The sequence below is a fragment of the Amycolatopsis sp. ATCC 39116 genome, from assembly GCF_000231075.2.
Taxonomy (GTDB): Bacteria; Actinomycetota; Actinomycetes; order Mycobacteriales; family Pseudonocardiaceae; genus Amycolatopsis_E; species Amycolatopsis_E tucumanensis.
Window position 1 is genome coordinate 1 of the sequence record NZ_AFWY03000039.1, and the last position, 56,981, is coordinate 56,981.

The 56,981-nt window shown below is 72.4% G+C and carries 50 protein-coding genes (1 of these 50 running past the window's edge); 19 read left to right on the forward strand and 31 right to left on the reverse strand.

Translation table 11 applies throughout. The annotated features are described in order from the left end of the window. Positions 1-228: 228 nt before the first annotated feature. Positions 229-903 (reverse strand): alpha/beta hydrolase, encoded by a 675-nt coding sequence (locus AMY39116_RS0329685; RefSeq protein ID WP_020421247.1) that lies wholly within the window; start codon positions 901-903, stop codon positions 229-231. An 80-nt stretch (positions 904-983) separates the two neighbouring features. Here AMY39116_RS0329685 and AMY39116_RS0329690 point away from each other — a divergent pair, with 80 nt between their 5' ends. Further along, positions 984-1,697 (forward strand): sugar isomerase domain-containing protein, encoded by a 714-nt coding sequence (locus AMY39116_RS0329690; protein WP_020421248.1) that lies wholly within the window; start codon positions 984-986, stop codon positions 1,695-1,697. Here the strand turns inward: AMY39116_RS0329690 and AMY39116_RS0329695 are convergent. Then, positions 1,694-3,559: an ABC transporter ATP-binding protein gene (locus AMY39116_RS0329695; protein ID WP_027936325.1), complete on the reverse strand. Its 1,866-nt coding sequence runs from the start codon at positions 3,557-3,559 to the stop codon at positions 1,694-1,696. The genes AMY39116_RS0329690 and AMY39116_RS0329695 overlap by 4 nt on opposite strands. Positions 3,560-3,726: 167 nt before the next feature. Here AMY39116_RS0329695 and AMY39116_RS0329700 point away from each other — a divergent pair, with 167 nt between their 5' ends. Further along, a complete protein-coding gene (locus AMY39116_RS0329700; RefSeq protein ID WP_020421250.1) occupies positions 3,727-5,034 on the forward strand; it encodes a glycosyltransferase 87 family protein in 1,308 nt (435 codons plus the stop codon). Here the strand turns inward: AMY39116_RS0329700 and AMY39116_RS45725 are convergent. From AMY39116_RS45725 to AMY39116_RS0329710, 3 genes are all read right to left on the reverse strand, one after another. After that, the gene (locus AMY39116_RS45725) at positions 5,021-5,263 is read right to left on the reverse strand and encodes a helix-turn-helix domain-containing protein (protein WP_223843236.1); all 243 of its coding nucleotides are present in this window, start codon (positions 5,261-5,263) and stop codon (positions 5,021-5,023) included. The two genes, AMY39116_RS0329700 and AMY39116_RS45725, sit on opposite strands and share 14 nt — an antisense overlap. A gap of 144 nt (positions 5,264-5,407) precedes the next feature. Then, on the reverse strand, positions 5,408-7,036 hold the full coding sequence (locus AMY39116_RS0329705) for an ABC-F family ATP-binding cassette domain-containing protein (RefSeq protein ID WP_020421251.1): 1,629 nt from the start codon (positions 7,034-7,036) through the stop codon (positions 5,408-5,410). Positions 7,037-7,565: 529 nt separating this feature from the next. Further along, positions 7,566-9,128 (reverse strand): deoxyguanosinetriphosphate triphosphohydrolase family protein, encoded by a 1,563-nt coding sequence (locus tag AMY39116_RS0329710; RefSeq protein ID WP_027936326.1) that lies wholly within the window; start codon positions 9,126-9,128, stop codon positions 7,566-7,568. Between the two features lie 110 nt (positions 9,129-9,238). On the opposite strand from AMY39116_RS0329710, the gene AMY39116_RS0329715 reads away from it, so the two are divergent. From AMY39116_RS0329715 to AMY39116_RS0329725, 3 genes are all read left to right on the forward strand, one after another. Further along, the gene (locus tag AMY39116_RS0329715; RefSeq protein WP_020421253.1) at positions 9,239-10,942 is read left to right on the forward strand and encodes a GGDEF domain-containing protein; all 1,704 of its coding nucleotides are present in this window, start codon (positions 9,239-9,241) and stop codon (positions 10,940-10,942) included. A gap of 379 nt (positions 10,943-11,321) precedes the next feature. Next, complete coding sequence (locus AMY39116_RS0329720) at positions 11,322-11,789, forward strand: hypothetical protein (protein ID WP_020421254.1); 468 nt, start codon at positions 11,322-11,324, stop codon at positions 11,787-11,789. 293 nt (positions 11,790-12,082) lie between these two features. Next, a complete protein-coding gene (locus AMY39116_RS0329725; RefSeq protein ID WP_020421255.1) occupies positions 12,083-12,475 on the forward strand; it encodes a hypothetical protein in 393 nt (130 codons plus the stop codon). On the opposite strand, the gene AMY39116_RS0329730 is transcribed toward AMY39116_RS0329725, so the two are convergent. From AMY39116_RS0329730 to AMY39116_RS0329760, 7 genes are read right to left on the reverse strand one after another with little or no spacing between them, the layout of a single operon-like run. Continuing rightward, positions 12,472-12,864: a metal-sulfur cluster assembly factor gene (locus AMY39116_RS0329730; RefSeq protein WP_020421256.1), complete on the reverse strand. Its 393-nt coding sequence runs from the start codon at positions 12,862-12,864 to the stop codon at positions 12,472-12,474. The genes AMY39116_RS0329725 and AMY39116_RS0329730 overlap by 4 nt on opposite strands. Beyond that, positions 12,861-13,304 carry a Fe-S cluster assembly sulfur transfer protein SufU gene (gene sufU / locus AMY39116_RS0329735; protein ID WP_017982994.1) on the reverse strand — a complete coding sequence of 148 codons (444 nt, stop codon included), beginning with the start codon at positions 13,302-13,304 and terminating at the stop codon, positions 12,861-12,863. Before sufU ends, AMY39116_RS0329730 begins: the two co-directional genes overlap by 4 nt. After that, positions 13,305-14,591, reverse strand: a complete 1,287-nt coding sequence (locus AMY39116_RS0329740; RefSeq protein WP_020421257.1) for a cysteine desulfurase — start codon at positions 14,589-14,591, stop codon at positions 13,305-13,307. A gap of 48 nt (positions 14,592-14,639) precedes the next feature. Then, complete coding sequence (gene sufC / locus AMY39116_RS0329745; protein WP_020421258.1) at positions 14,640-15,410, reverse strand: Fe-S cluster assembly ATPase SufC; 771 nt, start codon at positions 15,408-15,410, stop codon at positions 14,640-14,642. A gap of 41 nt (positions 15,411-15,451) precedes the next feature. Then, positions 15,452-16,618, reverse strand: coding sequence for a Fe-S cluster assembly protein SufD (gene sufD, locus AMY39116_RS0329750; RefSeq protein WP_020421259.1), 1,167 nt, complete (start codon positions 16,616-16,618; stop codon positions 15,452-15,454). A gap of 1 nt (position 16,619) precedes the next feature. Further along, the gene (gene sufB, locus AMY39116_RS0329755; RefSeq protein ID WP_020421260.1) at positions 16,620-18,068 is read right to left on the reverse strand and encodes a Fe-S cluster assembly protein SufB; all 1,449 of its coding nucleotides are present in this window, start codon (positions 18,066-18,068) and stop codon (positions 16,620-16,622) included. Further along, the gene (locus AMY39116_RS0329760) at positions 18,065-18,832 is read right to left on the reverse strand and encodes a helix-turn-helix domain-containing protein (protein WP_020421261.1); all 768 of its coding nucleotides are present in this window, start codon (positions 18,830-18,832) and stop codon (positions 18,065-18,067) included. The genes sufB and AMY39116_RS0329760 overlap by 4 nt, the downstream gene beginning before the upstream one ends. Positions 18,833-19,200: 368 nt before the next feature. On the opposite strand from AMY39116_RS0329760, the gene mptB reads away from it, so the two are divergent. From mptB to AMY39116_RS0329785, 5 genes are all read left to right on the forward strand, one after another. After that, positions 19,201-20,811, forward strand: coding sequence for a polyprenol phosphomannose-dependent alpha 1,6 mannosyltransferase MptB (mptB, locus tag AMY39116_RS0329765; protein ID WP_020421262.1), 1,611 nt, complete (start codon positions 19,201-19,203; stop codon positions 20,809-20,811). A gap of 24 nt (positions 20,812-20,835) precedes the next feature. Further along, positions 20,836-21,762, forward strand: coding sequence for an ABC transporter ATP-binding protein (locus tag AMY39116_RS0329770; protein WP_020421263.1), 927 nt, complete (start codon positions 20,836-20,838; stop codon positions 21,760-21,762). Between the two features lie 65 nt (positions 21,763-21,827). Next, a complete protein-coding gene (locus AMY39116_RS0329775; RefSeq protein ID WP_157358747.1) occupies positions 21,828-22,553 on the forward strand; it encodes an ABC transporter permease in 726 nt (241 codons plus the stop codon). A gap of 15 nt (positions 22,554-22,568) precedes the next feature. Then, positions 22,569-23,546, forward strand: coding sequence for a heme A synthase (locus AMY39116_RS0329780; RefSeq protein WP_020421265.1), 978 nt, complete (start codon positions 22,569-22,571; stop codon positions 23,544-23,546). Between the two features lie 111 nt (positions 23,547-23,657). After that, positions 23,658-24,572 (forward strand): acyl-CoA desaturase, encoded by a 915-nt coding sequence (locus AMY39116_RS0329785; RefSeq protein ID WP_020421266.1) that lies wholly within the window; start codon positions 23,658-23,660, stop codon positions 24,570-24,572. Positions 24,573-24,575: 3 nt separating this feature from the next. Here the strand turns inward: AMY39116_RS0329785 and AMY39116_RS0329790 are convergent, their stop codons facing one another. After that, positions 24,576-24,881 carry a hypothetical protein gene (locus AMY39116_RS0329790; protein WP_020421267.1) on the reverse strand — a complete coding sequence of 102 codons (306 nt, stop codon included), beginning with the start codon at positions 24,879-24,881 and terminating at the stop codon, positions 24,576-24,578. A gap of 78 nt (positions 24,882-24,959) precedes the next feature. On the opposite strand from AMY39116_RS0329790, the gene AMY39116_RS0329795 reads away from it, so the two are divergent. Further along, positions 24,960-25,931: a quinone oxidoreductase gene (locus AMY39116_RS0329795; RefSeq protein ID WP_027936331.1), complete on the forward strand. Its 972-nt coding sequence runs from the start codon at positions 24,960-24,962 to the stop codon at positions 25,929-25,931. Here the strand turns inward: AMY39116_RS0329795 and AMY39116_RS0329800 are convergent, their stop codons facing one another. Genes AMY39116_RS0329800 through AMY39116_RS0329810 form a run of 3 tightly spaced genes read right to left on the reverse strand, consistent with a single transcriptional unit; the run spans position 25,932 to position 29,110 of the window. Further along, positions 25,932-27,188 carry an MFS transporter gene (locus tag AMY39116_RS0329800; RefSeq protein WP_020421269.1) on the reverse strand — a complete coding sequence of 419 codons (1,257 nt, stop codon included), beginning with the start codon at positions 27,186-27,188 and terminating at the stop codon, positions 25,932-25,934. It abuts the gene before it with no gap. Next, complete coding sequence (locus AMY39116_RS0329805; RefSeq protein ID WP_027936333.1) at positions 27,146-28,501, reverse strand: MBL fold metallo-hydrolase; 1,356 nt, start codon at positions 28,499-28,501, stop codon at positions 27,146-27,148. Before AMY39116_RS0329805 ends, AMY39116_RS0329800 begins: the two co-directional genes overlap by 43 nt. Before the next feature lie 6 nt (positions 28,502-28,507). Then, positions 28,508-29,110: a methyltransferase domain-containing protein gene (locus AMY39116_RS0329810; RefSeq protein ID WP_020421271.1), complete on the reverse strand. Its 603-nt coding sequence runs from the start codon at positions 29,108-29,110 to the stop codon at positions 28,508-28,510. Positions 29,111-29,199: 89 nt separating this feature from the next. On the opposite strand from AMY39116_RS0329810, the gene AMY39116_RS0329815 reads away from it, so the two are divergent. Together AMY39116_RS0329815 and AMY39116_RS0329820 are read left to right on the forward strand one after the other, a co-directional pair. Further along, positions 29,200-29,847, forward strand: coding sequence for a metalloregulator ArsR/SmtB family transcription factor (locus AMY39116_RS0329815; RefSeq protein WP_020421272.1), 648 nt, complete (start codon positions 29,200-29,202; stop codon positions 29,845-29,847). A 49-nt stretch (positions 29,848-29,896) separates the two neighbouring features. Beyond that, positions 29,897-30,298, forward strand: a complete 402-nt coding sequence (locus AMY39116_RS0329820; protein ID WP_020421273.1) for a hypothetical protein — start codon at positions 29,897-29,899, stop codon at positions 30,296-30,298. A gap of 36 nt (positions 30,299-30,334) precedes the next feature. On the opposite strand, the gene hpnH is transcribed toward AMY39116_RS0329820, so the two are convergent. The 7 genes from hpnH to hpnC are packed head-to-tail and all read right to left on the reverse strand — an operon-like array spanning position 30,335 to position 39,042. Further along, positions 30,335-31,339 (reverse strand): adenosyl-hopene transferase HpnH, encoded by a 1,005-nt coding sequence (gene hpnH / locus AMY39116_RS0329825; protein WP_020421274.1) that lies wholly within the window; start codon positions 31,337-31,339, stop codon positions 30,335-30,337. 3 nt (positions 31,340-31,342) lie between these two features. After that, a complete protein-coding gene (gene ispH / locus AMY39116_RS0329830; protein ID WP_020421275.1) occupies positions 31,343-32,815 on the reverse strand; it encodes a 4-hydroxy-3-methylbut-2-enyl diphosphate reductase in 1,473 nt (490 codons plus the stop codon). After that, positions 32,812-34,713, reverse strand: coding sequence for a squalene--hopene cyclase (gene shc / locus AMY39116_RS0329835; RefSeq protein WP_020421276.1), 1,902 nt, complete (start codon positions 34,711-34,713; stop codon positions 32,812-32,814). Before shc ends, ispH begins: the two co-directional genes overlap by 4 nt. After that, a complete protein-coding gene (locus tag AMY39116_RS0329840) occupies positions 34,714-35,724 on the reverse strand; it encodes a polyprenyl synthetase family protein (RefSeq protein ID WP_020421277.1) in 1,011 nt (336 codons plus the stop codon). Continuing rightward, complete coding sequence (gene hpnE / locus AMY39116_RS0329845; protein WP_020421278.1) at positions 35,721-37,076, reverse strand: hydroxysqualene dehydroxylase HpnE; 1,356 nt, start codon at positions 37,074-37,076, stop codon at positions 35,721-35,723. The genes AMY39116_RS0329840 and hpnE overlap by 4 nt, the downstream gene beginning before the upstream one ends. After that, complete coding sequence (gene hpnD, locus AMY39116_RS0329850; RefSeq protein ID WP_020421279.1) at positions 37,073-37,933, reverse strand: presqualene diphosphate synthase HpnD; 861 nt, start codon at positions 37,931-37,933, stop codon at positions 37,073-37,075. The genes hpnE and hpnD overlap by 4 nt, the downstream gene beginning before the upstream one ends. Beyond that, a complete protein-coding gene (gene hpnC / locus AMY39116_RS45730; protein ID WP_369794360.1) occupies positions 37,930-39,042 on the reverse strand; it encodes a squalene synthase HpnC in 1,113 nt (370 codons plus the stop codon). The genes hpnD and hpnC overlap by 4 nt, the downstream gene beginning before the upstream one ends. On the opposite strand from hpnC, the gene AMY39116_RS0329860 reads away from it, so the two are divergent. Next, positions 38,963-40,180 (forward strand): CdaR family transcriptional regulator, encoded by a 1,218-nt coding sequence (locus tag AMY39116_RS0329860; protein ID WP_235716248.1) that lies wholly within the window; start codon positions 38,963-38,965, stop codon positions 40,178-40,180. The two genes, hpnC and AMY39116_RS0329860, sit on opposite strands and share 80 nt — an antisense overlap. Positions 40,181-40,184: 4 nt before the next feature. Here the strand turns inward: AMY39116_RS0329860 and AMY39116_RS44845 are convergent, their stop codons facing one another. After that, positions 40,185-42,146: a phosphatase PAP2 family protein gene (locus AMY39116_RS44845; protein ID WP_157358744.1), complete on the reverse strand. Its 1,962-nt coding sequence runs from the start codon at positions 42,144-42,146 to the stop codon at positions 40,185-40,187. Positions 42,147-42,221: 75 nt separating this feature from the next. Then, positions 42,222-42,812, reverse strand: coding sequence for a dihydrofolate reductase family protein (locus tag AMY39116_RS0329870; RefSeq protein WP_020421282.1), 591 nt, complete (start codon positions 42,810-42,812; stop codon positions 42,222-42,224). 89 nt (positions 42,813-42,901) lie between these two features. Between AMY39116_RS0329870 and AMY39116_RS0329875 the strand changes: the two genes are divergently transcribed. Next, the gene (locus AMY39116_RS0329875; RefSeq protein WP_020421283.1) at positions 42,902-43,354 is read left to right on the forward strand and encodes a helix-turn-helix domain-containing protein; all 453 of its coding nucleotides are present in this window, start codon (positions 42,902-42,904) and stop codon (positions 43,352-43,354) included. Between the two features lie 579 nt (positions 43,355-43,933). Here AMY39116_RS0329875 and AMY39116_RS0329880 read toward each other — a convergent pair. The 6 genes from AMY39116_RS0329880 to AMY39116_RS0329910 all read right to left on the reverse strand — a co-directional run bounded on the left by AMY39116_RS0329880 (position 43,934) and on the right by AMY39116_RS0329910 (position 50,568). Further along, complete coding sequence (locus AMY39116_RS0329880; RefSeq protein ID WP_027936334.1) at positions 43,934-44,620, reverse strand: hypothetical protein; 687 nt, start codon at positions 44,618-44,620, stop codon at positions 43,934-43,936. Positions 44,621-44,730: 110 nt separating this feature from the next. Next, positions 44,731-45,708 carry a DMT family transporter gene (locus AMY39116_RS0329890; protein ID WP_020421285.1) on the reverse strand — a complete coding sequence of 326 codons (978 nt, stop codon included), beginning with the start codon at positions 45,706-45,708 and terminating at the stop codon, positions 44,731-44,733. A 42-nt stretch (positions 45,709-45,750) separates the two neighbouring features. Continuing rightward, positions 45,751-46,512 (reverse strand): SDR family oxidoreductase, encoded by a 762-nt coding sequence (locus AMY39116_RS0329895; protein WP_020421286.1) that lies wholly within the window; start codon positions 46,510-46,512, stop codon positions 45,751-45,753. A 105-nt stretch (positions 46,513-46,617) separates the two neighbouring features. Then, a complete protein-coding gene (locus AMY39116_RS0329900; protein ID WP_020421287.1) occupies positions 46,618-47,205 on the reverse strand; it encodes an FKBP-type peptidyl-prolyl cis-trans isomerase in 588 nt (195 codons plus the stop codon). Between the two features lie 9 nt (positions 47,206-47,214). Next, the gene (locus AMY39116_RS0329905; protein WP_020421288.1) at positions 47,215-49,503 is read right to left on the reverse strand and encodes an AAA family ATPase; all 2,289 of its coding nucleotides are present in this window, start codon (positions 49,501-49,503) and stop codon (positions 47,215-47,217) included. A gap of 87 nt (positions 49,504-49,590) precedes the next feature. Next, positions 49,591-50,568, reverse strand: a complete 978-nt coding sequence (locus tag AMY39116_RS0329910; RefSeq protein WP_027936336.1) for a heme o synthase — start codon at positions 50,566-50,568, stop codon at positions 49,591-49,593. 297 nt (positions 50,569-50,865) lie between these two features. On the opposite strand from AMY39116_RS0329910, the gene tkt reads away from it, so the two are divergent. The 4 genes in view from tkt to zwf are tightly spaced (at most 23 nt apart) and all read left to right on the forward strand, a layout consistent with a single transcriptional unit that may run on beyond the window. Then, on the forward strand, positions 50,866-52,971 hold the full coding sequence (gene tkt, locus AMY39116_RS0329915; protein WP_020421290.1) for a transketolase: 2,106 nt from the start codon (positions 50,866-50,868) through the stop codon (positions 52,969-52,971). Between the two features lie 23 nt (positions 52,972-52,994). Continuing rightward, positions 52,995-54,104 carry a transaldolase gene (tal, locus tag AMY39116_RS0329920; protein ID WP_020421291.1) on the forward strand — a complete coding sequence of 370 codons (1,110 nt, stop codon included), beginning with the start codon at positions 52,995-52,997 and terminating at the stop codon, positions 54,102-54,104. Positions 54,105-54,108: 4 nt separating this feature from the next. Beyond that, positions 54,109-55,725: a glucose-6-phosphate isomerase gene (locus tag AMY39116_RS0329925; protein WP_020421292.1), complete on the forward strand. Its 1,617-nt coding sequence runs from the start codon at positions 54,109-54,111 to the stop codon at positions 55,723-55,725. Then, positions 55,722-56,981, forward strand: the 5' portion of a protein-coding gene (gene zwf, locus AMY39116_RS0329930; protein ID WP_020421293.1) for a glucose-6-phosphate dehydrogenase. Its footprint extends 273 nt past the window's final position; 1,260 of the gene's 1,533 nt are visible here — the first part of the coding sequence; it begins with the start codon at positions 55,722-55,724; the stop codon falls past the right edge of the window. Before AMY39116_RS0329925 ends, zwf begins: the two co-directional genes overlap by 4 nt.

Below are 56,981 nucleotides of genomic sequence, written 5' to 3' on the forward strand. Positions count from 1 at the left end.
TCCGGGGCGGCGCGGCGGCGGCTGGCGGTAGGCGCCCTCGCGGCCGGGCAACGGCATCATCTGCGCGGGCTGGTGCTGTCGCGGGCCGCGCGGTGGTACGCGCGGCGGGTAGCCGCCCTGGTTCGTCACGCCATCACCGTTCCCCGATCGACCGGCCCTAGGACGCCCCTAGTGAACCTCAAACGTCTCGAATCAGGACGTGCAGCACCCCGAAAGGGTTGCGCAACGCTACCCGGGCAGGCGAAGCCGCTGGTCGGGACGCACCGACCAGACCGTGAGCGGGGCCACACCGGCGGCGTCCAGGGCGAACTCGCGGGCCAGCCGGTTCCACACCCCCGGCCGGTACAGCATGGCGTGCCCTTCGGACATGACCTCGATCCGCACCACACGCTCGGCGACCGCCTGAGCGCGCTCGGCGTAGGCGAAGGACTCCGCGGGCCGGGTGACGCGGTCGCGCGTGCCGTGGGCGATCACGACCGTCTTGCCGGTCACCGGTTCCACCGGCTCGCCGATCGGGGTCCACGGCGCCAGCGCCAGCACCGACCGGACTTCCGGCTCGTCGGCGATCCGCAGCGCGACCCGGCCGCCCATCGAGTGCCCGGCGAGGAACACCGGCACGTCCGGCCGCTCGGCCCGGATCCGCCGCAGCGCCCACCGCGCGTCGGCCACCGGGTGCAGGTCGGGGTCGTTCCAGCCCCGGACGCGATTGCGCAGCAGCCGCACCTCCACCCCGTGCGGCGCCCCCGCCCGCAGGATCTGCCGCGCCAACGGCACCATCCGCAGGTAGGCCAGGCCCCACGGCCGCACCACGTTGAGGCCGTTCTCGGCGCCCCCGTGCAGGACGAGCACGACCGCCCGCACCGGCCCGCGGGCGCGCCAGGTCGTCAGCACCGGATCACTCACACCAGGAGCCAACACCACGCCCGGGGTGATTCTTCCGCCGACCACCCGCACGGGGTGGTCCGCCGCCTAGGGTCGGGCGCATGATCAACGATCTGGTCGCCGGCGCGCTGCAGCAGGCCGGCGAACGCAACGGCAGGGAGATCGAGCGGGCCGCCGCGCTGGTGCTGGGCGCGGTGCGGGCGGACGCGCTGGTGTTCACCGCCGGCGCCGGGCACTCGCTGGCGTCGGTCGCCGAGACCTTCTACCGCGCGGGCGGCCTGGCCTGCGTGTACCCGCTGTACCACCCGGACCTGCTGCCGTTGCACGGCGCCGCGGCGAGCACGGCGGCCGAGCGGCGGTCCGGCCTGGCCGCGGAGGTGCTGGCCGAGCGCGCGCCCGGACCGGACGACGTGGTGTACGTGTTCTCCAACTCCGGCGTCAACCCCTACCCCGTCGAGCTGGCCGAGGCCGCCCGCGCGGCGGGTGCGCCGGTGGTGGCGGTGACCTCGCGGGCGTCGGTCGAGGCGGCGCCGCGCCGCTCGCACAGCACGCTGCTGGAGCAGGCCGACGTCGTGCTCGACACCGGCGTCCGCCCCGGCGACGCCGCCTTCCCCGCCGACGACCCGCGCACGGTGGCGCTGTCCTCGCTGCTCAACGTCTTCCTGTGGAACGAGGTGCTGGCGCACGTCTTCGACACCGCCCGGCGGGAGGGCGTCGAGGTGCCGCTGTGGCGCAGCTCGAACGTCGAGGGCGGCGACGCGGCCAACGCCGCGCTGCTGGACCACTACCGCCCGCGGGTGCCCGCCCTCCGCTAAGCGGCGGCGGGCTCCTCGGCGAACTGGGTGTGGTAGAGGTCGGCGTAGCGGCCGTTCGCGGCGAGCAGCTCCTCGTGGGTGCCGCGTTCGACGATGCGCCCGTCCTCGACCACCAGGATCTGGTCGGCCGCCCGCACGGTGGACAACCGGTGCGCGATGACCAGCGCGGTCCGGCCTTCCAGCGCGTGCGACAGTGCCTCGCTGACCGCCGCCTCGGACTCCGAGTCCAGGTGCGCGGTCGCCTCGTCCAGCACGATCACCCGCGGGTGCGCCAGCAGCAGCCGCGCGATGGTCAGCCGCTGCCGTTCGCCGCCGGAGAGCCGGTAGCCGCGCTCCCCCACCAGCGTGTCCAGCCCGTCGGGCAGGCTGCGGACCAGCTCGGCGAGCCGCGCCCGGCCCAGCGCGTCCCAGATCTCCTCCTCCGCCACACCCGGCCGCGCGTACTCCAGGTTGGCGCGGATGGTGTCGTGGAACAGGTGCCCGTCCTGGGTGACCACGCCGACGGTGTCCCGGATCGAGGCGAACGCCAGGTCACGCACGTCCACATCGGACAGCCGGATGGCGCCGGAGTCGACGTCGTACAGGCGCGGCAGCAGCGACGCGATCGTCGACTTGCCCGCACCGGACGAGCCGACCAGTGCGACCATCTGCCCCGGTTCGGCGCGGAAGCTGATCCCGTGCAGGACCTCTTCACCGCCGCGGGTGTCCAGTGTGGACACCTCCTCCAGCGAGGCGAGCGAGTACTTGTCGGCGGCCGGGTAGGCGAAGCGGACGTCGTCGAACTCGACCGACACGCCACCGTCCGGCACGGTGCGGGCGTCCGGCTTCTCGGTGATCATCGGGTCGAGGTCGAGCACCTCGAAGACCCGCTCGAACGACACCAGCGCGGTCATCACGTCCACGCGCACGTTGGCCAGCGCGGTCAGCGGGCTGTAGAGCCTGGTCAGCAGCAGCGCGAGGGCGACGACGGTGCCCGGGGCGAGCTGCCCGCGGATCGCCAGCCAGCCGCCGAGGCCGTAGACCAGCGCCGTCGCGAGCGCCGACACCAGGGTCAGGCTGGTCATGAACCAGCGGGTCAGCATCGCGGTCCGCACGCCGATGTCCCGCACGCGGCCCGCGCGGGCGCCGAAGTCCTCGACCTCCCGCTTCGGCCGCCCGAACAGCTTGACGAGCGTCGCGCCGGGCGCGGAGAACCGCTCGGTCATCTGGGTGGTCATCCCGGCGTTGAGCTGGGCCGACTCGCGCTGCAGGTCGGCCATCCGGCGGCCGATGCGGCGCGCGGGGAGCACGAACACCGGCAGCAGCACCAGCGCCAGCAGTGTCACCTGCCAGGACAGGGTGACCATGACCGCGAGCGAGAGCACCAGCTGGATCACGTTGGTGACCAGGCCGGACAGGGTCGCGGTGAACGTGCGCTGCGCGCCGATCACGTCGTTGTTCAGGCGGCTGACCAGCGCGCCGGTGCGGGTGCGGGTGAAGAACGCGATCGGCATGCGCTGCACGTGCTCGAACACCGCGCGGCGCAGGTCGTAGATCAGGCCCTCGCCGATGCGGGCGGACAGCCAGCGTTCGACGAGCCCGAACCCGGCGTCGGCGATCGCGAGCCCGGCCACGACGACGGCCAGCAGGACGACCAGGCCGGCGTCCTTGCCGCCGACGATCGTGTCGACGACCTTGCCGGCCAGCACCGGCGTGGTCACCGCGATCACCGCCGACACCACGGTCAGCGCCAGGAAGACCAGCAGGCTGCGCCAGTACGGGCGGGCGAAGCGCGCGACCCGCCGCACGGTTCCGGGCGCGAGGCCCTTCGGCGTGTTCGCCGCGCGCATCGCCGAACTCATCAACGACCAGGTGTTGTCCACGCCGCCCACCCTAAAAGTTCGACATTACTTGATGTCTACCCCGAAGACGCAGAGGTCAACGCGGCAGGTCACCAAAAGCTTCCCGGGCGTTGCCCGCGATTCCGCCCTCGGTAACCTTTGCCCATGGGGAGGGACGAAACCGGTGCGAGACCACCCGGCGGCCCGCGATGACCACTGAGCGCACCGAGGTGCGCACGCCGGTCCCCGCCGCCGCCCTCGACCGCTGGCGGGCTCTGCTCGCCGCGCACCCGCTGACCGTCGACCTGGTCTTCTACGTCGTCTGCACCGTCTACGCCATCGCACTGGCCCTCACCAACGAGTTCTACGGCTTCCGCATCTGGGGTTCGTGCGCCGCGTTCGGCTACGGATTCGCCGCTGCCCACACCGGCTGGCTGATCGCCACCGGCCGCCAGGGCGGGTTGCTGCGCTCCCGCTGGGTGGGGATCGCCGGCATCGGCGTGCTGTCGATGCTGCTGCCGCTGGCGGTCCTGGTGGTCCGGCGGCTCACCGGCACCGACTGGCTGAACACACCGTTCTCCTGGAGCGCCCAGCCCGAGGTGTGGGTGATCGAGCGGTCGGCGAGCCTGCTGCTGGACAACGGCACGCCGTACGTGGACGTGGAGGCGCTCACCCGGGCCCCGGAGGTCAACGACTACACGCCCTACGGCCCGGTCATGGCCGTGTTCGGTCTGCCCCGCGCCCTGTTCGGCGGGAGCCCGGTGGCCGACGCGCTCACCGACGCGCGGCTGGTGTTCGCCCTGACCGCGTGCGTGTGCGCGTGGCTGACGATCCGGCTGTCCCGGACGCCGCGGGTTCCGGTGCGCGCGGCGCAGTTCGCGATGGCGTGCCCGCTCACCGCGCTGACCTGGGCGGTCGCCGGGCCGGACCTGGCGATCGTCGGTCTCATGCTCGTCGCGGCCGCGCTCGCGGCCAGGGACCGCCCGGTGGCGAGCGCGATCGTCCTCGCGCTGGTGATCAGCGCGAAGCTCATCGTCGCACCGGCCGCGGTGGTGCTGGCCGTGCTCGTCTTCGCCCGCCTGGGCGGCAGGGCCCTGGCGCGCTTCCTCACCACGACGGTGGTCGCGTGCGCGGTGCTCAACATCCCGGTGTTCCTGGTGAACCCGCGGGCGTTCGTGGAGCACGTGATCCGGTTCCCGGCCGGCCTGGGCCAGGTGACGTCACCGGCGGCGAGCCCGCTGCCGGGCTATCTCATCGCCAGTACCGGACCGGCCGGGAAAGTGGCCGCGTTCGTCCTGCTCGCGGGCGCCGCTGCCGCGATCCTCGTCTGGTTGCTGCGGCGTCCGCCCGTCGCGGGGTCGGACGCGTTGTGGCGCATCGCCATCGGGCTGGGAGCGTTCACGCTCCTGACGCCCGCGACGCGCTTCGGGTACCTGGTGTACCCGTCCGTGCTCCTCGGTGCGATGTTGTGCTTCCGCCGCGCCGAGGCCGGAGGTGCCCGGCCTACTTCTTCTTAGCGCGCGTCGCCCCGCCGCGTCCGCGCAACTGCACACCGGATTCGGAAAGCACGCGGTGCACAAAGCCGTACGAGCGTCCGGTCGACTCGGCCAGGGCTCGAATGCTGGCACCCTTCTCGTATTTCTTCTTCAGGTCAGCGGCCAGCTTGTCACGCGTACTGCCGGTGATCCGCGCGCCCTTCTTCAGGTCAGCCACGTCGTTCCGCCTTCCACCAGATCGCGTTGGCAGGCCACAGTGGGCCTCGTCACGCAATGATCGAACACGAACCGGGAATTTGCCAGACGACGGGCGAAAAACCTGCCCAATGGCGGAAAAATTGCGCCATTCAAGGTTGTTGCCTAGTCCAACTAAGCAATCGAGCCTTTGTTTACCTCATGCCAACTGGACGAGTTCCAAGTAATCATCCGACCAGTGATCCTCCGTGCCGTCGGGCAACAGGATCACGCGCTCGGGCTCCAGCGCCTCGACCGCGCCCGGGTCGTGGGTGACCAACACGACGGCGCCGGTGTAGCTGCGCAGGGCGTTGAGGACCTGTTCGCGGCTGGCCGGGTCGAGGTTGTTGGTCGGCTCGTCGAGCAGCAGCACGTTGGCGGCGCTGGACACCAGGCCCGCGAGCGCGAGCCGGGTCTTCTCACCACCGGAAAGGGTGCCCGCGGGCTGGTCGAGTTGCTCACCGGTGAACAGGAACGAGCCCAGCAGGTTCCGCAGCTCCTGCGCGCCGGTGTCGGGGGCGAGGTGGCGGATGTTCTCCCACACGCTGGCGTCGTGGTCGAGCGTCTCGTGTTCCTGCGCGTAGTAGCCGAGGCGCAGCCCGTGGCCGGCCACGACGCTGCCGGTGTCGGGTTTCTCCATGCCGCCGAGCAGGCGCAGCAGGGTGGTCTTGCCCGCGCCGTTGAGGCCGAGCACGACGACCTTGGTGCCGCGGTCGATCGCGAGGTCGACGCCGGTGAAGATCTCCAGCGAGCCGTACGATTTGGACAGTCCGTCGGCGGTGAGCGGGGTGCGCCCGCACGGGGCCGGGGCCGGGAACTTGATGTGCGCGACCTTGTCGGCCTGGCGCTGGTCGTCCAGGCTCGCGAGCATCTGCTCGGCGCGGCGGGCCATGTTCTTCGCCGCGACGGCCTTCGTGGCCTTCGCGCCGAGTTTCGCGGCCTGTGCCTGCAGGGCGGCAGCCTTCTTCTCCGCGTTGGCCCGCTCCCGGCGGCGGCGCTTCTCGTCGGTCGCGCGCGCTTCCAGGTAGCGGTTCCAGGTCATGTTGTAGTTGTCCAGCTCGCCGCGGGTGGCGTCGAGGAACCAGACCTTGTTGACGACCTCGGCCAGCAGTTCGACGTCGTGGCTGATCACCACGAGACCGCCCTCGTGGCCCTTGAGGAAGCCGCGCAGCCAGTTGATCGAGTCGGCGTCGAGGTGGTTGGTCGGCTCGTCGAGCAGCAGGATGGTGTCGGAGCGGCCGGAGGCCCCCACGTCGGAGGCGGCGAACAGGATGCGGGCCAGCTCGACGCGGCGGCGCTGGCCACCGGAGAGGGTGCGCAGCGGCTGGGCGAGGACGCGGTCGGCCAGGCCGAGGTTGGCGCAGATGCGGGCGGCCTCGCTCTCGGCGGCGTACCCGCCCAGGGAGGCGAAGCGTTCCTCGAGGCGGCCGTAGCGGCGGATCGCCTTGTCCCGCTCGGCGTCGTCGACCAGCTCGGACATGGCGGTCTGGGCCTTCTCCATGTCGCGCAGCAGGGTGTCGAGGCCGCGGGCGGACAGGACGCGGTCCTTGGCCGTGACGGAGAGGTCACCTTCGCGCGGGTCCTGGGGCAGGTAGCCGAGCTCGCTGCCGCGGCGCACCTCGCCCGCATAGGGCTCGCCCTCGCCCGCGAGGACCTTCAGGGTGGTGGTCTTGCCGGCGCCGTTGCGCCCGACCAGGCCGATGCGATCGCCCGGCTGGATGCGCAGGGTGGTGTCGGAAAGCAGAATGCGCGACCCGGCGCGCAGTTCGAGGCCGGTGGCCGTGATCAAGAGAACTCCCGGATGGCGGGGGTGGACGGGTGGCATCGACGGGCCTGCCGGACAGGCGGCCCGGAGCTACTCCAACTGGACGTCCACGAGACCCAGTGTACGGATCACGGTCCAGCGATTTTCCCCGCGGTGGCGGGTCTCACCACGCCACCAAGGTAGCTGGGTGGTCATCCCGTCGCCTGACACTGGACGATCACCTTGAGCCAGGGCCGCAACATCCGTGCTCGCGCGAGTTGACATGCCAACCTTGCGGCCCTGGCTCAAGGTGATATGCACAAACCGGAAGGCGACGGGATGACCACCCGGCGGTGCGCCTTACGGCGCCGAACGTCACCTTCCGACCACCCCGCCCCCGATGCCTGATTGTGTTTCAGTCGCCGAGCAGGGTTGTCAAGGCGGGAAAGCGTGCCTTGACAACCCTGGTCGGCGACTAAAGATCGGCTGTGGATCGGGGGCGGGGGAGGTCTGGTTGGGGTAGTCGGTGGCGTTGCGTTGCCGGCCGGCGGTTGGTTGCTGGGTGGCGTGCTGGTCAGAGCACGAAGCTGTCCGACCACGGCTGGCCGGATCGGCCGGAGAGCGCGTCCAGCAGGCTGACCGCCTGCTTGTCCGTCAGCGACGACACGAAGTCGATCACCGCGCGGCCCCTCGCCAGCCCGCGCACGGCGTCGGCGCCCGCGACCGGCTCGCCCGTCGCTCCGACCAGCAGTTCGGGCGCGTTCCGGGCCAGGTCCTCGAACTCCGACTGCGCCAGCTCGACCAGGTCGTGCAGGCGCCGCGGCAGGCGCGACACCTCGTCCCGGTCGGCGAGCCACGCGTCGAGCGCGTCGACCAGCGTCGTCAGCAGCGAGGCCTGTCCCCGCTGGTGGAGGGCCAGTTCCGGGCGCAGCAACACGAACCGGCGGTGCACGAACTTGAGCACCTGCACCTCGTGCCACTGGGCGGTCCGCAGCGACACGTGCCCGGCCCGGGTGGACGGCGACGGCAGCACGATCACGCCGTCCACCAGCCGGTGCGTCCACCGCGCGGAGAACGCCGCCGTGGCCTGCTCCGCCTCGATCGAACCGTCGAACGGCTCCGCGAGCAGGCCGTCGACCAGCTCGGCCCGGATCCGCGACACCGCGTGGGCGAACGCGTCGTCGTCGACGATCCACGCGTCCTTGGCGTGCATGCGGCGCCGCAGCTGCTCCAGCGACCGGCCGGGGCGGCGGATCTGCGCGGCGAGCGTCGCGTTGTCCAGTCCGGCCAGCTCCACCGCGTGGTCGAGCCACTCCCCCAGCTCGGCGGCCACCGGCGCGTGCTGCAGGACCCCGATGCGGTGGAAGTCCTGGATGTCGTGGATCGCGTAGGCGAGGTCGTCGGCGGTGTCCATCACGGACGCCTCGACGGTCTGCTGCCACGGCTCGATCCGCCCGGCGAACGGCCTGCGCGCGGCCACCACGTCGTCCAGCTCGGTGCAGTACGCGGAGAACTTGCTCGACCCGGTGCCCGGCGCCTCGTCCGGCTCGGCGGCGCCCCGCGGCGGGATGCGCATCGCGGCCGGGTGCGGGTCGGGCCAGTGCAGCCGCGCCCACGGGTACTTCAGCACCGCCGCCCGCACGGCCGCGGTGAGGTCCAGGCCGACCGCCGCCGGGCCGCGCACGTCGGTCGTGGTGATGATCCGGAACGTCTGCGCGTTGCCCTCGAACCCGTCCGGCAGCGAGAACCGGTGCCGGGCGATGCGGTCCAGCACCTGCTCCCCCAGGTGCCCGAACGGCGGGTGCCCGAGGTCGTGGGCGAGCGCGGCGGCCTCGGCGACGTCCGGGTCGAGCCCGCCGAGCTTGCCGATCAGCTCGGCGGAGTCCACCGAGGACAGCAGCCGCTGCGAGATGGCGCGGGCGACCTGGGCGACCTTGAGGCTGTGCGTGAGCCGGTTGTGCAGCAGACCGGACCCGGCCGCGCTGACCACCTGGGTCACGCCGCCGAGCCGGGCGAAGAACGGCGACACCACGATGCGGTCCCGGTCGGCCCGGAAGGGGTTGTCGGCCAGGTCGGACCACGCCGGTTCGCTGGCGTTCTCCCGGCGTAGCGTCCGCGGATCGGGTTCCATGCGCATCACCGTATCTGTCCCGCCCGTACCCCCGCGGGAGTACGCTGCCCGCCCCGCAGGTGAACATCAGTCGACATCTCTTTCAATACGACCACCTCACCAGCGAAGATCGGTCCGTGCGCCCAGTCCGGTTCGCCTTCCAGCCGCTCTACAGCCTGAACACCGGCGGCATGGTCGCGCTCGAAGCGCTGGCCCGCCCCGCCGAGGGGTCCGTGCACGAACTGCTCGACACCGCGCGCCGCGAACGGCGCCTCGTCGAGACCGACATCGCGCTGGCGTGCGACGCCGTCCGCGCGGAAGCCGACCAGCAGACGCTGCTGCCGCTGCACCTGAACATCACGGCCGCCACCGCGGCCGCGCCCGCGGTCGATCCTCTGCTCGACACCCTCGCCCGCGTCGGCAAGCGGCCGCGCGAGGTGGTGCTGGAGGTCGGGCCGCCGTTCTGCTCGGTGTGGCCCGAACAGCTGCTCGCCGGCCTGCACCGGCTCGGCGAGCTGGGTTTCCGGCTCGCGCTGGACGGCCTCGGCCGCGGCGACCTGCCGTTCGCGATGCTCGCGGCCGCGCCGGTGGACGTCCTCAAACTCGACCGCAGCGTGCTGCGCGGGCTACCCGGTGACGCCGGCTCGGTCGCGGTCGTCGAATCCCTGCTGCACTTCACGTCCCGGACCAACGCGCGACTGGTCGCGACCGGGGTCGAGACCGAAGCGCAGCTGGGAGCGGTGCGCCGCCTGGGGGTGCGCATCGCTCAGGGCAACCTGTTCGCCCCCGCCCGGGACGGGGTGAACCTGGGGCATCTGCTCACCCCGGCGATCCCGGACCCGGAGGAGCGCCTCACGCCGGGGCCGCTCACCACGCCGCGCGTGCGGGACTTCCTGCGCCCGGCGAGCACCCTGCCGCACGACGCGACCTGCGACGACGTCCGCACCGCGCTGGCCGCGGGCGACGCGCCGAGCGGCATCGTCGGGATCGACGCCGACGGGCGGCCGCGGTGGTCGATCGACCGCACCCGGTTCCTGGTGTCGGTCACCGGGCCGTACGGGCACGCCCTGCACGCGAAGCGCAGCGCGGAACGGCTCGCCGACAGCCCGCACACGATCCACGCCGACGCGGGCGCGCTGGAGCTGCTGGAGCTGGTGACCGACGCGGACTGGGGCCGCACCGGCGACGACGTGGTGGTGGTCGACGACGCGGGCCGCTGCCTCGGTGTGGTGCTCGTGACCGAGGTGGTGCGCGGGGTGGCCGAGGCGAAGGTCGAGGAGGCGGCGGCGCTGAACCCGCTGACACGGCTGCCGGGCAGCGACACGGTGGCGCGGGACGTGGACCGGCGGATCGGCAGCCGGGAGGCGTTCGTCGCGGCGTGGCTGGACGTCGACTCGTTCAAGGCGGTCAACGACAACGCCGGTTTCGCCGCCGGGGACGACCTGATCCGCGCCATCGGCCGCACCCTGACGGACCTGGCGTCGCGGCTGCCGAGGATGGTGGTGAGCCACGTCGGCGGCGACGACTTCCTGATCGCCTGCGACGTGGACGAGATCGGCACGATCGCGGGCGCGCTGCTGGACACGCCGTGGAGCGCGGAGGGCATGCCGGTGACGGTGTCGCTGGCGACGCTGGTCTGCGCCACAGCGACGATCGAGTCCTATCGGGAGGCGTCGCGGCTGCTGGCGCCGCTGAAGAAGCAGGCCAAGTCGGTGCCGGGGTCGAGCTGGGTGCTGGGCCGTCCGGGTTCGGAGCGGGTCGAGGTGCTGCGCGGCCGTTCGCGGCACGCGCTGCCGGAGCAACGCCCGGCGGGGCCGGTGGGGTTGAGCCGCGCCGGGTAGCGGTGCGGCGGCGGGTTGGCGGGGCTCTGCACACGTGCGGCACCGCCGAAGCAGCGGCCGGCCGGTCCGGTCGAGTTGAGCCGCGCCGGGTAGCGGAGCGGCGGCGGGACGGTGCTGCAGGTTGGACGCGCTGCCGGAGCAACGGCCAGCGGGGCCAGTCGGGTTGAACCACGCCGGATAACGGGCGGCGGCGGGACGGTGCTGCAGGTTGGACGCGCTGCCGGAGCAACGGCCAGCGGGGCCAGTCGGGTTGAGCCGCGCCGAGTAGCGAGGCACCGGCGGGATGGTGCTGCACAGGTGGTCGCGGTGAGCGTTGCCGGAGCAGTGCCGGGGAGGCGTGCAACCGGCGGGCCGCGTGGTCCGTCTGGGAAGCATGCGGATGTTGCCGGTGTTGGCGCTCGGGCTGGCTGTGCTGACGGCGTGCGGGGCGTCGGAGGGTGCGGCGGGCGGTGAGCGGGCCTGCACGCTGATCGGTGCGATGCGGGGGATCAGTGTCGACGTCGCGCCGCGGGCGGATGTCGCGGGCGCTGAGGTGACCGCCTGCTGGGGCGCGGACTGCCGCACGTGGCGGCCGGACCTGCACCGCGCCACGGCCGCAGAACCGCAGGGCTGCACCGGCACCGGGCCGGACGACACGTGCTCGGCGCGGGTGGTGGAGACCGGTGGCTGGTACGCCTTCGTCGACGTCCCCGACCTGCGGGAGGGGCCGGTGGAGATCACGGTGGTGCTGACGAACGCGGCCGGGGTGGAACTGGCCCGCACGACGCAGGCCACCGCCGCCGAGCTGGTGTACCCGAACGGCCCGGACTGCGGTGGCGGCGTTCCGCAGGCGAACATCCGGGTGTAGACGATGCAGAACCACCCGGCACTGCTGCTGGCCGCCCTGGCAGCCTGCGGCAGCGTTCCGCACGCGGACGTCGGGGGTAGACGGTGCGGAACTGCCCGGCACTGCCGGCCTGTGGCGGCGTTCCGCAGGCGAACATCCGGGTATAGACGATGCGGAACCACCCGGCACTGCTGGCCGCCCTGGCAGCCTGCGGCGGCGTTCCGCACGCGGACGTCGGGGGGTAGACGGTGCGGAACTGCCCGGCACTGCCGGCCTGTGGCCGCGCTCCGCAGGTGAACAACCGGGGGTAGACGATGCGCGCGGCACTCCTGCTGGCCTCGGCCGTCCTCGTGGGCTGCGGCGGAGCGCCGCACACCACTGACGTCCTCCGGCGGCCGTGTTCCGCCGTGGCGCTGGTTCCCGGGATCTGGCTCGACGTGGGGCCACGGCCCGGCCAGGTCATCACGGCCGCGACGGTGACGGCGTGCCGCGACGGCGTCTGCCGGACCGAACAGGCGTCACTCGCTCCGCAGGACACCGGGTGGGCGGGGTTCGCCGCGTTCGACGACCTTCGCGTCGGTCCCTACGAAGTCACCGTCGTCCTGCCGGGCGGCACCCCCACAACGCAGAACACCGCCGCGCGGCTCGAGTTCCCTGGTGGGCCCGAGTGCGGCGGCGGTGTTCCGCGGGCGAAAATCCAGCTCTAGACGGTGAAGCCCAGCGCCCGGAGCTGCTCCCGGCCGTCGTCGGTGATCTTTTCCGGGCCCCACGGCGGCATCCAGACCCAGTTGATCCGGAAGTCCTTCACCACGCCGGCCTGGCCGACCAGCACGGACGCCGTCTGGTCCTCGATCACGTCGGTCAGCGGGCAGGCCGCCGACGTCAGCGTCATGTCGATTGTGGCGGTGTTGTCCGGCTCCACGCGGATGTCGTAGACCAGCCCGAGGTCGACCACGTTGATGCCGAGCTCGGGGTCGACGACGTCCCGCATGGCCTCCTCGATGTCCTCGATCTTGGCCACGTCCGCGGCGGGCGGCTGCGCCTGCTCGGGCAGGTCCTCCGCGGTGCGGCCCTCGCGCGTCTGCTCCTCGGTCACTTCTCGGCTCCGTTCGTGCGGGTCAGCGCATCCTTGAACGCCATCCAGCCCAGCAGGGCGCACTTCACCCGCGCCGGGTACTTCGACACCCCGGCGAAGGCGACCGCGTCCTCCAGCACATCCTCGTCCGGCTCGATCTGGCCGCGGCTCTGCATCATCTCCACGAAGGTGTCCATCGTGGACAGTGCCTCCGACACGGTGTGACCGGTCACCAGATCGGTCAGCACCGACGCGGACGCCTGGCTGATCGAGCAGCCCTGCCCCTCGTAGGAGACGTCGGCGACCTTGTCGCCCTCGACCTTCAGCCGCAGGGTGATCTCGTCGCCGCAAGTCGGGTTCACCTGGAACGACTCCGCGTCGAAGGGCTCCCGCAGGCCGTGGCCGTGCGGGTTCTTGTAGTGGTCCAGGATGATCTCCTGGTACATGCTCTCCAGGTTCACCTACGCCACCCCGAAGAACTTCTGCGCCTCGCGGACACCACCGAGCAGCGCGTCCACTTCGGACAGATCGTTGTACAGGTAGAACGTCGCCCGCACGGTGGCGGGCACCTGGCAGACCCGGTGCAGCGGCCACGCGCAGTGGTGTCCCACGCGCACGGCGATGCCCAGGCTGTCCAGCACCTGGCCGGCGTCGTGCGGGTGCACGCCGTCGACGACGAACGCCACGGTCGCGCCGCGGTCGGCGCTGTCCCCGGGACCGATCAGCCGGACGCCGGGGATCTCGGCGATCCCGGCCAGCGCGGCCTCGACGAGCGCGTGCTCGTGCGCGGCCACCCGCTCCATGCCGATCGCGGTCAGGTAGTCCACCGCGGCGCCGAGCCCGACGGCCTGCGACGTCATCGGCACGCCGGCCTCGAACTTCTGCGGCGGCGGCGCGAACGTGGTGCGCTCCATGGTGACCAGCTCGATCATCGACCCGCCGGTGAGGAACGGCGGCATCGCTTCGAGCAGCTCGCGGCGCCCGTAGAGCACGCCGATGCCGGACGGCGCCAGCATCTTGTGCCCGGAGAACACCGCGAAATCCACCCCGAGGGCGTGGAAGTCGACCGGGAAGTGCGGCACCGACTGGCACGCGTCCAGCAGCGTCAGCGCGCCCACCTCGCGGGCCCGGCGGACGATCGGCTCGACCGGGTTGATCGTGCCGAGCACGTTGGACTGGTGCGCGAACGCGACGATCTTGGTGCGCTCGTTGACCAGCTCGTCCAGGTTGGACAGGTCCAGCCGGAACGTGTCGGTGAGGTCGAACCACCGCAGCGTCGCGCCGGTGCGCTGGCACAGCTGCTGCCAGGGCACCAGGTTCGCGTGGTGCTCCATCGCGGTGATGACGATCTCGTCGCCCGGCCCGATGCGGAACCGCTCGGCCTCGGGGCCCGCGGTGGCCGCGTTGCTCATCGCGTACGCGACCAGGTTGATGCCCTCGGTGGCGTTCTTGGTGAACACCAGCTCGCCCGGGTCCGCGCCGACGAACTCGCCGGTGCGGGCACGGGCGTACTCGTAGGCGTCGGTCGCCTCTTCGGCGAGCTGGTGCGCACCGCGGTGCACCGCCGCGTTCGAGGTCTCCAGGAACCGGCGCTCGGCGTCCAGCACCTGGGTGGGCCGCTGCGAGGTGGCGCCGGAGTCCAGGTACACCAGGGGTTTCCCGTCGCGCACGGTGCGCGACAGGATGGGGAAGTCGGCGCGCAGCGCAGCGACGTCCAAAGGCGTGTTGGCCGCGGCTGTGGTGGTCATGCGCGCCAACTCCTCTCTCGCGGTGTCAGTTCGGGAGGTACAACAACGTCAGACCGCCGCGGCTTCATTCTTGCCGGTGTACTTGACGTAGCCGTTCTCCTCCAGCTCGTCCGCCAGCTCCTTGCCGCCGGACTCGACGACCTTGCCGTCGGCGAAGACGTGCACGAAGTCGGGCGTGATGTGGCGCAGGATCCGCGTGTAGTGCGTGATCAGCATGACGCCGACCTCGTTGTTGGCCTTGTACTCGTTGACGCCCTCGGAGACGATCCGCAGCGCGTCGACGTCCAGGCCGGAGTCGGTCTCGTCCAGGATCGCGATCTTCGGCTTGAGCAGCGCCAGCTGCAGGATCTCGTGGCGCTTCTTCTCACCGCCGGAGAAGCCCTCGTTGACGCTGCGCTCGGCGAACTCGGCCGAGATCTCCAGCTTGGCCATCTCGTCCTTGACTTCCTTGACCCAGTGGCGCAGCTTCGGCGCCTCGCCGCGCACGGCGGTGGCCGCGGTGCGGAGGAAGTTCGACATGGACACGCCCGGCACCTCGACCGGGTACTGCATCGCCAGGAACAGCCCGGCGCGCGCACGCTCGTCGACGCTCATGTCGAGCACGTTCTCGCCGTCCAGCAGCACCTCGCCGGAGGTCACCTCGTACTTGGGGTGGCCGGCGATGGCGTAGGACAGGGTCGACTTGCCCGAGCCGTTCGGGCCCATGATCGCGTGCGTCTCACCCGAGCGGATCGTCAGGTTGACGCCCTTCAGGATCTCCTTGGCGCCCTCGTCGGTGGTGACGCTCGCGTGCAGGTCCTTGATTTCCAGTGTGGCCATGGCCCTTTTTCGTCTCTGTCTCTCGTGGTGGAAGGAGTGGCTCAGCTGCCGACGGCTTCGAGTTCGGCCTCGATCGCCTCGGCCAGGCGCTCGCGGACCTCGGGAACGTCGATCTTCATCAGGATCTCGTGGAAGAACCCGCGGACGACCAGACGCCGCGCCTGCTCCTCCTCGATCCCGCGCGACTGCAGGTAGAACAACTGCTCGTCGTCGAACCTTCCCGTGGCGCTCGCGTGCCCGGCGCCGGCGATCTCACCGGTCTCGATCTCCAGGTTCGGCACCGAGTCGGCGCGCGCGCCCGTGGTGAGCACGAGGTTGCGGTTGAGCTCGTAGGTCTCGGTGCCCTCGGCCGCGGCCCGGATCAGCACGTCGCCGATCCACACCGCGTGCGCGTCGTCGCCCTGCAGCGCGCCCTTGTACATCACGTTCGACTTGCAGTTCGGGACCGCGTGGTCGACGAAGAGGCGGTGCTCCTGGTGCTGCCCGGCGTCGGCGAAGTACAGGCCCAGCATTTCCACGTCGCCGCCGCGGTCGGCGAACGTCGCGGTCGGCGAGACGCGCACCAGGTCGCCGCCCAGGGTGACCACGATGTGCTTGACCGTGGCGTCCTTGCCGAGCCGCAGGTGCTGCTCGGAGACGTGCACCGCGTCGTCGGCCCAGTCCTGGACGCTGACCACGGTGAGCTTGGCGCCCTCGCCGACGACGAACTCGACGTTGTCGGCGTAGGTGCCCGAGCCGAGGTGGTCGAGCACGACCACGCCTTCGGCGTAGGCCTCGGCGCGCACCTGCACGTGGCCGTAGGCGGTGTTGCCCTCGCCGGGGCCGGTCAGCCGCAGCACGGTCGGCTTCGACGCCTTGGTCTCCTTGGGCAGGGTCACCAGGGTCGCCGCGGCGAACGAGCTGTACGCCTGCGCGGCGATCCGGTCGCTCGGGACACCGGCCTGGCCGAGACGCTCGTCCTCGCGGCCGACGGTCTCGACGCGCACCTCGGGGGCGGCGTCGACGTCGACCTTGACCTCGCCGGAGGCCGTGGCGGTGCCGTCGTGCAGCCCGCGCAGCCGCTTCATCGGGGTGAAGCGCCAGTTCTCCTCGCGGCCGCTGGGGACCTCGAAGGCCTGGACGTCGTACCCGGTGAAGCGCTCCGCGCGGGAGGCCGCCGGAACGACGGCCTCCGCTGCGGCAGCGGTGTTCTCAGCAGACACCGTCATGTCAGCCGACGGCTCCTTCCATCTGCAGTTCGATCAGGCGGTTCAGCTCGAGCGCGTACTCCATGGGCAGCTCGCGCGCGATGGGCTCGACGAACCCGCGCACGACCATCGCCATGGCCTCGTCCTCGGTGAGACCGCGGGACATCAGGTAGAACAGCTGGTCCTCGGAGACCTTCGACACCGTCGCCTCGTGGCCCATCGACACCTCGTCGTTGCGGATGTCGACGTAGGGGTAGGTGTCCGAGCGGGAGATGGTGTCGACCAGCAGCGCGTCGCACTTCACCGTCGAGGCGGAGTGGTGCGCCCGCTTGGCGACCTTGACCAGGCCGCGGTAGGAGGTGCGGCCGCCGCCGCGCGCCACCGACTTCGACACGATGGTCGAGGAGGTGTGCGGCGCCAGGTGCTCCATCTTCGCGCCGGCGTCCTGGTGCTGACCCTCGCCCGCGAAGGCGATCGAGAGGACCTCGCCCTTGGCGTGCTCACCCATCAGGAAGACCGACGGGTACTTCATGGTCACCTTGGAACCGATGTTGCCGTCGATCCACTCCATGGTCGCGCCCTCTTCGCACTTGGCGCGCTTGGTGACCAGGTTGTAGACGTTGTTCGACCAGTTCTGGATGGTCGTGTAGCGGCAGCGGCCGCCCTTCTTCACGATGATCTCGACGACGGCCGAGTGCAGCGAGTCCGACTTGTAGATCGGCGCGGTGCAGCCCTCGACGTAGTGCACGTAGGCACCCTCGTCGACGATGATCAGGGTCCGCTCGAACTGGCCCATGTTCTCGGTGTTGATCCGGAAGTAGGCCTGCAGCGGGATGTCCACGTGCACGCCCGGCGGCACGTAGATGAACGACCCGCCGGACCACACCGCGGTGTTCAGCGCGGAGAACTTGTTGTCACCGGCCGGGATGACCGAGCCGAAGTACTCCTGGAACAGCTCCGGGTGCTCCTTGAGGCCGGTGTCGGTGTCCAGGAAGATGACGCCCTGGGCCTCGAGGTCCTCGCGGATCTTGTGGTAGACGACCTCCGACTCGTACTGGGCCGCGACGCCGGCGATCAGGCGCTGCTTCTCCGCCTCCGGGATGCCCAGCTTGTCGTAGGTGTTCTTGATGTCCTCGGGCAGCTCGTCCCAGCTGGCGGCCTGCTGCTCGGTGGAGCGGACGAAGTACTTGATGTTGTCGAAGTCGATGCCCGACAGGTCCGCGCCCCAGTTCGGCATGGGCTTGCGCTCGAAGAGCTTCAGCGCCTTCTGGCGCGCCTCGAGCATCCACTCCGGCTCGCTCTTCTTCGCGGAGATGTCAGCCACCACGTCGGCGTTCAGCCCGCGGCGGGCGCTGGCGCCCGCGGCGTCCGGGTCGGCCCACCCGAACGCGTAGTTGCCCAGGGACTCGATGGTCTCTTCCTGGGACAGCGGCGTCGTGGTGGGATTGCGCTGCTCGGCAGCGGCAGTCATTCGCGTTCCCCTCCGTCCGGAGCTTTCGCTTGCAGACCCGGCGGATTTTCCGCAGGGACGTGTGTCGTGCACGCGGCGTCACCGCGTGCGATGGTCGCCAGCCGCTGGACGTGGGTGCCCAGCAGCTTGGCGAACGCCTCGGTCTCCGCCTCGCACAGCTGCGGGAACTCAGCGGCGACGTGGGCGACCGGGCAGTGGTGCTGGCACAGTTGCGCGCCGGCACCGGTGGCCGATGCGCCCACCTGGCGGGTGGACGCAGCGTAGCCTTCCCTGGTCAGGGCGGCGGCCAGGGCCTCCGCCCGGTGTGCGGGGCCGTCGGCCGCGTTGACCGCGGCCCGGTGCGGCTCGACCAGGGCGGCCACCCGCCGCTCCGCGAACGCCCGCACCGCGTCCTCGCCCGCGTGCTCGGCGAGGAACCGGATGGCGGCGACCGCGAGGTCGTCGTAGGCGTGCCCGAACCGCGCCCGTCCCGTCTCGGTGAGCAGGAAGAGCTTGGCCGGGCGGCCCCGGCCACGCGGTCCGCGCCGGGGCGCGTCCCGCGTCTCGGCCTCCCCGTCGGCGACCAGGGCGTCCAGGTGGCGGCGCACGGCGGTCGGGCTGATGCCCAGCCGCTCCGCGACGACACCCGCCGTCATGGGGCCGTCCTCCAGCAGGAGGCGGGCGACCTCGTGGCGAGTCCGCCCTTCCGGGGTGGCCTGAGCGGGCACCACGGCACCGGGACGGCTCGCGCCGTCCTCGTGCTGGGTGGTCCCGCTGTTTTTCACAACATAAGTGTGTCGTATTTCGGGCGGGGAGGCAAAGAGTGGTCATCTCACGGTGAGCGGGGTCACTGCGCCGGAAGCGTAGGCGCTGGTCGGGGCCGGTCGGCGAGGTCGGCCGGGTCACTCTGGTGGGTGAGCGCGGCGTGCCACCCGCCGCCGGACGTGCGCGCCCCGGCCGCTCGGCTCGCGCCCGCCGCGAGCTCCGCACCCAGGGGCGCGCGCCCGACCCACCACCGCAAGTCCCCCAGGGCTCGCGTACCGCGCCCGGAGCGGCGGCGGCCTGCTCCACCGCACGTCAGACACGGTGTTCGCGCTCGTGAACTGCCCTTCACCACAGCCCTTCGCGGCGTCGATACCCTCTCTGTGTGGCATTGGGCGAGCAGAGCACCGGTGGCGGTGCGGTGGCGGTACCGCTGTCCCCGGTGCGGCCCCCCGAGGCCGGGCCGCTGGAGCAGCGCGAACTGCGCGCGCTCGACATCATCCGCCGCCTCGGCACGATCGGCGCCCTGCTGCTCGCGCTCGGCTCGCTGGGCGCGGGGGCGGCCCCGGTGCTCAACCCGGTCCAGGACATCCCCGTCCTGCGCCTGTTCGCCCGCATCCCCACCGTCTCGCTGGCCATCTGTTTCGCCGGCATGGGCATGCTCGTCGTGGGCTGGCTGCTGCTCGGCCGGTTCGCGCGGCCGGGGCGCGCCCGCCTCGCCACGCGTGCGCAGCTCACCCGCACCCTCGTCATGTGGCTGACGCCGCTGATGTTCATCCCGCCGCTGTTCTCCCGCGACGTCTACAGCTACCTGGCGCAGAGCGAGATCGTGCACCGCGGCATGGACCCCTACTCGCTGGGCCCGGCGCAGGCCCTCGGCGTCGCCGACCCGCTCACCAGCGGCGTGTCCAACATGTGGCGCGAGACCCCGGCCCCCTACGGCCCGCTGTTCCTCAAGCTGGGCAGCTGGATCTCCGCGATCGTCGGCGACAACATCGTCGCCGGCGTGCTGCTGCAGCGCGCCCTGGCACTGGCCGGCGTCGCCCTGATCATCTGGGCCCTGCCGCGGTTGGCGCAGCGCTTCGGCGTCGAACCGGCCACCGCGCTGTGGCTGGGCGCGGCCAACCCGCTCGTGTTGTTCCACCTGGTCGCCGGCGCGCACAACGAAGCCCTCGGCATCGGCCTCATGGTCGCGGGCCTCGAGCTGGGCATCCGCCGCCTCCCGGTGCGCGTCACCGGTGACACGGCGCCGCCGCTGGCCCGCGGCGAGGTCCTGTTCATCGTGCTCGGCGCGGCCGTCATCACGCTCGGCGCGGCGGTGAAGATCAACGCCATCATCGCGCTGGGCTTCTTCGGCGTGATGATCGCCCGCCGCTGGCACGGCCGCATCACCGACCTGCTGCGCGCCGCGGCGCTGGTCACGGGCGTGTTCGCGGTGGTCATGGTGGCCGTGTGCCTGGGCACCGGGCTGGGCTTCGGCTGGGTCGGCGCCCTCGGCACGCCGGGCCTGGTGCGCAGCTGGATCTCCCCCACCGCCGAGCTGGCCAACCTGGGCGGCGTGCTGGGCATCGCGCTCGGCCTGGGCAACCACACCAACGCGCTCGTGTCCATCCTGCAGCTGGCCGGCACCGCGCTGGCGGGGCTCATCACGGCCAAGTTCCTCTGGGACAGCTTCCGCTGGCGCTACCGGCCCATCATCGGCCTCGGGGTGTCGCTGGGCGCGTTCATGATGCTGCACGTCGCGATGCAGCCGTGGTGGCTGCTGTGGGCGGTCATCCCGCTCGCCGCCGCGGCGGGCACCTCCCGCTTCCGGGTCGCCGCCAGCGTCGCCAGCGTCGCGCTGGCGTTCCTCGCCGCGCCACCGGGGAGCACGTTCGACGGCCGCTCGTTCGTCGTGCCGCAGGCCTACCTGGCCGCGGCTCTCGTCGTCGCCGTCGCGGTGGTCGTCGTGTGGCGCAGGGCACCTCTTCTGCTGAAGAGGGATCCGCAGCCGGTGGCCTGAGCCGAGGTCGTACGCTTGACAGTCGTGAGCACACCTGCCGTCGAGATCACCGGGCTGGTGAAGCGGTACGGCTCGAAGACCGCGGTCGACGGCCTGGACCTCAAGATGGACCGCGGGCGCCTGCTCGCGCTGCTCGGTCCCAACGGCGCCGGCAAGACCACCACCGTCGAGATCTGCGAGGGCTTCCGCCGCGCCGACTCCGGCTCGGTGCGGGTGCTGGGCCTGGACCCGGTCCGCGACGGCGCCGCGCTGCGCCCCCGCATCGGCGTGATGCCGCAGGGCGGCGGCGCCTACCCCGGCGTCCGCGCCGGCGAGATGCTGGGCCTGGTCGCCGCCTGCGCCGCCAACCCGCTCGACCCCGCGTGGCTGCTCGACGTCCTCGGCCTCGCCCCCGCGCGCCGCACCCCGTTCAAGCGCCTCTCCGGCGGCCAGCAGCAGCGCCTGTCGCTGGCCTGCGCCCTGGTCGGGCGGCCGGAGCTGGTGTTCCTCGACGAGCCGACCGCGGGCATGGACCCGCAGGCCCGCCGCCTGGTGTGGGAGCTGCTGGGCGCGTTGCGGGCCGACGGCGTCAGCGTGCTGCTCACCACGCACCTGATGGAGGAGGCCGAGGCGCTGGCCGACGACGTGGTGATCGTCGACCACGGCAAGGTCATCGCCGAGGGCACGCCGAGCGCGCTGACCGCCGACGACGCCGACACCGCGCAGCTGCGGTTCAAGGCCCGCGCCGGGCTGGACACCGACCTGCTCTCCGCCGCGTTGCCGGAGGGCTACCACGTCAAGGAGTCCGCGCCGGGCAGCTACCAGGTCTCCGGGAAGGTGAACCCGCAGGTGGTGTCCACGGTGACGGCGTGGTGCGCGCAGCAGGGCGTGCTGGCCGAGGAGCTGCACGTCGGCAAGCGCGACCTGGAAGAGGTCTTCCTCGAACTGACCGGACGGGAGCTGCGCTCGTGACCGCACCGGCCCGGTTCCCCGCCGGCACCTTCACCCCCGCGCCGGGCGCGGGCAGCCGCGCGCGCATGCTGCTCACCCACGCGAAGCTGGAGACCAGCCTCACGCTCCGGCACGGCGAGCAGATCCTGCTCACCCTGCTCATCCCGCTCGCCCTGCTGATCGGCCTGACGCTGCTGGACATCCTGCCGTCCGGCGACCTCGCCGGAGTGTCCAAAGCGGACTGGGTGACGCCGCGGATCTTCGCGCTCGCGGTCATGTCGTCGGCGTTCACCGGGCAGGCCATCGCGCTCGGCTTCGACCGCCGCTACGGGGTGCTCAAGCGGCTGTCGGCCACCGCCATCCCGCGCTGGCTGCTCGTCGCGGGCCGGATCGTCGCGGCCCTGGTCGTGGTGCTGCTGCAGGTCGTCGTGCTCGGCGTGGTCGCCGCATTCCTCGGGTGGAGCCCGTCGCCGGCGGGCATCGCCGAGGCGGTGGTGCTGCTGGTGCTCGGCACGCTGAGCTTCGGCGCGCTGGGCGTGCTGCTCGGCGGGTCGCTGCGCGCGGAGGCGGTGCTCGCGCTGGCCAACATCGTGTGGTTCGTGCTGCTGCTCGCGGGCGGCATCCTGCTCGCGCCGTCCACGCTGCCGTCGGCCGCCGCGACCGTGATCGAACTCCTGCCGTCCGGAGCGCTGGCCGAGGGACTGCGCGCCGCGCTCGTCGACGGGCAGTTCGCCGTCGGCCCGGTCCTCGTGCTCGCCGTGTGGGGCGTGCTGGCGGCAGCGGTGGCCGCGAAAACGACAAAACTGACATAACTCTAGGATGTTGCTGTGGCCCTGAGCTCCCTGATCGCCCGTCTGCCCTACCCGTCGCGTCCGGTGCAGCGCGCGATCGCCGTCGCCGCGATCGTGGCCCAGGCGGGCATCGGGGTCACCGGCTCGGTCGTCCGGGTCACCGGTTCGGGCCTGGGCTGCCCCACCTGGCCGCAGTGCTTCCCGGGCAGCATGGTCCCGGTCGCGCACCCCGAGTTCGACACGCTCAACCAGTGGATCGAGTTCGGCAACCGGCTGCTCACCGTCGTGGTCGTGCTGGTCTCCGCGCTGGCGGTGCTCGCCGCGTGGCGCGTGCAGATCGCCCACCCCGAGCGCAAGCGCCTGGTGAAGCTCGCCTGGACGATGCCCGGCGGGGTCGTGCTGCAGGCCGTGGTCGGCGGCATCACGGTGCTCGCGAAGCTCGAGTGGTGGACGGTCGCGATCCACTTCCTCGCCTCCACCCCGCTGGTGTGGCTCGCGGTGCTGCTGCTGCGCGCGTTCAACGAGGGTGACCAGCCGGCCCGCTGGCTCATCCCGCCGCTGGCGAAGAAACTGCTGGTCACGCTCGTCGTGGCGCTGTGGGCGATCCTGATCGCCGGCACCACCGTGACCGGCGCGGGCCCGCACGGCGGCGACCCGGAGACCCACCGGCTGGACGCGCCGATCGAGGTCCTCGCGCAGGTCCACGGCGGCCTGCTGGTCGCCTACCTGCTGGTGCTCGCGACCTTCGGACTGGTGCTCATGCGCGGCGGCACGCCGGCCGAGCTGTGGCGGCGTTACGCGATCGTGTGGGTGGTCGCGCTGGCGCAGGGTGTGCTAGGATCGGTGCAATACGCCCTCGGCATCCCGGAGGCGCTGGTGTCGCTGCACGTCCTGGGCTCGGCGCTGGTGATCGTGGCGACCGCCGCACTGTGGTGCGGCTGCCGCGACCGCGGCCCGGTCACCTCGGCCGGCCCGGCGCCGCGCGAGCCGGAGCTGACCGCGGCCCGCGGCTGACCGCGGCTGGGGCGAGGTTTCGTCGCCCGTCATGCGGTAGTAACGCCCGAGGGGGGTATTCGCCAAGACGGCTCCGTACGGTGGGGCCGGAGAGAGAGGTTACTGCCGCCCATGACGAAACCGCTGATCTCGCATCGCCGGTCCTCCGGTCAGATGATCGTGCTCAAAGCGTTCCTGCTGATCCCGTTCCTCGCCCTGATCACCGCTGTTCCGCTGGCGTGGGGCTGGGGCCTGACCTGGCTCGACCTGGGCCTGGCGGTGTTCTTCTACGTCGTCGCGACCCTCGGGGTGACGGTCGGCTACCACCGGTACTTCACGCACGGCGCGTTCAAGACCGGCCGTCCGCTGCGCGTCGCCATGGCGATCGCCGGCAGCATGGCGGTGCAGGGGTCGGTCATCTTCTGGGTGGCCAGCCACCGCCGCCACCACGCGTTCGCCGACCGCGAGGGCGACCCGCACTCCCCCTGGCTGTTCGGCACGAGCCCGGCGGCGCTGCTGCGCGGCTTCTGGCACGCGCACATGGGGTGGATGTTCCAGCGTGAGGTGACCAACTACGAGCGGTTCGCGCCGGACCTGCTGGCCGACGACGACCTGCGCGTGGTCAACCGGCTGTTCTGGCTGTGGATCGTGCTGAGCCTGGGCCTGCCGACGCTGCTCGGCGGCCTGCTGAGCTGGTCGTGGTGGGGCGCGGTGACCGCGTTCTTCTGGGCCGGGCTCGTGCGGATCGCGTTCCTGCACCACGTGACGTGGTCGGTGAACTCGATCTGCCACATGATCGGCGACCGGCCGTTCGCCAGCCGGGACAAGGCGGCGAACTTCTGGCCGCTGGCGATCCTGTCCATGGGCGAGTCCTGGCACAACTCCCACCACGCGGACCCGACGTGCGCCCGGCACGGCGTGCTGCGCGGGCAGGTGGACGTGTCGGCGCGGGTGATCTGGATCTTCGAGAAGCTGGGCTGGGCGCGCGACGTGCGGTGGCCGCGCGCCGAACGCCTCGCCGCGAAGCGGCTCGAACCCGCTTCCTAGTTCCTACAGGGCGTGCCCGGCCATCCGGCGACGGTGGCCGGGCCCGATCCGCGTGGAGTTGACGGTCTCGGCGTCCCACTCGGCCGGTTCCAGGTCCTCCACGGCCTCGACGAGCTTCTGGCCGGTCTCCACGGACGGGACGACGACGTCGCCCATCGCGCCGTCGTGGCCGACGAGCACCACGCGCGCCCCGGCGCGGCCGATGTTCTCCACGACGGCCTTGGCCGGCTTGCCGTGCTCGGCGACGAAGCGGCGGGCGGTCGTAAGCTGCTTGGCGGTGGGCGCCGGTGCCTCGGTCTCTTCAGCCATGTCGGCATCTTAGGGAAGATCCGCGCGGCCCACCCGGTTGTGCGAGGTGAACCCGACCACGTCAGGAGGACACAGGCGATGCCCACGGCAGTGCAGATTCGGCAGACCGGCGGACCCGAGGTGCTGGAGGCCGGTGACGTCGAGGTCGGCGATCCCGGGCCGGGCGAGCTGCTGGTCGACGTGGCCGCCGCGGGCGTGAACTACATCGACACCTACCAGCGGAGCGGGATCTACAAGATCGACCTGCCGGTCACGCTGGGCATGGAGGGCGCCGGGACGGTCGCCGCGGTCGGCGAGGGCGTGACGGGCTTCTCGGCCGGTGACCGGGTGGCGTGGCAGGGCGTGCTCGGCGGGTACGCGCAGCGGGCCCGGATCCCGGCGAGCGCGGCGGTCGCGGTGCCCGAGGGCGTGTCGCTGGAGACCGCCGCGGCGACGATGCTGCAGGGCATCACCGCGCACTACCTGGTGCGGTCCACGTACGAGGTGCAGGAGGGCGACACGATCCTGCTGCACGCGGCCGCGGGCGGCGTCGGCCTGCTGCTGACGCAGCTGGCGAAGGCGCGGGGCGCGCGGGTGATCGGCACGGTGTCGACCGAGGAGAAGGCGGCGCTGGCCCGCGAAGCCGGCGTGGACGAGGTGATCCGGTACGACCAGGTCGATTTCGCCGAGGAGGTCCGGAAGCTGACCGGCGGCGAGGGTGTGGCCGCGGTGTACGACGGGGTCGGCAAGTCCACTTTCGACGGAAGCCTGGCGAGCCTGCGGGTGCGGGGTTTCCTGGTGCTGTTCGGGGCGGCGAGCGGCCCGGTCCCGCCGGTCGACCCGCAGCGGCTGAACTCGGCGGGCTCGGTCTACCTGACGCGCCCGACGTCGGCCCACTACGTGCGCACGCGCGAGGAGCTGGAGTGGCGCACGGGCGAGCTGTTCGAGGCGGTCACCTCGGGCGCACTGAAGGTCCGCGTGGGCGCCAAGTACGCGCTGTCCGACGCCGCGAAGGCGCACGAGGACCTGCAGGGCCGCCGCACGACGGGCAAGGTGCTGCTGATCCCGTAGTCAACCGGGGCGGGTTTCGGGCATGCGGATCGCGACCGCGATCCCGGAGGCGGCGGTGAGCACGGCGACGAGCGCCACCGCCGCCCGCACGCCCCACAGATCGGCGGCGAGCCCGGACACCACCGCCCCCACCGCGAAGCCGCTGTCCCGCCAGAGCCGGTAGACACCGACGGCGCGGGCCCGCCACGCGGGATGCGCGACGTCGCCGACCACCGCGAGCAGCGTCGGGTAGACCATCGCGGTGCCCGCGCCGAGCAGCACCATCGCCACCGCCCAGGTCGCGAAACCGGTCGCGAGCGCGGTCAGCCCGAGCGCGGCGGCCTGCACCAGCATGCCCGCGGTGATCAGGTGCTTGCGGCCCCAGCGGTCCGACAACGGGCCGGTGACGAGCTGCCCGGCGCCCCAGACCGCGGGGTAGAGCGCGGCGAGCACGCCGGCGCCGGCCACGGACAGCCCCGCGGTGACGAACAGGATCGGGAACAGGCCCATCGCGAGGCCGTCGTTGAGGTTGTTCACCAGTCCGGCTTGGCTGGCCGCGGACAACGCGCGGTCCCGCACGCTGGTGCGGGCGAACACGGCCCAGCCGCTCAGTTCTCCGGTGGCGGCGTGGGCGCGGGATTCGAAGCGGGCGTGGCCGCGCGTCTCCCGCACGAACACCGCGGTCAGGCCGAGGCCGAGCGCGACGTAGGCCGCGCCGAGGAGGAACGGGGCGGGGCGCAGGCCGTAGTGCGCGGCGAGGTAGCCGGTGGCGGCCGCGGTGATCGCCAGCGCGCCGTACCCGGCGGCCTCGTTGAGCCCCATCGCCAGTCCGCGCCGCCGCGGGCCGGCGAGGTCGATCTTCATGATCACGGTGGTCGACCAGGTCAGCCCCTGGCTGAGACCGAGCAGGACGTTGGCGGCGACGATCCAGCCCCAGTCCGGGGCGAGAGCGAGCAGCGCCGGCGCCGGCACGGCGATCAGCCACCCGGCGAGCAGCACGGGTTTGCGCCCGTAGCGGTCGGACAGGGTGCCGGCGAGGTAGTTGGCGGCGGCCTTGGTGAGGCCGAACGCGAGCACGTAGGTGAGCAGGACGGTGTAGCCGGTCAGGCCGAACACCGGCCCCGCCAGCAGCGGGAGGACGGTCCGTTCCTGGCCCAGCACGCCGCCGACCAGGGCGTTGACCGCGACCAGGAGGCTGAACTGGGCGAGGTTGGCGCGCAGGCCCAGCCGGACCGTCACGCGCCGGTCACCAGGGCGTTCCCGGTCGCGCGGGCCCATTCGGCGGGGCCGCCGGCCAGCACCACCGAGATGTCCCGGTGGCCGGCCTGTTCGAGGACGCTCGCGGCGCTCATCGCCCGTTCGCCGTGGCCGCACATCACCACCAGCGGTTCCCGCGGCAGCTCGCGCGCGTCGAGGCGGCCCAGCTCGCGGTGCCGGGCGCCGGGCAGGTGACCGGCGGCGAACTCGGCGTCCTGGCGCACGTCGAGCACCGGCCGCCCGCCGACCCCGTCGGCCGTGACGACCCGCGTGCGCCGCACCGGCTGCCCGGCGGCGGTCCACGCGGCGAGCCCGCCGTCGAGCTCGCCTGCCAGGTCGGTGCGGCCGATCTTGACCGCCTGCCAGGCGATTTCGGCCGGGTCCTGGTCGCCGCCGCGCACGACGACGATCGGACGGTCGGAGGGCACGAGCCAGCCGAGCCAGGACGCGAACGCCGGGCGCAGCGGGATCGACAGCGCACCCGGCACGTGCCCGGCGGCGAAGTCGGCGGCGGGACGCGCGTCGACCACCACCGCGCCGTCGGCGGCCAGCGCGCGCACCCGGTCCACGTCGAGGCCGGGCAGGACCGGATCACCGGGCAGGACCACGCCGCGGCGGTTGGTGTCGGCCAGTTCCCGGAAGTAGGACGGGAAGCTGCCCAGCGATCCCCGCAGCGCGGCGACGAAGGCGTCCTCGTTTTCCGCGCGCAGCAAGGAGTTGCTCGCCTTCTCTGCGCCGATGGTGCTGGTGCGCCGCGCGCCGGGCGGTGCGGAGCAGAACGAGCCGGCGCCGTGGGTGGGCCACACCGCGACCTCGTCGGGCAGGGTCGCCAGCCGCCGCAGGGAGGCGTACTGGCGGCGGGCCAGCTCGTCGGTGCGGGCCGGGTCGACCAGGTCGGTGCGGGCCGCGGCCCCGACGATCAGGGAGCCGCCGGTGAACACCCCGACCGGGGCGGCGCCGTCGAGCAGGAGGAACGACAGGTGCTCGTGGGTGTGGCCCGGGGTGAACAGGGCGCGCAGGCGCAGCCCGCCCAGGTAGGTTTCGTCGCCGTCGCGCAGGCCGTCGTGGGTGAACTCGCGGTGCCCCGCGGCAGAGGCGAGGACGCGGGCGCCGTCGGTGGCCGCGAGCTGCCGGGCGCCGGAGACGAAGTCGGCGTGCAGGTGCGTGTCGGCGGCGAAGGCGAGCCGCAGACCACGGCGCGCGGCCGCGCGCCGGGCGGCCCGCAGGTCCAGGCTCACGTCGACGACCAGCGCCCGGCCGTCACCGAGGTCGACCAGGTAGGCCGAGTTGCCGAGCCCTTCGTCCACGAGGGGCATGACGTCTACAGTGGACATGATCGGTCACCGCCGCGGTTTGGTGGCCAGCACGGAAACGCTGCGCACGCCGTAGCTCGCGCCGGCGTCGCGATGGCGGTCCCGTGGGGCGGCGGCGTTGCCCACCACCCGGGCGGCCTCGGCGAAGACGGCTTCCTTGTCCGGGCACAGGTTGATCACACCGTTGGAGATCACGCAGTCGGCGCTGCCGTCCGCCAGCGGGAGGTGCTCGATGTGCGCGTCCACGAACTCCAGTGTCGTGGCGCCCGACTCGGCGGCGAGGCGGCGGGCCTTGGCCGGCTGGGCCGGGGTGAAGTCGACGCCGATCACGTGACCGGACGGGCCGGTGAGAGCGGCGGCGCAGAAGGCGTCCATGCCCCAGCCGCTGCCGAGGTCGACCACGGTCTCGCCGGGGGCGAGTGCGGCGAGGTCGAAGAGGTAGCCGACCCCGGCGAAGGACTCGACCGCGGGCGCCGGTCCCGCGTCGAGCACCGCGGGGTCGTAGCCCGCCCGGACGGCGACCTCGCGTCCGAGCTCGAAGTGGAACCCCGCGCCCGGCTCCGTCGCGACCAGTTCGTACATCCGCTTGACCCGGGTCTCCAGGGCCCGGGTGTCCACGCCGGCGGTCATCGCGCACCTCCGCGCTTTTCAAGTGAGTTCTTGAATAAGAGACCCGCGCCCGGTTGCTTGTCAAGAGTTCTCTTGAATATGCTGGTCGCGTGGGTGACCGAGCGGCGAAGACCGAGCTGTACGACGCGCTGGCCGAGACCGCGAAGGCGCTGGCCAGCGGGCGGCGCGCGGAGCTGGTGGACGTGCTCGTGCAGGGTGAGCGGCCGGTCGACGAGCTCGCCGCCGAGATCGGCCAGTCGGTGGCCAACACCTCCCAGCACCTGCAGCGGCTGCTGCGGTCCGGCCTGGTGCGGACCCGCCGGGAGGGCACGCGCGTGTTCTACTCACTGGCCGGCGCCGCGGTGGCGCAGCTGTGGCTGGCGATGCGCGCGGCGGCCGAGCAGCACGTCGAGGGCCTGGCCCGGCTCGCGGAGGACTACGTCGGCGACCGGTCCGGCCTGGACGCCATCACGCGCGACGAGCTGGACCGGCGGCTCCGCGACGGCGACGTGGTGGTGCTCGACGTGCGCCCCGCCCCGGAGTTCGCGGCGGGCCACATCCCGGGCGCGGTGTCGATCCCGATCGGCGAACTGCGGGCGCGGCTGACGGAGGTCCCGGACGGCGCCCAGGTGGTCGCCTACTGCCGCGGCCCGTACTGCGTCTACGCGGACGAGGCGGTCCGGCTCCTCACCGAGGCGGGCCGCCGGGCGGCGCGCCTGGAGGACGGCTACCCGGAGTGGGCCGCGGCGCACGGCTGATACCCGCGCGGGAATTGTCCGCAATCCCGGCCCCGGCGAAGCTTCCGCCATGGATCTTGTCGAACGCTATGTCGCGCTGTGGAACGAAACCGACGCGAGCGCGCGCCGGAAGCTGATCGAGCTGCTGTGGTCCGAGGACGGCGTGCACCTGCTGCAACCACCCCGGGAGATGCGGGACCGGGCGACCGCCCTCGGGTTCGGCCAGGCGGTCCTGGCGGCCCGCGGCCACGCCGCCATCGAACAGCGCGTGCGCCGCGGCCACGAGGACTTCCTGGCGCCCGCCGGCGTCACGCTCAGAGCCCTCGGGAACACCGACCGCCTCGGCGACACCGTCAAGTTCAACTGGGAGCTCGCCGACGACACCGGGCAGGCGCGCAGCGCGGGGCTGGAGATCCTGACCCTCGCCGCGGACGGGCGCATCGCCGTGGACCACCAGTTCTTCGAGAGCTGACCCCGCCCCCGGACGAGGAGGCGGGGCCGGACCAGCTCACACGCTCACGGCGGCGCGGATCGTCTCCTTCAGGCTGCTCGTCGTCGCGATCACGGCCGTCGGTTCGTAGCCGCAGTGCGCCATGCAGTTCGCGCACCTCGGGTCCTTGCCGCGGCCGAACTTGTCCCACTCCGTCTCCTCGATCAGCTCCCGCCAGGTCTTGGCGTAGCCGTCGTCGAGCAGGTAGCACGGCCGCTGCCACCCCAGCAGCGAGTACGACGGGATCCCCCACGGCGTGCACTCCAGGTCCCGCTTGCCCTCGATGAAGTCGAGGAACACGGGCGAGTGGTTGAGCCGCCACTTCTTGCGGCGCCCGTCGGCGAAGGCCTTGGAGAACAGCTCCCGCGTCTGCTGCACCCCGAGGAAGTGCTCCTGGTCCGGGGCCTTCTCGTAGGCGTACCCGGGCGAGAGCTGCATGTTGTCGACCTTGACCACGTCGTTGAGGTAGTCCAGCACGTCGATGACGTCCTGCGGGGTGTCGGTGTTGAAGAACGTGGTGTTCGTCATCACCTTGAAGCCCTTGGACTTCGCCAGCTGGATCGCGTCGACCGCGGCCTGGAAACCGCCCTCCTTGCGCACCGACGCGTCGTGCTTCTCCTCGAGCCCGTCGATGTGGACCATCCAGGTGAAGTTGCGGTGCGGCTTGAACTTGTGGATGTGCTTGGGCAGCAGCAGCGCGTTCGTGCACAGGAACACGATCTTGTTGCGCTCCAGCAGGATCCGCGTGATCTCGTGGATCTGCGGGTGCATCAGCGGCTCACCACCGGCGATGGACACCATCGGCGCGCCGCTCTCCTCCACGGCGCCCACGGCCTGCTGCACCGGCATCCGCTGCTTCAGCAGGTGCGCGGGCTGCTGGATCTTCCCGCAGCCACCGCACTTGAGGTTGCACGCGAACAACGGTTCCAGCTCGACCAGGATCGCAAACTTCTCCTTGCGCAGCAGCTTCTGCTTGGCCAGGAACGCACCCAGCCGGATCGACTGGCGTAGTGGCATGCCCATGGTCTAGCTCACCTCCCGGGGTAGTGTGAAAACCACGTCTTCATCGGCCTCCGCGCGCTCGGTCACCGTCGACCTGCCCAGCCCGCGAAGGCACCGCACCAGCTCCGCCACCAGGTCCGGTGGGGCCGAGGCGCCCGCGGTGATCCCGATCCGCTTCACCCCGGCCAGCCAGCGCAGGTCCACTTCGGACACGTCGTCGACGAGCCTGGCCCTGGTCCCCCGCCGCCGCGCCACTTCCACCAGGCGCACCGAGTTGGACGAGTTCGCCGAGCCGACCACGAGAACGAGGTCCGCCTCCTCGGCCACCGCCGTCACCGCGCGCTGGCGGTTGGTGGTGGCGTAACAGATGTCGTCGCGTCGCGGGCCCTCGATCCCGGGGAACCGCGAGCGCAGCACCGAGGCGATCTCGTCGGCCTCGTCCACGGCCAGCGTGGTCTGCATCGCGTAGGCCACGCCGCCCTCGGGCGCCCGCACGTGCGCGGCCGCTTCGGCGTCCTCGACCACCACGATCCGCTCCGGCGCCTCCCCGACCGTGCCCTCGACCTCCTCGTGGTCGGCGTGCCCGATGAGGAACACCGTGTCGCCGCGCCCGGTGTAGCGCTTGACCTCGGTGTGCACCTTCATGACCAGCGGGCAGGTCGCGTCGATCACGCGCAGGTCCCGTGCCTGCGCCGCGGCCCGCACGGCCGGGGCGACGCCGTGCGCGGCCAGCACCGTCGTCGCGCCGCGCGGCACCTCTTCGACCTCCTGCACGAACACCGCGCCCAGCGCCTCCAGCCGCCGCACCACGTGCGCGTTGTGCACCACCTGGCGGCGCACGTAGACCGGCGCGCCGTACCTCTCCAGCGCCCGCTCGACGATCTCGATGGCGCGCTCGACGCCGGCGCAGAACGAGCGCGGGCTGGCGAGCAGCAGTTCGCCCTCCCCCGCCGCCTCGCACCACTCGCGCAGCGCCGGGACCGCCGCCCGCAGCGACCGCAGGCCGCTCAGGCCACGCAGCACCGTGCCCGGCCGCCACAGCGGCTGATCCGGAGTGTCCACAATGGCCCGCACGACCGCGACCGGACCGGGCAGCGACGCGAACTCCGCGGACTCCATGTCGACAGCCAGCGCGCCGTTTCGCGCGTACCTGGCCCGTTCCGCACCGTCCACGACGGAGGGCGCGGACGCGATCGGTCCGAGGTGGACGGTCAGCCCGAGCCGCCGCAGCGCCGCGGCGAGCACCGGCGCCGAGTGCAGCGGCACCCGCCCGTCCGGGCCGTCGATCTCGGTCGCCACCACCAGGTCGCCCGGCCGCACCTCCGGCACGAGCGCCCCGCCGACCCCGGCGACCAGAACCGGCCGTCCGGCCTCGGCCAGCCGCTGCGCCGATTCCGCCGCGCGGCGCGGGCCCATCCCGCCGCGCAGCACCACCAGGCCCGGCGTCCGCAGCGCGGAGGCCTCGACGCGCATCGGCGCGACCACGACGCCGGTCATGACCGTTCCAGGTACCGGCCGAGCGCGGTCACCGGGAACACCAGCCGGTACAGGTGGTAGTTGATGTAGAAGTCGCCGGGGAAGCCGGTGCCGGTGAACTGCGGCTCGTCCCAGGTGCCGTCGGCGCGCTGGGTCTGCGCCAGCCACCGCACGCCGCGCGCGGTCACCTCCGAGTCCCGCTCCCCCGCCGCAAGCAGCGCCAGCAGCGCCCACGCGGTCTGCGACGCGGTCGAGTCGCCGCGCCCGGCCCACGACGGGTCGCGGTAGGACCGCAGGTCCTCGCCCCACCCGCCGTCGGCGTTCTGGTGCTCGGCCAGCCACCGCACCGCCCGCCGGATCGCGGTGGCCGACGCCGGCACCCCGGCCTCGACGAGTGCGGGCACGACGGCGCCGGTGCCGTACACGTAGTTGGCGCCCCAGCGGCCGAACCACGACCCGTCGGGTTCCTGGTGGTCCAGCAGCCACTTCACGCCGCGGCGGCACTCCCGGCTGCTTGCCCTGCCCTCCTTGGCCAGCATCTCGACCACGTGCGCGGTGACGTCCGCGGACGGCGGGTCGATCACCGCGCCGAAGTCGCAGAACGGCAGCTTGGTGGTCAGTTCCTGAGTGTTGTCGGCGTCGAACGCGCCCCAGCCGCCGTCGCGGGACTGCATGCCGGTCACCCACGCCACGGCGCGGTCCAGCGCCCCGGACAGCCGCTCCCGGTCCGGGTGCGCGACGCGGCGCAGGCCGAGCACGACCTCGGCGGTGTCGTCGGTGTCCGGGTAGAGGTCGTTGGCGAACTCGAACGCCCAGCCGCCCGGGTCGAGGTCGGGCCGCCGCACGGCCCAGTCGCCGCGCACGGTGATCTCCTCGCCGAGCATCCAGTCGACGGCCTTGAGCACGTGCGGGTCGTCGGCGGGCGCGCCCGCGTCCAGCAGCGCGGTGATCGCCAGCGCGGTGTCCCACACCGGCGACTGGCAGGCCTCCAGCCGCCGCACGGTGCCCTCGGGCGTCTCCTCGCGGATCAGGAACCCCTCCAGCCCCTGCAGGCCCGCGCGCATCGCCGGGTGGTCCAGCGAGTAGCCGAGCAGGTGCAGCGCGAGCAGGGAGTACACCCACGGCGGCTGGATGCCGCCCCACCCGCCGTCGGCCTCCTGCCTGGCCAGGATCCACTCCGCGGCCTGCCGCATCGCGAACTCCCGCACCGGCTTGACCGCGACCTTGGCGTAGAGGTGCAGGGCCTTGTCGAGGTAGTGGAAGGCGCCGGACCAGGTCCACGGCGCGACGAGCCCGCCGCCGCGCTTCACGCCGGTGCGCAGCTCGTCGATGCCGAACGGCAGCGGGCGGACCGGCCGCAGGGTGCTGACCACGGTCAGCGGCACCACGGTCTGCCGCGCCCAGCAGCCCCAGTCGTAGACGTTGAGCGGCACCCAGGACGGCAGCAGCACCAGCTCGGGCGGCATGTTCGGCAGGTCGTCCCACGACCACAGCCCGAACAGCGCCAGCCAGATCCGGGTGAACACGCGGCTGGCCTCGACCCCGCCGCCCGCGCGGACGAACTCCGCCGCCCGCCGCATGTGCGGCTCGTCCGGCGAGTCCCCGGCCAGCCGCAGCGCGACCCACGCCTCCAGCGTGGTCGACAGGTCGCCGGGGCCGCCGTGGAAGGTGGCCCAGGTGCCGTCCGCGCGCTGCTGCGAGCGGATCCAGCGCGCGGCCTCCTCGGTCTCGCGCGCGGTGCGGATGCCGAGGAACTCCCGCATCAGCAGGTCCTCGGCGTCCATGGTGACGTTGGTCTGCAGCTCGCCCTTCCACCAGCCGCCGTCGCGTTGCAGCCCCTTGAGGTGGGCGACCGCACGGTCCAGCGTCTCGGCGGCGCCTGCGGCGGATCTGGCCGCCGGGTCCGCGGTCTGCGTCATTCAGGCCTCCCTGGTCACGATGAACCGCGCGAGGGCCAGCAGCTCCTCGCGCACCCGTCCCGGGACCTCGGCGTCCTCGAGCTTCTGCCGTCCCGCCGCCATCCGGCGGTGGGCTTCCTCCAGCGCCCACGCCCGCCCGCCGGCCAGGTCGACCAGGTCGGCGGCGCGGCGCACGGCCGCGTCGTCGGCGACGTCGCCGCCGGTCAGCCACGCGGCCAGCTCCCGGCCGGGCGCGCCGCCGTGGGTGACGGCGTAGGTGACCGGCAGGCTCTTCTTGCGGGCCCGCAGGTCGGAGTGCACCGGCTTGCCGGTGACCGACGGCTCGCCCCAGATTCCGAGCACGTCGTCGACCAGCTGGAAGGCCAGGCCCAGGTCGGCGCCGAACCCGGCGAGCGCCTCGACCGTGCGGGCGGGCGCGCAGGCGAGCACGGCACCGATCGCGGAGCTGGCCGACAGCAGCGCGCCGGTCTTGCCGCCCGCCATGTCCAGGCACTCGTCGAGGGTGACGTCGTCGCGCTGCTCGAAGGCCACGTCGAGGACCTGGCCGCGGATCAGCTCGCCGACCGCCTCGGACAGCAGGCGCGCCGCGGCGACCGCGCCCGGTCCCTCGGCGTCCAGCAGGACCTCGTTGGCCAGGGCGAGCATCGCGTCGCCGGTGAGGATGGCGCTGGCCGCGCCGCGCACCGCCCACACGGTCGGCCGGTGCCGCCGCTCGGTGTCGCCATCCATCAGGTCGTCGTGCAACAGCGAGAAGTTGTGCACCAGCTCCACCGCGACCGCGCCGGGCAGCCCGGTGGCCGGTGGCGCGCCCGCGGCCTCGGCCGACAGCAGCGCCAGCGCGGGACGCACGGCCTTGCCGCCGCCGGAGGTCGGGTTGCCGTCCAGGTCGGTCCAGCCGAGGTGGTAGTAGGCGATGGCGCGGCTGGCCGGGTCGAGCCGGTCGACGGCGGCCCGCATCGCGGGCAGGACGGCCTGCCTGCCCTGCTGCAGGGAATCGAGTACAGCGGTCATGCGGGTATCCCTTCCGATCGGCCCGGCGCCCCCGCGGGGGTCCCGAGCACGGCTTGGGCGGCCGCCTCACCGCTGCGCACGGCGCCCTCCATGGTCGCCGGCCACCCGGTGGCGGTCCACGCGCCGGCCAGGACCAGCCCCGGGGCGCGGGTGCGGGCCTGTGGGCGCAGCCCCGCGCTGCCCGGCGCGGGACGGAACGTGGCGTGCCGTTCTCGTGTCACGAAGAAGTCGAGCACCTCCGCGTCGCGTGCGGCGGGCAGCACCTCGCGCAACGCGGGCAGCAAGCGTTCCCGCAGCGCCCGCACCGGCAGGTCGATCTCCTCCTCGGCCGCGGACAGCGAGATCGCCAGGTACTGGCCGCGGTCGAGGCCGGCGGAGGCGGTGCGGTCGAACACCCACTGCAGCGGCGAGTCGACGACGGCGAAGAACGGCTCGTCCGTGACCGGGCGGTCGAGGACGACGTGCGCGTTGACGATCGGCGAGCTGCCCAGCGCGTCGGCGAAGTCCGCGGGCAGCCGGACCGCGCCCGCGGGCAGCAGTTTCGCCGCGACCGGGGGCGGCACGGCCAGCACGACCTGGTCGGCCTCGACCGGCTCGTCGGCCCCGATCCGCCAGGAGCCGTCCGCACGGGACAGCCCGGTCACCTTGGCGTTGAGCCGGACGGTGGCGCCCGCCTCGGTCAGCCGGGCCAGCGCGGGCTCGCCGTGCAGCCGCCGCAGCGGGACGGTGGCCCAGCCGATGTCGGCCGCGTCCGCGTCGGTCAGCAGGCCCACCTGGAAGACGGTCGCGGCCAGGCCGAGCGACGCCCGCTCCGCGGGGGCGTTCAGCGTCGCGATGCCCACCAGGTCCCAGAGTTTGGTGATCGCCTCACGGCTCTGCCCGTGCGCGGACAGCCATTCGCCGAACGTGCGGCGGTCGGAGCTGGGCGCGGCCGGGTCGACCGACTTCAGCGCGAGCGCGGCGCCGGCGAAGCGCATCCGGTCGCCGAGGCCGAGCGGGGTGTAGCGCAGCACCGAGTCCGCGAGGTGCAGCGGCGCGGGCAACGGGTTGCGGCGCAGCCACACCGGACGGCGCAGCCGCGGCGAGCGCACCGGGATCTCCAGCCGTGGCTGCAGGTGCACGCGGTCCATCACCCCGAGCCGCCGCAAGAGATTCACGTACGCGGTGCAGCAGCGGAGGAACACGTGCTGCCCGTTGTCGACGTGCAGGCCGCCGCGGGTGAACGAGTGCGTCAGGCCGCCCAGCAGGCCGCGGGACTCCAGCAGCGTCACCTCGTGCCCGGCGTCGGCGCAGCGCAGGGCCGCGGTGATCCCGGCGAGACCGCCACCGACGACCGCGACCCGCTGCCTCATGCCGCCCGCCCGCCCAGCGCGCGGACCGCCACGCCCAGCTTTTCCCTGCCGGACAAGGAAAGACGCTTGTCGTACACCGCGGCGGGGTCGTCGGCGATCCGTTCCAGCAGCTGCCGGTAGATGCCGGCCATCGCCAGGCAGCACGCGCCGCTGCGGCGATCCAGCAGCGGGCCCAGCCGCATGCCGTCGGCGTACCACTCGCGGGCGCGGGCCGCGCTGTGCCGGATGAGGTTCGCCAGGCCGCCGTCCGGGTCGGCCAGCGCGCCGTCGGTGACCCGCAGCTCGACCCCGAACGCGTCGAGGTCCTCCTTCGGCAGGTAGATCCGGCCGCCCAGGAGGTCTTCGCGGATGTCGCGCAGGATGTTCGTCTGCTGCAGGGCGATTCCGAGCGCGTCGGCGTAGCGGGCGGCCTGCGGGTGCGGTTTGTGCCCGAACACGCCCAGGCACAGCCGCCCGATCGACCCGGCCACGCACCGGCAGTACTCGGTCAGCTCGTCGAAGGTGCCGTAGCGGCGGCCCTCGATGTCCATCCACACGCCGTCGAGCAGCTCCTCGAACGCCTCCAGCGGCACCGGGTAGCGGTGTGCGGCGTCGGCGACCGCGACCATCACCGGGTCGGTGCTGCGGTCCAGCGCGGCCAGCTCCTTGCGCACGATCTCCAGCTGCGCGGCCTTCTCCTCGACCGGCAGGTCGCCGTCGCCGATGTCGTCGACGCGCCGCGCCAGCGCGTACACCGCGCACAGCGCCGAGCGGCGCTGACGGGTGAGCAGCCGGATGCCCCAGTAGAAGTTGCGGGCCTCCGTCCTGGTGATGTCCTCGCAGGTGGCGTAGGCCTGGTCGATCGTGGGTGTCGTCATGTGAGCCGACCACCTTCCCGGATCCGTCGGACATGGGCGGACGGGCGCACCAGCAGGGCGGTCAGGTGCGCCAGGACGTCGGTCTTGCGCGGGCGCGGGGTGCCTGCCAGGACGTCCCAGCGGGCGCGGCGCAGCGCGTCGAGGGTGGCCAGTCCCCCGGCGATGTAGCCGGCCACGGCGAGCCGCGCCCAGCCGTGCAGGCGGTCCAGCAGCGCCGCGCCCTCGGTGAGGAGGTCGAGCGCGCGGGCGGTCTGGGCGGCGACGGCCAGCCGCACCGGGCGGCTCGTCGTGGTGGCGTCCAGGTCGGCCTCGGTGGCGCCGAACGCGGCCAGGCCGGTTCGCGGCAGGTAGACCCGCCCGTTGCGGCGGTCCTCGGCCACGTCCTGGCAGTGCTCGATCAGCTGGAGCGCGGTGCACACCCGGTCGGACAGGCGCTCGGCGACCGGGTCGCGCACGCCGAAGACGCGCAGCACGATCCGCCCGACCGGATCGGCGGAGAGCACGCAGTAGTCCTCCAGTTCGGCCTGCGTGGCGTAGGACGCGACTCGCTGGTCCTGGAGGTTCGCCCGCACGAGGCGATTGAACGGGTCGAGTTCCAGATCCCGCCGGTGAATCGCGGGAAGAAGATCACGCAATACCCGTTCGTGTGGTTGATCCCCCCGAAAGGCGCGTTCCAGATCGCGCTGGAATCGCAATAACCCGGGCGTGCGGTCCTCGATTGCTGACTCATCACCCAGATCGTCGATGACCCGGGCGACGTCGTACACCGCCACCAGGTCCGCGCGCAGGTCACGGGGAAGTATCCGCAGTGCTACCGGAAAGTTCTCGGCCCGCTCCTTTTCACGCAGCACGCGGTCGCCGACCGTGCCGGGACCAGGGGGTGCGGGAGCCATCGCCTCATAATCACTCCGCGGCCGCGTTCGATTCTTCGCTCCGGAAACAAAAATGGAGAAGCCACGGTTGTCACGAGCTGACAGTATTGACCCGGACGATGGACGGCACGCGGGCAGGCGAGTGGGGGTCCACGACATGGCGGGCAGACGAACGGAGACCAGCGACGGCACGCTGGCGGATCTGGCGAAGGCGACCTCGGAACGGTTGCCGCGCATGCTGGACGACGTGGCGCGGCTGCTGAACGAGCACTGGCCGGACTACGCGGAGTTCATCGTCACCGAACGGGACGAGGTCCTGGTCTCCGCCAACATGTTCCTGCAGCGGCTGCTGCGGATGGCCAAATGGGACATCGCGGAGCTGTCCGGCATCACCGACCACGGCGCGGACCGGTTCGGCGAGCAGCCGCTGTTCGAGGAGATCGGGCGGGCGCAGTGGCAGCAGGGCCGCGATCTGACGAGCCTGCTGTCGGCCTACCAGATCGGCGCGCGGGTGGCGTGGCACCACGTCGCCGAGGTCGCGCTCGAGGTCGGTGTCCCCTCCGACATGTTCGCCTCGCTGGCCGAGGCGGTGTTCATCTTCGTGGACCAGCTGTCCTCGGCGTCGGCGCGCGGTTACGTGCTGGAGCAGTCCGAATCCGCCGCGATGCGGGAGCGGTTGCGCGACGAGCTGGCGGACATGCTGCTGTCCGACCGATCCGATTCCGCCGCGATCCGCGCCGCCGCGGCCAGGGTGGACTGGCCGCTGCCGCGGCAGGCGGCGGTCGTCCTGGTGGAGCCGGACAATCCGGTCGGCAGCGCTCTGCTGGGGCGGCTCGGGAACTCGTCGCTGCACGTCCGGCGGCAGCGGCTGGTCTGCGCCATCGTGCCCGATCCGGACGGACCGCAGCGGCGGGAGCGGCTGGCGTCGGCGTTGCGCGGCGCGGGCGCGGTGGTCGGGCACGCCGTGCCGCTGGAACGCCTGCCGGCCAGCATGCACGTCGCCGAGCTGGCCGCGCAGCTGCGCCGCACGCACGTGCTGGAGGACGATCCGGTGTTCGTGGACGAGCACCTGGACTCGATCATCGTGCACCGCGACGCGAAGCTCTTCGACGCGATGCGCCACCAGTGTCTCGCTCCGCTGGCGCACCTCGGGCCGGTGACGCGCAAGCGGTTGTGCGAGACGCTCGCCTGCTGGCTGCGGCACCTCGGCGACCGCCGCGCCATGGCGGAGGAACTGCACATACACCCGCAAACGGTGCGCTACCGGATGGCCCAGTTGCGTGAGCTGTTCGGCGAGAGCCTGGACGATCCGGACAACCGCCGCCGCCTCACCCTCGCGCTCGCCTGGGGCACTTCGGACCCCGGCGACGTGTGACGCGTCAGTCCAGTTCCGCCAGCACCACGCGGAATTCGGCGAGGAAGCCGTCCACGCTGTCCACCAGCGCCGCGTCCACGGTGGCGCTCATGGAGAACGATCCGTACCACCCCAGCACGCCGATGGTGAACGGGGTGCCCGGCGCGAGCGGGATGATGGCGAACGCCGTGCGCAGCGGGAAGTCGCCGAAGTCCACCTGCCACGCGGCACCGGGCATGTTGGACACGGTGCCGTTGAAGAACCGTTCGTTGTAGACGGTCCGGGCGAACCAGCGGTGGAAGAACGCCGGCATCAGCCCGGCCAGCGTGTGCTGCACGAACCGGGACGCGATGACCCTCGTGCCGGTGCGCAACCGCTTGGTGGCCTTGGCGATCCTCTTCAGGCGCTCGGCTTCGGGCATGTCCCCCAGCGGGATGTCCACCATGACCGCGGCGGTGACGTTGCCCTCCGCGCCGGGCCGCGGCTCGGCGGCCATCAACGTGACCGAGGTCAGCATCGACTCCGGCAGCGGCGCCACCGCGACCCGCCGCAGCGCGCCGGCCACCCCGCCCAGCAGCAGGTCGGTGACCCGCACGCCGTGCTTGCGCGCCAGCTCACGCACGTCGTCGAGCGGGATTTGCAGGGTGGCGTAGCGACGGTCCGGCGGGTCGCCCGCGGGCAGCCGCGTCTTGGGGCGCCCGTCGGTGGCCAGCTGCGCCAGGCCGACGGCGCCCGCGGCGGCCTTCTGCAGGGCGTTGGGCCGCTTGGTTTCGTTGAGCCCCTCGAGCAGGCTGGGCGAGTCGAACAGCTCCAGCATCAGGCTGATCGTGCCGATGCCGTCCGCCACCGCGTGGTGCACCAGCGAAATCACCGCCGCGGTGTTCTCCTCCACACCGCGCACGACGGCGAACCGCCACAGCGGCCGGTCCCGCGGCAGCGGCTCGCACTGGAACCGCGCGACGAGCTTGTGCAGCTCCCCCATGCCACCGGGCGTGCCGTCCGGGCGGGTCAGGTCGAAGTCGGGGACGTGCCAGTCCCAGTCGATGTCCGGGTGCGGCACCCAGTGCTGGCGGCGCCAGGGCGAGTAGTCCGACAGGCGCTGCGCGTAGCGGGGCATCGCGGGCAGTTTGTCGCGGATGGCCTGCTGCACCCACTCCCGGGTCGGCCCGGCGGGGTGGGCGGTGGTGTCGAGCATGATGAGCCCGCCGACGTGCTGCGGGTACGCCGGGGTCTCGACGTGCAGGAAGAACGTGTCGGAGGCGGACACCCGGTCGACCGGCCGGGCGACCTGCGCGAGCCAGGTGGCCGCGGCGATGAACACCACGGCGGCGGCCGCGTCGATCCAGTAGTGGTTGCCGGTGGCGATGATGACCGCGAACGTGATGGCGACGTGCACCGCGCTGACGATCTGCACGACCCAGCCGCCGCGGATGCGCGCGAGGACCACCGAGACCCACAGCGCCCACCCGACGTGCAGGGACGGCATCGCGGCCAGCTGGTTGGCCCCCTGGAGCATCGGCGAGCCCCAGGACAGGAACGTGTTCCCGAGCCGCACGGTGTCGACGAACCCGGCGCCGTCGAGCATCCGCGGCGGCGCGACCGGGTAGAGCCAGAAGCAGGCGAGCGCGAACAGGTTGAGCCAGACGAAGCTGTTGCGCACCGAGCGGTAGTGGACCGGGTGCCGGGCGTGCACCCAGATCAGCAGGATGATCGCGCTCGCGATGTAGGTGATCGCGTACTCGTAGTTGGCGAAGACGCGGATCCAGCCCTGCTCGGCGAGCCACAGGTTGACCGGGAGCTCGAAGTCCAGGTGCATCCAGCGTTCGAACGCCAGCAGCGCTTCGCCGTTGGCGTGCGCCCGCGGTTCGCGGCCCGGCAGCGGGAACGCCTCGACCAGCAGGTAGATCCCGAACAAGCCGAGCCCGAGCAGCAGTTCACCCCACCAGCCCGGACGCTGGACGGCCGCCGCGCGAGCGTCCGGGACCACCGGGGACCGTGAGGTGGAACCGACGGTGAGCACACCGTCATATACCACGCTTCGTGGCCGGAGCGCTCGCGCGAATCACCGCTCGACCGCGTAGTGCAGGTGGGTGACGCCCGGCGCCGGGACGGCTTCGACGAGGCGGAGCCGCACGTGCGCGGGCAGTTCCCGGAAGTAGGGCCGTCCCGCGCCCAGCAGGACCGGGACCTGGTGGAGGACGATCTCGTCGACGAGGCCGGCCGCGAGCGCCGAGGTCACCACGCCACCGCCCATGAGGCCGACATCCCGGCCGCCTGCGGCGTCGCGGGCCTGGGCGATCGCGTCTTCGATCCCGGTGGTGACGAGGGTCTGCCGGGTGCTGGTTTCCGCGGGCCGGTGGGTGAGGACGACGAGCCGCGCCTTCGGGTGCGGGCTGCCGCCGCCGAAGCGGTCGGAGTCCTCGTAGGTGGTGCGCCCGGCGACGATGGCGCCCACCCGGCCGGCGAGTGCGTCGAACACCCGGGCGCTGGGCTCGCTCAGCCGGAAGCCGTCGAAGACGCCACTCGGGGTGTCGCCGTCGAAGTACCAGTCGAACAGCATCCCGCCGTCGCCGAGGCCGTGGCCGGGGCGGGGGTCGCGGCCGGTGATGAAGCCGTCGACGGAGACGGCGTGGGCGGCGATGACCTTGCTCATCTCGGCGCTCCTTACGGGGTTCCTTCAAGAGACTCCGACGGTAGCAGTCTGAGTTCCTTCAGGGAACCCCAATTGCTAGAGTCGGGTCCATGCAGCGGACGAACTTCGGCGGGATGGCGTGCTCGATCGCGCGCACGCTGGACGTCATCGGGGAGCCGTGGTCACCGCTGGTGCTGCGGGACGTGTGGGCGGGGATGACCCGGTTCGAGCAGATCCAGGCCGACCTGGGCATCTCGCGGAAGGTGCTGACCGAGCGGCTGAACCACTTGGTGGAGCGCGGGGTGCTGGAGCGACGGCCCTACGACCGGCGGCCGCGCTACGAGTACGTGCTGACGGAGCGGGGCGCGGAGCTCGTGGAGGTCCTGATGGCGATGGCGCACTGGGGCGACCGGTGGCTGGCGGGCGAGGCCGGGCCGCCGGTGGTGTACCGGCACCGGACGTGCGGGTCGGTCAGCGGCGCCGGACTGCGCTGCGACCACTGCGGCGAGGCAATGCGCGCCCAGGACGTCGACCTGCTGCCCGGCCCCGGCGCGGCGGCTTGACCGGGTGCCGCCGTGCGGACTGTGGCCCGCAACGTTGGGGGTGGGAGCGGGGCTGCCGCGAGGGGGCGCGGGGCTCGGCACCCTGGAGCGCAGGGCTCGGCCGCGGGAGCGGGGAACGGGCCGCGGGCGTGGGGCGCGCGCGGACGTGAGGCTCGCACGCGGAGCGTGCGTGCGGGAACGCGGAACTCGCGGGCGGGAGCACGGCGCTCGGCACCCTGGAGCGCGGGGCTCGGCCGCGGGAGCGAGGAGCTGGCGCGGGGGCGTGGGGCTCGCGCGCGGAGCGTGCGTGCGGGAACGCGGAACTCGCGGGCGGGGGCACGGGGCTCGGCCGCTGGAGCGCGGGCTCTCGCGCGCGTGGGACTCTCGCGCCGGTGGAGCTTGCGGTGGGAGCGTGCGCTCGCCGACAGGGGCGTCAGGCCTTGCCCGGGGCATGCGGCTCGCCCACAGGGCGCGGGGCCTCTCGCCCGGCAACCTAGGACTCGCCCGCGGGTGGGCCTCACCCACCCGAGCGCGCGGCTCTCGCGCACGGGCGCGGCTCGTCCGCGGGAGCGCCGAACTGCCCGCGAGCGGGCGGCGGCGTCAGGCGGCGGCCGGTGCGGGGCTGTGGCGGCCGGCCAGCCGGAGCGTCACGCCGTCGCGGCGGAGTTTGCGCCATCCGTGGCCCACGCAGGCCGCGACGGTCAGCGCGGTGAGCAGCCCGCTGAGGATGCCGCGCGACATCAGGCCCGCCTCGACGCCCCAGTGCAGGAACCCGATGGTCATCGCGGCGTCGATGAGCCGCGAGCCGCCCCAGAGCAGTGCCACCTCGATGAACACTCGGTTCACCGTGCGGTGCTTGAACAGCTCCGCGGGCAGCCGCACGAAGTCCTTCGCCAGGCGCGCCGTGATGGGGCGCCCGATCATCGCGCTGCCGACGAAGATCAGGAACATCAGCACCGAGCCGACGGCCGGTTGCAGCACGTACACCACCGCACTGGACGTGACCAGCGCGAACGCCGCGCGTCCGACCAGCATCGCCGTGCACAGCAGCAGTGTGCGGGGCATGTCGCGCTTCATCAGGCGGCGCGCGCCGATCACGACGGCCGCCCAGCCCAGAACCGCGCACAGCGCGGGAACCAGGCCGACGAAATGCAACAACAACGCCAGCAGAACCGACGGGACGACGACCGTTTCCAGCAACAGGATCGCCGCATCCTTGATCGTTTTCCGCAGGTGCGGTATTTCGATCACCAAATGGCGGTCGCCGGACGACGCTCGGTGGTGCACGGGCTCCAGCCTCCAAGGGTCTGCCCTGGGTGCGCGGGGGCAGCGCACTCTCGACAGGCTCTGTAGGTTCCACCGCCCGCCGGGCCCGAAACCTACGCCGGATACCTGAATTAATCCTGAGCGAAGGAGTCCGAAGAACGGGACCGGGAGGGAACGGTTCCCGAGAATTTACCACTTCCGGGATAAACCCCGTGTTGGGCCGACCGGGTCGTCTCCGCCTGCACGCTCGGCGAGTGCGCGAGCCCGAACACGCCGAGGATCAACAACAGGGCCGCGCCGGCGGTCGCCGCGAGCGGGCCCGGCTCGGTCACCAGCGTCGCGTTGAACGCCAGTAGTCCCAGGAAATAGCTGGCCGCGGGGTTCACGATGGACATCACGGCGATCGCCGCGGACAGCGAACCCGACCCGTACGCCTGCTGCCCGAGCAGCAGCCCGGAGAAGGTCGACAGCGCCAGCACGTACCCCGGCCAGGTGAGCGCGGTGTGAGCGACACCCTCGTTCAACAGCAGGTCGGTGGTCACCTTCATCATGGCCGCGCTGATCGCGTAGCAGATGCCTGCCGCGGTGGCGATGAGCGCGCTGTGCAGCAGCGGGCCCCGGTTCTGGGCGACCTGCACGAGGGTGACGACGGTGGCCGCGGCGATCAGCACCGCGATCAGCAGGCGGCCCTGGTCCGGCGACCCGCCCAGCGGCGCGGTGCCCTCGACCGCGAGGAACACCACCACCCCGCCGGTGATGGCGAGCCCGGCCAGCCAGTCCCGCAGCGGTGGCCAGCGGCGGATCGCGGCCGAAGCCATCGGCAGCGCGAAGAGCAGTTCGGTGACCAGCAGCGGCTGCACGAGCGCGATCGACCCGAAGTGCAACGCGGCGGCCTGGCTGAAAAAGCCCAACAGGTTCGTGGCCCATCCCGCGAGCCACACCCTCTTGCGCAACAGCTTGCGGATCAGCCACAGTACGGGGACGCGATGTCGCGCGGCGCGCCCCTCGACGTCACTGTCGGCAACCTCGATCACCGCGCGTCGCTGCAGCGCGGCTGACGCCGCGAACAGGAACGCCGCGGCGAATCCGAGGAATACCGGGACTAACACGTCACTTGTCAGCGCTTCCAGTGGCGGAAAGATTCCGGGAACTCAGTCCGAACCCCCGAACCGGGCAGATAGTGCACGGTACACCGAGGGCACGGTCCCCCGCACCGCAATTGGCAATCTCAGCCAGCGCGGCACGTACTGCTCGGCCCGGTCCGCCGTGATCGCCGCCAGCACCGCCGCGGCCACCTTGTCCGCGGGCACCGGCCTGGGGCTGCGCCGCTGGTAGGGACGGCCGCGGCGGGCGAAGAACTCGGTGTCCACCACCCCGGGCACGACCACCCCGACCCGCACCCCGGTACCGGCCAGTTCCAGTCGCAGGCTCTCGGCGAAAACGTCCACCCCCGCCTTGGTCGCCGAGTACACCGACTCCCCCGCCACCCCGGCCCGGCCCGCGATGGATGTGACGAAGACCACCGCCGCCCTGGGCCGGTCGAGCAGCGCGGGCAGCAGGGCACGGGTCAGTTCGACGGGTGCGGCGAAGTTCACGGAGAGCAACCGCCGCACGTCGGCACCGGACATGCCGGACACCGGTCCGGCGTAGCCCATCCCGGCGTTGTTGACGAGCACGTCCACCCGCCCGGCCCGCGCGGCGATCTCCTCCGCGGCGGCCTCGACCGCGCCGGGCTCGGCGAAGTCGGCGCGGACGGCGACCCCGCCGGTGCGCTCCGCGAGCGCGTCCAACCGGTCGCCGTCACGCCCGTGCAGCACGAGGCGAGCACCTGCCTCGTGCAGCCGGAGCGCGGTGGCCGCCCCGATGCCCGACGAGGCGCCGGTGACCACCGCGACCGCTCCGCGGACGTCCATGGGTCAGTCTCCGATCCGGGCGGCGTTCCCGCCCGCCGAGCCCAGCGCCGCGAGGGACGAGCCCGGCTGCCGCCGGTCAGGCTCCCCCGCGGCTGCCACCGGACGTCAGCCGGCGACCTGGACCGCGTCGACGACGAAGACGAGCGTCTCGTTCGGCTTGATCGGGCCGTTGCCGCGGGCGCCGTAACCGAGGTCCGGCGGGATGACCAGCAGGCGGCGGCCGCCCTGCTTGATGCCCTCCAGGCCCTGGTCCCAGCCCGGGATGGCGGTGCCCTCGCCCAGCGCGAACGAGAACGGCGCCGAGCCGAACGAGTTCTGCTGGTCGACCTTGTCCGACCAGGTCACCAGGTCGTAGTCCATCTGCAGCGTGCTGCCCGCGTGGGCGGTGGCGCCGGTGCCCGGCTTCAGGTCCTTCGTCAGCAGCCTGGTCGGCGCGCTGCAGGTGTCCGGGATCGTGATCGTCGGCTTGGCGCCGAAGTCACCGGTCACGGTGATGTCGTCCGCGGTGCACTCGTGCGCGGCGCTGCCCGTGTCGTGCCCCGCCGAAGCGCTCGCGGACGCCCCCGCCGGCTCGGGAGCCGGGTAGGTCGGGCCGCCTCCGGGCGGGAAGGACGACGGTTCCTGGTCGGGCGCGCAGGCCCCGAGAGCGAGGGCGGCTGCCGCCGCGAGCACGATCTTGCCAGCGTTACGCATGGCGACACCTTAACCGGGCGTTGACGTCGGCCGTCCGGCGGAGTACAAGATGCCGAGCCGTTGCGTGGCACGGGTGTAGGCGACGTAGAGGTCGTTCCAGCCGCGCGGCGACTCCGCCACGATCTCCTCCGGCGCCAGCACCACGACACCGTCGAACTCGAGCCCCTTGGCCTCGGCGACGGTCAGCACCGACACCGCGTCGCCGTGACCGTCCAGTTCGGACCGGACCGCGCCCAGCCTGGCGGCCGGGACCAGCACCGCGACCGTGCCGCCGTCCGCGGCAGCCACCTCTTCGTCCACGATGGACGCCAGTGGGCGCTCGCCGAGCGGCGCGCCCCACGGCTCGACGCCGGTTTCCCGCACCGACGTCGGCACCCGCAGGTCCGGGTCCACCTCGCGCAGCGCCTCGGCGGCGCGGTTCATGATCTCCACCGGAGTCCGGTAGTTGACGGTCAGCTCACGCAGCCGCCAGCGGTCCCCGACGTAGTGGCCGAGCATGTCCCGCCACGACGACGCCCCGCCCGGCGCGCCGGTCTGGGCGACGTCCCCGACGACGGTCATCGACCGGCTCGGGCAGCGGCGCATCAGCAGCCGCCAGTCCATCGCCGAGAGCTCCTGCGCCTCGTCGACGATGACGTGACCGAACGTCCAGGTGCGGTCGCGGGCCGCGCGCTGCGCCGCGGTCAGGTGGCTGCTGCGTTCCTGCCGCTCGGCGAACAGCTCGGCGTCCAGGATGTCGGCGATGTTGATCTGGTCCTCGTCCAGGAGCTCCTCGTCCTGGTCCATGATGTCGAGCACACCTTCGGCGTAGGCGCGCTCCTCGCGCTCGCGCCGCTCGCGCGCGGCGCGCTCGGCCTCGTCGTCCTCGCCGAGCAGCTCGGCCAGCTCGTCGAGCAGCGGCACGTCGCCCGGCGTCCAGGGCGAGCGGGCCGGGCGCTTCAGCGCCGCGCGGTCGGCGTCGGAGAGCAGCCCCTCGGACGCGGACAGCAGGCGGTCCGGCTCGGCGAACAGGTCGCGCAGCAGCCGCTGCGGCGTGATCTTCGGCCACAGCTCGTCGATCGCGGCGGCGACGGTCTCCGATTCGGCGAGCTCCTTGCGGATCTCGACCCGGTCCCCCGCGTCCAGCACCGGCGCGTCGGCGTCTTCGCCCTCGGCGAGCGGGATGTCGGGGACCCCCTCGAAGAGGTCGACCTCCATGCGCACCGCGGCCCGCGCGGTCAGCGCGTCCAGCATCGCGTCGACGAAGACGCGGCGCGCCAGGTTGTGCGGGCGGCGGGTGCGCCGGGCCTTGGCGCGCGCCCGCTCGACGACGGCGCGGTCGAGCACCAGCACGTCGTCGTCGAAGGCGACCTCGAACCGCTCATCCGGCACCCGCTGGCGGTCGGCGACGGCCCTGGTGAGCACGTCGACCATCGCCAGCCTGCCCTTGACCTCGGCGGCCGCGCGGCTGTCCGCGCCGCGCGCCCGGATGCCGGGGAACAGCTGCCCGATCGTGGACAGCAGCACCCCGGTCTCGCCCAGCGACGGCAGGACCTGGCCGATGTAGTGCAGGAACGTGCTGTTCGGCCCGACCACGAGCACGCCGCGGGAGGCGAGCTGCTGGCGGTAGGTGTAGAGGAGGTAGGCGGCCCGGTGCAGGGCCACGGCGGTCTTGCCGGTGCCCGGCCCGCCCTGGACCACGACGACGCCGCTGAGGTCGTCCCGGATGATGTCGTCCTGCTCGGCCTGGATGGTGGCGACGATGTCGCTCATCTCACCCGTGCGCTTGCGCTCCAGCGCGGCCAGCAGGGCGGCCTCGCCCGCCAGGCCCAGGTCGGCCTGCTGCCCGTCGACGGCGCGCAGGTCGAGGATCTCGTCGTCGAGACCGACGACCTTGCGGCTCAGCGTGCGGATGTGCCTGCGGCGCCGCACGCCCTCCGGCGACGCGGCGGTGGCCAGGTAGAACGGCCGTGCGGCCGGCGCGCGCCAGTCCAGCAGCAGCGGCTCGTAGTCGCCCTCCTCGTCGAACAGGCCGAGCCGTCCAATGTAGGCGGGCGCCTGTTCGTCGTGGAAGTCGAGCCTGCCGAAGCACAAGCCCTGCTCGACGGAGCCGAGCTGCGCGAGCCGCTCGTGGTGGAGGCTGCTGGCGGCGTCCCGCTCGGCGCTCTCCTGCGGGGTTTCGCCGTGCGAGCGCAGCGCCCGCTCCAGGCGCCGCTCGGCGGTGGTGCGCTCGGCGTCGAGCCTGCGGTAGAGCATGGACACGTAGTCCTGCTCGTGCTGAAGGTCGGTCGTGTTCTGGGGTTCCCGGTCCTCAGCCACGGACAAGAGCAACCTGCTTTCGGCATCGGGTGACAAGTCGGCCTGGAACCCAACGAAGGCGAGCGCCGGAAGATTCCCGGCCGCGCGTCAGAACGGCAGGCCGAGAGTGGGCAGACCGATCGCCGAGTCGACCGCGAGCGCGCAGAACAGGATCATCAGGTACGTGTTCGACCGGTGGAACAGGGCCATCGGCTTGGTCTCCACGCCGCGCTTGACGCCCGAGTAGAGGCGGTGCGCGTAGAAGAGGAACCAGGACCCGGCCAGCACCGCGAAGCTCGCGTACAGCCAGCTCGTCGCGGGCAGCAGGAGCAGCGTCCAGCCGACCATCACCCACGAGTAGATGAGGATCTGGCGGGCCACGTGCTCCGGCGTGGCGACCACCGGCAGCATCGGCACGCCGGCGCGCTCGTAGTCGTCGCGGTACTTCATGGCCAGCGCCCAGGTGTGCGGCGGCGTCCAGAAGAAGATGACGGCGAACATCACGAACGCGGGCCACTGCACCGTGCCGGTGACCGCGGCCCAGCCGATCACCACCGGCATGCAGCCCGCCGCGCCGCCCCACACCACGTTCTGCGCCGTGCGCCGCTTGAGCACCAGCGTGTAGACGAAGATGTAGAACAGGATCGTCGCGATCGCCAGCACCGCGGCCAGCAGGTTCACCGTGAAGTACAGCATCGCGAACGAACCGGCGCCCAGCGCCAGCGCGAACACCAGCGCGTTGCGCCGCGGCACCGAGTCGCGGACCAGCGGGCGCCGCTTCGTCCGGTTCATCACCTTGTCGATGTCGGCGTCGATCACGCAGTTCAGCGCGTTCGCGCTGCCCGCGGCCATGGTGCCGCCGACCAGCGTCGCCAGGATCAGCCACGGCGACGGGATCGTGCGCGCGGCGAGGAACATCGCCGGGATGGTGGTGACCAGCAGCAGCTCGATGACCTGAGGCTTGGTCAGGGCGACGTAGGCGCCGACGATCCGGCTCACGCGCCGCAGACCACGCGGGCGCTCGCCTCCGGGGTCGACAGCGCTGGTGCTGTCACTGCGCCCGTGCGCAGCGTTCACCAACGACAATTCCGCTCCCTGAGTCAGATTCGGGGGCACCGGGGCAGCCCGGCACCGCAACCGATCGTAATCGCCGGGTTCGCACCCCGCGCGCACCGGGGTGCGCCAGCCGCGTGTGTCGGCCCCGGAGGCGCCGGGTACCCGACCTACTAGGCTGGCGCCGGGGGTTGCGCTTGTGGTCGTGCGCACGCCCGCTAGCAGGAATATCGTCTCTTCGGGATCGATTGAGATGAGTGGAGCCTGCGCGCGCGAAGACCCCCACGAACAGAAGAGTTGCCACCGAGAAGGACGGGGAGTTCGAGTTCAGTGTCCGATATCGCCTCCATCAGCGAGAACAACCCACTGCTGCGGCGGAACCTGCCCGCCGACTGGACCGACCTCGACACCCGTGCGGTCGACACCGTCCGGGTGCTGGCCGCCGACGCGGTCGAGAACTGCGGCAGCGGTCACCCCGGCACCGCGATGAGCCTGGCGCCGGTGGCGTACTCGCTCTTCCAGCGGATCATGCGCCACGACCCGAGCGACCCGGAGTGGCCGGCGCGTGACCGGTTCGTCCTGTCCGCCGGGCACTCCAGCCTGACGCTCTACATCCAGCTGTACCTCGCCGGCTACGGCCTCGAGCTCGAGGACCTCAAGCAGCTGCGCAAGTGGGGCTCGCAGACCCCGGGCCACCCGGAGTACCAGCACACCAAGGGCGTGGAGACCACCACCGGCCCGCTCGGCCAGGGCCTGGCCAACGCGGTCGGCATGGCGATGGCCGCCCGCCGCGAGCGCGGACTGCTCGACCCGGACGCCGCGCCCGGCGAGAGCATCTTCGACCACCACATCTTCGTGATCGCCTCCGACGGCGACATCGAGGAGGGCGTGACCTCCGAGGCGTCGTCCATCGCGGGCCGCCAGGAGCTGGGCAACCTGGTCGTCATCTACGACGACAACAAGATCTCGATCGAGGACGACACCAACATCGCGCTGTCCGAGGACACCGCCAAGCGGTACGAGGCCTACGGCTGGCACGTCCAGGTCGTCGAGGGCGGCGAGGACGTCGTCGCGATCGAGGAGGCCATCGCGGCCGCCAAGGCGGAGACCACCCGCCCGTCGTTCATCCTGCTGCGCACCGTGATCGGCTACCCGGCGCCGAACAAGATGAACACCGGCAAGGCGCACGGCGCCGCGCTGGGCGCCGAGGAGGTCGCCGCGGTCAAGGAGATCCTCGGCTTCGACCCGGAGCGCAGCTTCCAGGTCGACGACGAGGTGATCGCGCACACGCGCAAGGCACTGGACCGCGGCAAGCAGGAGCGCGCCGCGTGGCAGGAGCGCTTCGACGCGTGGGCCGCCGCCAACCCGGAGCGCAAGAAGCTCGCCGACCGGCTGGCAACCCGCGACCTGCCCGAGGGCTGGGCCGAGAAGCTGCCGAGCTGGGAGCCCGACGCCAAGGGCATCGCGACCCGCAAGGCCTCCGGCGAGGTGCTCAACGCGCTGGCCGACGTGCTGCCGGAGCTGTGGGGCGGTTCGGCCGACCTGGCCGAGAGCAACAACACCACCATGAAGGGCGCCGACTCGTTCGGCCCGGAGAAGGCCTCCACCGGCATGTGGCAGGCCAACCCCTACGGCCGCACGCTGCACTTCGGTGTCCGCGAGCACGCCATGGGCTCGATCCTCAACGGCATCGCGCTGCACGGCGGCACCCGGCCCTACGGCGCCACCTTCCTGGTGTTCAGCGACTACATGCGCCCGCCGGTGCGGCTGGCCGCGCTGATGCACGCGCCGGTCATCTACGTGTGGACGCACGACTCGATCGGCCTCGGCGAGGACGGCCCGACGCACCAGCCGATCGAGCACCTGGCCTCGCTGCGCGCCATCCCGGGCCTGAACGTGGTCCGGCCCGCGGACGCCAACGAGACCGCGGGCGCGTGGAAGGCCGCGCTGGAGGACAAGCGCCACCCGTCGGGCCTGGCGCTGACCCGCCAGAACGTCCCGGTGCTCGAGGGCACCGCGGCGGACAAGGTCGCCAAGGGCGCCTACGTGCTCGCCGACGCCTCCTCCGGCACCCCGGAGGTCGTGTTGATGGCGACCGGTTCGGAGGTCCAGCTGGCCGTCGAGGCCCGCAAGACGCTCGAGGCCGACGGCGTGCCCACCCGGGTCGTGTCGGTGCCGTGCGTCGAGTGGTTCGAGGCGCAGGACGAGGCGTACCGCGAGTCGGTCCTGCCCAGCGGGGTGAAGGCCCGCGTGTCGGTCGAGGCCGGCATCGCGCAGCCGTGGTACCGCTGGGTCGGCGACGCCGGTGAGATCGTCTCGATCGAGCACTTCGGGGCCTCGGCCGACTACCAGACCCTGTTCCGCGAGTTCGGGTTCACCGCCGACGCCGTGGTCGACGCCGCGCGCCGCTCGCTCGCCAAGACCAAGAACTCCTGAATCACCGCAAAGGGGATGAAGTCATGAGCGACAACCTAGCTCAGCTGACGCAGGCCGGCGTGTCCATCTGGCTCGACGACCTGTCGCGCGAACGGCTGAACTCCGGCAACCTGGCCGAGCTCATCCGCGACCGTCACGTGACCGGCGTGACCACCAACCCGACGATCTTCGCCAACGCGCTGGCCGACGGCGAGTCCTACGACGCCCAGGTCCGCGAGCTGGCCGCCCGCGGCGCGGACGTCCACGCCGCCGTCCGCGAGCTGACCACCACCGACGTGCGCAACGCCGCGGACCTGTTCCGCGACGTCTACACCCGCACGAACGGGGTGGACGGCCGCGTGTCGATCGAGGTCGACCCGCGCCTGGCCCGCGACGCCGACAAGACGGCCGCCGAGGCGCAGGACCTGTGGAAGACCGTCGACCGGCCGAACATCCTCGTGAAGATCCCGGCCACCGAGGAGGGCCTGCCCGCGATCACCAAGACCCTGGCCGAGGGCATCAGCGTCAACGTCACGCTGATCTTCTCGGTCGAGCGCTACCGCAAGGTGATCGAGGCGTTCTTCGCCGGGCTGGAGCAGGCCAAGGCCAACGGCCACGACCTCGCGACGATCGAGTCGGTCGCCTCGTTCTTCGTGTCCCGTGTGGACAGCGAGATCGACAAGCGGCTGGACGCGATCGGCACCGACGAGGCCAAGGCGCTGCGCGGCGAGGCCGCCATCGCCAACGCCCGCCTCGCCTTCGCCGCCTACGAGGAGCTGTTCGCCACCGACCGCTGGCAGGCGCTGGCCGCCGCGGGCGCCCGGCCGCAGCGCCCGCTGTGGGCCTCCACCGGCGTGAAGGACCCGTCCTACTCGGACACCCGCTACGTCGACCAGCTCGTCGTGGCCGGCACGGTCAACACCATGCCGGAGAAGACGCTGCTCGCCGCCGCCGACCACGCCAAGGTCGAGGGCGACAAGGTCACCGGCACCGGCGCGCAGGCGCAGGAGGTGTTCGACAAGCTCGCCGCGGTGGGCATCGACATCCCCGACGTCTTCCGCACGCTGGAGGACGAGGGCGTGGAGAAGTTCGACAAGTCCTGGGCCGAGCTGCTGGAGACCGTCACCGGGCAGCTCGAGAAGGCGAAGGGCTGACGCCGTGGTGGGGGAAGAGCTGACCGTCACGATCAGCGACGAGGAGCTGGCCGCGCAAGCGGCCCCGCTGGTCGACGAGCTCGTCGCCGACCAGGTCGCGTCCAAGGTCGCGGCGCAGGACCCCACCCTGTGGGGCGCCGACGCCGAGTCCGAGGCCTCGATCCGGCTGTCCTGGACCACGCTGCACAAGTCGTCGCGCCCGCTGATCGGCGAGATCGAGGCGCTGCGCGAGGAGCTGCGGAGCGAAGGCGTCGACCGGATCGTCCTGGCCGGCATGGGCGGCTCGTCGCTCGCGCCGGAGGTCATCGCGGCCACCGAGAACGTCGCGCTGACCGTGCTGGACACCACCGACCCCGGCCAGGTCGCCGACGCGCTCGCCGGCGACCTCCAGCGCACGGTGCTGGTGGTGTCGTCGAAGTCCGGCGGCACGGTGGAGACCGACAGCCACCGCCGGATCTTCGCGAAGGCGTTCGCGGACAACGGCATCGACGCGGCGCGGCGGATCGTCGTGGTCACCGACCCCGGTTCGCCGCTGTCGGAGCTGGCCGAGAAGGAGGGGTACCGCAAGGTGTTCCTCGCCGACCCGCACGTGGGCGGGCGCTACTCGGCGCTCACCGCGTTCGGGCTGGTGCCGGCCGGGCTGGCCGGGGCGGACATCGCCCGGCTGCTCGACCAGGCCGCGGCCGCCGCGCAGGTCCTCGGCGCCGACAGCGCGGACAACCCGGCGGTCAAGCTGGCCGCCGCGTGGGGCGCCGCGCACAACGCCGGCGCGGAGAAGGTCGTGCTGGCCGACACCGGCTCCGGCATCACCGGCTTCGCCGACTGGGCGGAGCAGCTGATCGCGGAGTCCACCGGCAAGCTCGGCACCGGCCTGCTGCCGGTCGCCGTGGACGGCCCGGCCGCGCCCGGCTTCGCCGACGCGGGCGCCGACGCGACCCCGGTCGCGATCGGCCCGGTCACCGGCGCCGCCAAGGTGGCCACCACCGGCTCGCTCGGCGCGCAGTTCCTGCTGTGGGAGTTCGCCACCGCGATCGCCGGGCGGCTGCTGAAGATCAACCCGTTCGACCAGCCGGACGTGGAGGCCGCGAAGAAGGCCGCCCGCTCGCTGCTGGACGACCCGTCGAAGCTGACCGGCGGCGAGACGCCGACCGCGGTGGACGACGCGGTGGAGATCTTCGCCCCGGCCGGGGTCTCGGGCGACGGCTCGCTGTCCGACGTGCTGCGGGAGTTCCTGGCGACCGCGCCGGAGGGCGGCTACCTCGCGGTGCAGGCCTACCTGGACCGGCTCGACGACGCCTCGGCGGCGCTGCTGCGTCCCGAGCTGGCGAAGCGGACCGGGCTGCAGACCACCTTCGGGTGGGGGCCGCGGTTCCTGCACTCGACCGGCCAGTACCACAAGGGCGGTCACCAGAACGGCATCTTCCTGCAGATCACCGGCGCGAACGAGGACGACCTCGACGTGCCGGACCGGCCCTACACCCTGGGCCAGCTGCAGCACGCGCAGGCGCTCGGCGACGGCCAGGTGCTGACCGAGCGCGGACGTCCGGTGCTGCGGCTGCACCTGACCGACCGGGCCGCGGGCCTGGCTGAGCTCATGCGCGCGGTACAGGAGGCTGAGTGAGCACGAAGGGGTGGAGCAACCCGCTGCGGGATCCCCGCGACAAGCGGCTGCCGAGGATCGCCGGGCCGTCCAGCCTGGTGATCTTCGGCGTCACCGGTGACCTCTCCCGCAAGAAGCTGATGCCGGCCATCTACGACCTGGCCAACCGCGGGTTGCTGCCCGCCGGGTTCTCGCTGGTCGGCTTCGCGCGGCGGGACTGGGAGAACGAGGACTTCGGGCAGCTCGTGCACGACGCGGTCGCCGAGCACGCCCGGACCCCGTTCCGCGAGTCGGTGTGGAACCGGCTCGCCGAGGGCATCCGGTTCGTGCAGGGCACGTTCGACGACGACGACGCGTTCGACCGGCTCGCCCAGACCGTGCGCGAGCTGGACGCCGAGCGCGGCACCGGTGGCAACACCGCGTTCTACCTGTCGATCCCGCCCAGCGCGTTCCCGGTGGTGACCAAGCAGCTGGCCCGTTCGGGCCTGGCGCAGTCCGACGACGAGTCGTGGCGCCGCGTGGTGATCGAAAAGCCGTTCGGCCACGACCTGGCCAGCGCCAAGGAGCTCAACGCGATCGTCAACGACGTCTTCCCCGAGGAGTCGGTGTTCCGCATCGACCACTACCTCGGCAAGGAGACGGTCCAGAACATCCTCGCGCTGCGCTTCGCGAACCAGCTGTTCGAGCCGATCTGGAACGCCAACTACGTCGACCACGTGCAGATCACCATGGCCGAGGACATCGGCCTCGGCGGTCGCGCCGGGTACTACGACGGCATCGGCGCGGCGCGGGACGTGATCCAGAACCACCTCCTCCAGCTGCTCGCGTTCACCGCGATGGAGGAGCCGCTGTCGTTCGAGCCGCGGGCGCTGCGGGCGGAGAAGATCAAGGTCCTGCGGGCCACCAAGCCGATGCAGCCGTTCGCCGAGACGACGGCGCGCGGCCAGTACACCGGCGGCTGGCAGGGCGGCAAGAAGGTGCCGGGCCTGCTGCAGGAGGCCGGGTTCGCCAAGGACTCGACCACCGAGACCTACGCCGCGGTGTCGCTGGAGGTGCAGAACCGCCGCTGGGCCGGGGTGCCGTTCTACCTTCGCACCGGCAAGCGGCTGGGCCGCCGCGTCACCGAGATCGCCGTCGTGTTCAAGCGGGCGCCGCACCTGCCGTTCGACTACACCTCGACGGAGGAGCTGGGGCAGAACGCCCTGGTGATCCGGGTGCAGCCGGACGAGGGCGTGACGCTGCGGTTCGGCTCGAAGGTGCCGGGCACCACGATGGAG

Bases quoted from the DNA above. Each gene is read 5' to 3' on its own strand.
- AMY39116_RS0329700 (WP_020421250.1), top strand. From the start codon at position 3,727: ATGACCACTGAGCGCACCGAGGTGCGCACGCCGGTCCCCGCCGCCGCC.
- hpnC (WP_369794360.1), bottom strand. From the start codon at position 39,042: ATGCGCGGCAACCGTTCCGAGGTCGCCTTCGCCAGATCCGCCAGCGTG.
- AMY39116_RS0329870 (WP_020421282.1), bottom strand. From the start codon at position 42,812: ATGAGCAAGGTCATCGCCGCCCACGCCGTCTCCGTCGACGGCTTCATC.
- AMY39116_RS0329795 (WP_027936331.1), top strand. From the start codon at position 24,960: ATGCCCACGGCAGTGCAGATTCGGCAGACCGGCGGACCCGAGGTGCTG.
- AMY39116_RS0329805 (WP_027936333.1), bottom strand. From the start codon at position 28,501: ATGTCCACTGTAGACGTCATGCCCCTCGTGGACGAAGGGCTCGGCAAC.
- hpnE (WP_020421278.1), bottom strand. From the start codon at position 37,076: ATGAGGCAGCGGGTCGCGGTCGTCGGTGGCGGTCTCGCCGGGATCACC.
- hpnH (WP_020421274.1), bottom strand. From the start codon at position 31,339: ATGGGCATGCCACTACGCCAGTCGATCCGGCTGGGTGCGTTCCTGGCC.
- tal (WP_020421291.1), top strand. From the start codon at position 52,995: ATGAGCGACAACCTAGCTCAGCTGACGCAGGCCGGCGTGTCCATCTGG.
- sufB (WP_020421260.1), bottom strand. From the start codon at position 18,068: ATGACTGCCGCTGCCGAGCAGCGCAATCCCACCACGACGCCGCTGTCC.
- AMY39116_RS0329710 (WP_027936326.1), bottom strand. From the start codon at position 9,128: ATGCGCATGGAACCCGATCCGCGGACGCTACGCCGGGAGAACGCCAGC.
- AMY39116_RS0329785 (WP_020421266.1), top strand. From the start codon at position 23,658: ATGACGAAACCGCTGATCTCGCATCGCCGGTCCTCCGGTCAGATGATC.
- ispH (WP_020421275.1), bottom strand. From the start codon at position 32,815: ATGACCGGCGTCGTGGTCGCGCCGATGCGCGTCGAGGCCTCCGCGCTG.
- AMY39116_RS0329720 (WP_020421254.1), top strand. From the start codon at position 11,322: ATGTTGCCGGTGTTGGCGCTCGGGCTGGCTGTGCTGACGGCGTGCGGG.
- AMY39116_RS0329690 (WP_020421248.1), top strand. From the start codon at position 984: ATGATCAACGATCTGGTCGCCGGCGCGCTGCAGCAGGCCGGCGAACGC.
- AMY39116_RS0329800 (WP_020421269.1), bottom strand. From the start codon at position 27,188: ATGGGCCCGCGCGACCGGGAACGCCCTGGTGACCGGCGCGTGACGGTC.
- AMY39116_RS0329900 (WP_020421287.1), bottom strand. From the start codon at position 47,205: ATGCGTAACGCTGGCAAGATCGTGCTCGCGGCGGCAGCCGCCCTCGCT.
- AMY39116_RS0329740 (WP_020421257.1), bottom strand. From the start codon at position 14,591: ATGACCACCACAGCCGCGGCCAACACGCCTTTGGACGTCGCTGCGCTG.
- hpnD (WP_020421279.1), bottom strand. From the start codon at position 37,933: ATGACGACACCCACGATCGACCAGGCCTACGCCACCTGCGAGGACATC.
- AMY39116_RS0329790 (WP_020421267.1), bottom strand. From the start codon at position 24,881: ATGGCTGAAGAGACCGAGGCACCGGCGCCCACCGCCAAGCAGCTTACG.
- AMY39116_RS0329810 (WP_020421271.1), bottom strand. From the start codon at position 29,110: ATGACCGCCGGCGTGGACACCCGGGCCCTGGAGACCCGGGTCAAGCGG.
- AMY39116_RS0329875 (WP_020421283.1), top strand. From the start codon at position 42,902: ATGCAGCGGACGAACTTCGGCGGGATGGCGTGCTCGATCGCGCGCACG.
- sufC (WP_020421258.1), bottom strand. From the start codon at position 15,410: ATGGCCACACTGGAAATCAAGGACCTGCACGCGAGCGTCACCACCGAC.
- AMY39116_RS0329775 (WP_157358747.1), top strand. From the start codon at position 21,828: ATGCTGCTCACCCACGCGAAGCTGGAGACCAGCCTCACGCTCCGGCAC.
- AMY39116_RS0329820 (WP_020421273.1), top strand. From the start codon at position 29,897: ATGGATCTTGTCGAACGCTATGTCGCGCTGTGGAACGAAACCGACGCG.
- shc (WP_020421276.1), bottom strand. From the start codon at position 34,713: ATGACGCAGACCGCGGACCCGGCGGCCAGATCCGCCGCAGGCGCCGCC.
- AMY39116_RS0329840 (WP_020421277.1), bottom strand. From the start codon at position 35,724: ATGACCGCTGTACTCGATTCCCTGCAGCAGGGCAGGCAGGCCGTCCTG.
- AMY39116_RS0329895 (WP_020421286.1), bottom strand. From the start codon at position 46,512: ATGGACGTCCGCGGAGCGGTCGCGGTGGTCACCGGCGCCTCGTCGGGC.
- AMY39116_RS0329725 (WP_020421255.1), top strand. From the start codon at position 12,083: ATGCGCGCGGCACTCCTGCTGGCCTCGGCCGTCCTCGTGGGCTGCGGC.
- AMY39116_RS0329860 (WP_235716248.1), top strand. From the start codon at position 38,963: ATGGCGGGCAGACGAACGGAGACCAGCGACGGCACGCTGGCGGATCTG.
- sufD (WP_020421259.1), bottom strand. From the start codon at position 16,618: ATGACGGTGTCTGCTGAGAACACCGCTGCCGCAGCGGAGGCCGTCGTT.